Source organism: Cupriavidus sp. 05N38, assembly GCF_056397345.1.
The window spans coordinates 1-57671 of the sequence record NZ_JBFTNF010000060.1 but is presented as its reverse complement, the minus strand read 5'-3'; the positions used below and the strand labels follow the sequence as shown (position 1 = coordinate 57671).

48 protein-coding genes and 5 pseudogenes (1 of these 53 running past the window's edge) are annotated in these 57671 nt (G+C 59.7%); 16 read left to right on the top strand and 37 right to left on the bottom strand.

The features are described from left to right. The 16 genes and pseudogenes from AC1DK4_RS31660 to AC1DK4_RS31585 form a co-directional block, all read right to left on the bottom strand. Positions 1–502, bottom strand: the beginning of a protein-coding gene (locus AC1DK4_RS31660) for an FUSC family protein (RefSeq protein ID WP_441649917.1). The gene continues 512 nt to the left of window position 1, outside the view; 502 of the gene's 1014 nt are visible here — the first part of the coding sequence; the start codon lies at positions 500–502; its stop codon lies beyond the left edge, outside the window. A gap of 45 nt (positions 503–547) precedes the next feature. Beyond that, positions 548–2020, bottom strand: coding sequence for an NAD-dependent succinate-semialdehyde dehydrogenase (locus tag AC1DK4_RS31655; protein ID WP_441622095.1), 1473 nt, complete (start codon positions 2018–2020; stop codon positions 548–550). Positions 2021–2059: 39 nt separating this feature from the next. Continuing rightward, positions 2060–3742: a thiamine pyrophosphate-binding protein gene (locus tag AC1DK4_RS31650; protein ID WP_441622093.1), complete on the bottom strand. Its 1683-nt coding sequence runs from the start codon at positions 3740–3742 to the stop codon at positions 2060–2062. A 348-nt stretch (positions 3743–4090) separates the two neighbouring features. Further along, positions 4091–4795, bottom strand: a complete 705-nt coding sequence (locus AC1DK4_RS31645; protein WP_477132005.1) for a LysR family transcriptional regulator — start codon at positions 4793–4795, stop codon at positions 4091–4093. Between the two features lie 226 nt (positions 4796–5021). Beyond that, positions 5022–6005 (bottom strand): Bug family tripartite tricarboxylate transporter substrate binding protein, encoded by a 984-nt coding sequence (locus tag AC1DK4_RS31640; RefSeq protein ID WP_441622090.1) that lies wholly within the window; start codon positions 6003–6005, stop codon positions 5022–5024. Positions 6006–6065: 60 nt separating this feature from the next. Further along, on the bottom strand, positions 6066–7040 hold the full coding sequence (gene trxB, locus AC1DK4_RS31635; RefSeq protein ID WP_441622088.1) for a thioredoxin-disulfide reductase: 975 nt from the start codon (positions 7038–7040) through the stop codon (positions 6066–6068). Positions 7041–7083: 43 nt separating this feature from the next. Continuing rightward, positions 7084–8313, bottom strand: a complete 1230-nt coding sequence (locus tag AC1DK4_RS31630; protein ID WP_441622086.1) for a CaiB/BaiF CoA transferase family protein — start codon at positions 8311–8313, stop codon at positions 7084–7086. Between the two features lie 17 nt (positions 8314–8330). Beyond that, positions 8331–8492, bottom strand: a pseudogene (locus tag AC1DK4_RS31625) (acyl-CoA dehydrogenase); the annotation flags it as partial. A 173-nt stretch (positions 8493–8665) separates the two neighbouring features. Further along, a complete protein-coding gene (locus AC1DK4_RS31620) occupies positions 8666–8998 on the bottom strand; it encodes a thioredoxin family protein (RefSeq protein WP_441622084.1) in 333 nt (110 codons plus the stop codon). A 2-nt stretch (positions 8999–9000) separates the two neighbouring features. Beyond that, positions 9001–9582 carry a UGSC family (seleno)protein gene (locus tag AC1DK4_RS31615; protein ID WP_441622083.1) on the bottom strand — a complete coding sequence of 194 codons (582 nt, stop codon included), beginning with the start codon at positions 9580–9582 and terminating at the stop codon, positions 9001–9003. A 40-nt stretch (positions 9583–9622) separates the two neighbouring features. Next, positions 9623–10738 carry a hypothetical protein gene (locus AC1DK4_RS31610; RefSeq protein WP_441622081.1) on the bottom strand — a complete coding sequence of 372 codons (1116 nt, stop codon included), beginning with the start codon at positions 10736–10738 and terminating at the stop codon, positions 9623–9625. A 720-nt stretch (positions 10739–11458) separates the two neighbouring features. After that, entirely contained in the window at positions 11459–11764 is a 306-nt protein-coding gene (locus AC1DK4_RS31605) for a hypothetical protein (protein ID WP_441622079.1), read from the bottom strand. A 59-nt stretch (positions 11765–11823) separates the two neighbouring features. After that, positions 11824–12789 (bottom strand): tripartite tricarboxylate transporter substrate-binding protein, encoded by a 966-nt coding sequence (locus AC1DK4_RS31600; RefSeq protein ID WP_441643536.1) that lies wholly within the window; start codon positions 12787–12789, stop codon positions 11824–11826. Positions 12790–12853: 64 nt separating this feature from the next. Further along, entirely contained in the window at positions 12854–13939 is a 1086-nt protein-coding gene (locus AC1DK4_RS31595; RefSeq protein ID WP_477132010.1) for an FAD-dependent oxidoreductase, read from the bottom strand. A 139-nt stretch (positions 13940–14078) separates the two neighbouring features. Then, positions 14079–15365, bottom strand: coding sequence for a CaiB/BaiF CoA transferase family protein (locus tag AC1DK4_RS31590; RefSeq protein ID WP_441622074.1), 1287 nt, complete (start codon positions 15363–15365; stop codon positions 14079–14081). Positions 15366–15377: 12 nt separating this feature from the next. Beyond that, entirely contained in the window at positions 15378–16079 is a 702-nt protein-coding gene (locus AC1DK4_RS31585; RefSeq protein WP_441622072.1) for a glutathione S-transferase N-terminal domain-containing protein, read from the bottom strand. Between the two features lie 134 nt (positions 16080–16213). Here AC1DK4_RS31585 and AC1DK4_RS31580 point away from each other — a divergent pair, with 134 nt between their 5' ends. Next, entirely contained in the window at positions 16214–17164 is a 951-nt protein-coding gene (locus AC1DK4_RS31580; protein WP_441622070.1) for a LysR substrate-binding domain-containing protein, read from the top strand. Positions 17165–17264: 100 nt separating this feature from the next. After that, complete coding sequence (locus tag AC1DK4_RS31575) at positions 17265–18500, top strand: CaiB/BaiF CoA transferase family protein (protein ID WP_441622068.1); 1236 nt, start codon at positions 17265–17267, stop codon at positions 18498–18500. 335 nt (positions 18501–18835) lie between these two features. Here AC1DK4_RS31575 and AC1DK4_RS31570 read toward each other — a convergent pair whose 3' ends face one another. Then, complete coding sequence (locus tag AC1DK4_RS31570) at positions 18836–19435, bottom strand: 2-hydroxychromene-2-carboxylate isomerase (RefSeq protein ID WP_441622066.1); 600 nt, start codon at positions 19433–19435, stop codon at positions 18836–18838. Positions 19436–20131: 696 nt separating this feature from the next. Further along, positions 20132–21109, bottom strand: a complete 978-nt coding sequence (locus tag AC1DK4_RS31565) for a LysR family transcriptional regulator (protein ID WP_441622064.1) — start codon at positions 21107–21109, stop codon at positions 20132–20134. Between the two features lie 113 nt (positions 21110–21222). On the opposite strand from AC1DK4_RS31565, the gene AC1DK4_RS31560 reads away from it, so the two are divergent. From AC1DK4_RS31560 to AC1DK4_RS31550, 3 genes are read left to right on the top strand one after another with little or no spacing between them, the layout of a single operon-like run. Beyond that, positions 21223–22197 carry a Bug family tripartite tricarboxylate transporter substrate binding protein gene (locus AC1DK4_RS31560; RefSeq protein WP_441643537.1) on the top strand — a complete coding sequence of 325 codons (975 nt, stop codon included), beginning with the start codon at positions 21223–21225 and terminating at the stop codon, positions 22195–22197. 16 nt (positions 22198–22213) lie between these two features. Then, the gene (locus tag AC1DK4_RS31555; protein ID WP_441643535.1) at positions 22214–23422 is read left to right on the top strand and encodes a CaiB/BaiF CoA transferase family protein; all 1209 of its coding nucleotides are present in this window, start codon (positions 22214–22216) and stop codon (positions 23420–23422) included. A 25-nt stretch (positions 23423–23447) separates the two neighbouring features. Continuing rightward, positions 23448–24218 (top strand): enoyl-CoA hydratase/isomerase family protein, encoded by a 771-nt coding sequence (locus AC1DK4_RS31550; RefSeq protein ID WP_441622060.1) that lies wholly within the window; start codon positions 23448–23450, stop codon positions 24216–24218. Here the strand turns inward: AC1DK4_RS31550 and AC1DK4_RS31545 are convergent. The 4 genes and pseudogenes from AC1DK4_RS31545 to AC1DK4_RS31530 all read right to left on the bottom strand — a co-directional run. Next, positions 24119–24625 (bottom strand): plasmid pRiA4b ORF-3 family protein, encoded by a 507-nt coding sequence (locus AC1DK4_RS31545; RefSeq protein ID WP_441622059.1) that lies wholly within the window; start codon positions 24623–24625, stop codon positions 24119–24121. The two genes, AC1DK4_RS31550 and AC1DK4_RS31545, sit on opposite strands and share 100 nt — an antisense overlap. Before the next feature lie 67 nt (positions 24626–24692). Further along, positions 24693–25076, bottom strand: coding sequence for an EF-hand domain-containing protein (locus AC1DK4_RS31540; RefSeq protein ID WP_441643534.1), 384 nt, complete (start codon positions 25074–25076; stop codon positions 24693–24695). Positions 25077–25378: 302 nt separating this feature from the next. Then, complete coding sequence (locus tag AC1DK4_RS31535) at positions 25379–27580, bottom strand: M16 family metallopeptidase (protein WP_441622055.1); 2202 nt, start codon at positions 27578–27580, stop codon at positions 25379–25381. A gap of 41 nt (positions 27581–27621) precedes the next feature. Further along, positions 27622–28050, bottom strand: a pseudogene (locus AC1DK4_RS31530) (M16 family metallopeptidase); the annotation flags it as partial. A 547-nt stretch (positions 28051–28597) separates the two neighbouring features. Between AC1DK4_RS31530 and AC1DK4_RS31525 the strand changes: the two are divergent. After that, on the top strand, positions 28598–29170 hold the full coding sequence (locus AC1DK4_RS31525) for a calcium:cation antiporter (protein WP_441622053.1): 573 nt from the start codon (positions 28598–28600) through the stop codon (positions 29168–29170). A gap of 189 nt (positions 29171–29359) precedes the next feature. Here the strand turns inward: AC1DK4_RS31525 and AC1DK4_RS31520 are convergent, their stop codons facing one another. The 3 genes from AC1DK4_RS31520 to AC1DK4_RS31510 form a co-directional block, all read right to left on the bottom strand. After that, on the bottom strand, positions 29360–31369 hold the full coding sequence (locus AC1DK4_RS31520; RefSeq protein WP_477132004.1) for a putative bifunctional diguanylate cyclase/phosphodiesterase: 2010 nt from the start codon (positions 31367–31369) through the stop codon (positions 29360–29362). A gap of 6 nt (positions 31370–31375) precedes the next feature. Continuing rightward, positions 31376–31927, bottom strand: coding sequence for a heme NO-binding domain-containing protein (locus AC1DK4_RS31515; protein ID WP_441622049.1), 552 nt, complete (start codon positions 31925–31927; stop codon positions 31376–31378). A 781-nt stretch (positions 31928–32708) separates the two neighbouring features. Beyond that, entirely contained in the window at positions 32709–33737 is a 1029-nt protein-coding gene (locus AC1DK4_RS31510; protein ID WP_441622047.1) for an AraC family transcriptional regulator, read from the bottom strand. A 126-nt stretch (positions 33738–33863) separates the two neighbouring features. Here AC1DK4_RS31510 and AC1DK4_RS31505 point away from each other — a divergent pair, with 126 nt between their 5' ends. Both AC1DK4_RS31505 and AC1DK4_RS31500 read left to right on the top strand, forming a co-directional pair. Continuing rightward, complete coding sequence (locus tag AC1DK4_RS31505) at positions 33864–34775, top strand: TauD/TfdA dioxygenase family protein (protein ID WP_477132003.1); 912 nt, start codon at positions 33864–33866, stop codon at positions 34773–34775. Positions 34776–34784: 9 nt separating this feature from the next. Further along, positions 34785–35345, top strand: coding sequence for an RBBP9/YdeN family alpha/beta hydrolase (locus tag AC1DK4_RS31500; RefSeq protein ID WP_441643533.1), 561 nt, complete (start codon positions 34785–34787; stop codon positions 35343–35345). A gap of 320 nt (positions 35346–35665) precedes the next feature. On the opposite strand, the gene AC1DK4_RS31495 is transcribed toward AC1DK4_RS31500, so the two are convergent. After that, entirely contained in the window at positions 35666–36667 is a 1002-nt protein-coding gene (locus AC1DK4_RS31495) for a Bug family tripartite tricarboxylate transporter substrate binding protein (RefSeq protein WP_477132002.1), read from the bottom strand. Positions 36668–36957: 290 nt separating this feature from the next. On the opposite strand from AC1DK4_RS31495, the gene AC1DK4_RS31490 reads away from it, so the two are divergent. Further along, positions 36958–38253: an MFS transporter gene (locus AC1DK4_RS31490; protein WP_477132001.1), complete on the top strand. Its 1296-nt coding sequence runs from the start codon at positions 36958–36960 to the stop codon at positions 38251–38253. A 14-nt stretch (positions 38254–38267) separates the two neighbouring features. Here the strand turns inward: AC1DK4_RS31490 and AC1DK4_RS31485 are convergent, their stop codons facing one another. Further along, positions 38268–39224 (bottom strand): LysR family transcriptional regulator, encoded by a 957-nt coding sequence (locus AC1DK4_RS31485; RefSeq protein ID WP_441622037.1) that lies wholly within the window; start codon positions 39222–39224, stop codon positions 38268–38270. Positions 39225–39275: 51 nt separating this feature from the next. Here AC1DK4_RS31485 and glaH point away from each other — a divergent pair, with 51 nt between their 5' ends. Together glaH and AC1DK4_RS31475 are read left to right on the top strand one after the other, a co-directional pair. Beyond that, positions 39276–40205 (top strand): glutarate dioxygenase GlaH, encoded by a 930-nt coding sequence (gene glaH / locus AC1DK4_RS31480; protein ID WP_441622035.1) that lies wholly within the window; start codon positions 39276–39278, stop codon positions 40203–40205. A 66-nt stretch (positions 40206–40271) separates the two neighbouring features. After that, positions 40272–41510: an alpha-hydroxy acid oxidase gene (locus AC1DK4_RS31475; RefSeq protein WP_441622033.1), complete on the top strand. Its 1239-nt coding sequence runs from the start codon at positions 40272–40274 to the stop codon at positions 41508–41510. Between the two features lie 437 nt (positions 41511–41947). Here the strand turns inward: AC1DK4_RS31475 and AC1DK4_RS31470 are convergent, their stop codons facing one another. Both AC1DK4_RS31470 and AC1DK4_RS31465 read right to left on the bottom strand, forming a co-directional pair. Continuing rightward, positions 41948–42070: a hypothetical protein gene (locus AC1DK4_RS31470; RefSeq protein WP_441622031.1), complete on the bottom strand. Its 123-nt coding sequence runs from the start codon at positions 42068–42070 to the stop codon at positions 41948–41950. An 8-nt stretch (positions 42071–42078) separates the two neighbouring features. Then, positions 42079–42477: a sulfatase-like hydrolase/transferase gene (locus AC1DK4_RS31465; RefSeq protein ID WP_441622029.1), complete on the bottom strand. Its 399-nt coding sequence runs from the start codon at positions 42475–42477 to the stop codon at positions 42079–42081. Positions 42478–42862: 385 nt separating this feature from the next. Between AC1DK4_RS31465 and AC1DK4_RS31460 the strand changes: the two genes are divergently transcribed. Together AC1DK4_RS31460 and AC1DK4_RS31455 are read left to right on the top strand one after the other, a co-directional pair. Beyond that, a complete protein-coding gene (locus AC1DK4_RS31460) occupies positions 42863–43231 on the top strand; it encodes a VOC family protein (protein WP_441622027.1) in 369 nt (122 codons plus the stop codon). Between the two features lie 103 nt (positions 43232–43334). Then, positions 43335–43624 (top strand): annotated as a pseudogene (locus tag AC1DK4_RS31455) (DsbA family oxidoreductase); the annotation flags it as partial. A gap of 120 nt (positions 43625–43744) precedes the next feature. On the opposite strand, the gene AC1DK4_RS31450 reads toward AC1DK4_RS31455, so the two are convergent. Beyond that, positions 43745–44314, bottom strand: coding sequence for an RBBP9/YdeN family alpha/beta hydrolase (locus tag AC1DK4_RS31450; RefSeq protein WP_441622025.1), 570 nt, complete (start codon positions 44312–44314; stop codon positions 43745–43747). Positions 44315–44628: 314 nt separating this feature from the next. Between AC1DK4_RS31450 and AC1DK4_RS31445 the strand changes: the two are divergent. After that, positions 44629–44919: pseudogene (locus tag AC1DK4_RS31445) on the top strand (SDR family NAD(P)-dependent oxidoreductase); the annotation flags it as partial. Positions 44920–45102: 183 nt separating this feature from the next. Here AC1DK4_RS31445 and AC1DK4_RS31440 read toward each other — a convergent pair. The 4 genes from AC1DK4_RS31440 to AC1DK4_RS31425 all read right to left on the bottom strand — a co-directional run bounded on the left by AC1DK4_RS31440 (position 45103) and on the right by AC1DK4_RS31425 (position 49776). Continuing rightward, on the bottom strand, positions 45103–46263 hold the full coding sequence (locus AC1DK4_RS31440) for a porin (RefSeq protein WP_441622023.1): 1161 nt from the start codon (positions 46261–46263) through the stop codon (positions 45103–45105). A 228-nt stretch (positions 46264–46491) separates the two neighbouring features. Continuing rightward, complete coding sequence (locus AC1DK4_RS31435) at positions 46492–47484, bottom strand: Bug family tripartite tricarboxylate transporter substrate binding protein (RefSeq protein WP_441649915.1); 993 nt, start codon at positions 47482–47484, stop codon at positions 46492–46494. Between the two features lie 166 nt (positions 47485–47650). Continuing rightward, positions 47651–48718 carry a beta-keto acid cleavage family enzyme gene (locus AC1DK4_RS31430; protein WP_477132009.1) on the bottom strand — a complete coding sequence of 356 codons (1068 nt, stop codon included), beginning with the start codon at positions 48716–48718 and terminating at the stop codon, positions 47651–47653. A 77-nt stretch (positions 48719–48795) separates the two neighbouring features. Next, positions 48796–49776 (bottom strand): quinone oxidoreductase family protein, encoded by a 981-nt coding sequence (locus tag AC1DK4_RS31425; protein WP_441622019.1) that lies wholly within the window; start codon positions 49774–49776, stop codon positions 48796–48798. Between the two features lie 523 nt (positions 49777–50299). Between AC1DK4_RS31425 and AC1DK4_RS31420 the strand changes: the two genes are divergently transcribed. Both AC1DK4_RS31420 and AC1DK4_RS31415 read left to right on the top strand, forming a co-directional pair. Continuing rightward, complete coding sequence (locus tag AC1DK4_RS31420) at positions 50300–50680, top strand: hypothetical protein (protein WP_441622017.1); 381 nt, start codon at positions 50300–50302, stop codon at positions 50678–50680. Between the two features lie 247 nt (positions 50681–50927). After that, positions 50928–52439, top strand: a complete 1512-nt coding sequence (locus AC1DK4_RS31415; protein WP_441622015.1) for an ATP-binding protein — start codon at positions 50928–50930, stop codon at positions 52437–52439. A gap of 134 nt (positions 52440–52573) precedes the next feature. Here AC1DK4_RS31415 and AC1DK4_RS31410 read toward each other — a convergent pair whose 3' ends face one another. The 3 genes and pseudogenes from AC1DK4_RS31410 to AC1DK4_RS31400 all read right to left on the bottom strand — a co-directional run. Next, positions 52574–56263: an SNF2-related protein gene (locus tag AC1DK4_RS31410; RefSeq protein WP_441622013.1), complete on the bottom strand. Its 3690-nt coding sequence runs from the start codon at positions 56261–56263 to the stop codon at positions 52574–52576. A gap of 26 nt (positions 56264–56289) precedes the next feature. Then, a complete protein-coding gene (locus tag AC1DK4_RS31405; RefSeq protein ID WP_477132000.1) occupies positions 56290–56910 on the bottom strand; it encodes a DUF6880 family protein in 621 nt (206 codons plus the stop codon). Positions 56911–57122: 212 nt separating this feature from the next. Next, positions 57123–57362 (bottom strand): annotated as a pseudogene (locus tag AC1DK4_RS31400) (calcium-binding protein); the annotation flags it as partial. Between the last annotated feature and the right edge of the window lie 309 nt (positions 57363–57671).

Below are 57671 nucleotides of genomic sequence, written 5' to 3'. Positions count from 1 at the left end.
GCAATGCTATTGACAGCAGAAGAGCAATCGTCGTCCCGATAAGAACGTTGATGGTCCTCCACAGGCCTTCCGAAAGATCGTTCGTACCATGTCCTGCTGCAATCACGATGGTGACGCCAGCAAGAAGCGCAACGTAGCCACCCGTACCGATAGCATGGTAGGCACAGTAGGCACACGTTGCCGCTAGCAACAGGTATGTGACACCCGGAGTCGACAGATAGTGTTGCTGGGCGACGAGGAGCAACCCGATGAACGCACCGAGAAGCGTACCCTTCGCACGCTCAATCCCTCGCGTGCGGATATTCCCATGGTGCTGGAAGCCGCCAATAACGACTAGCACGGTAATAGTTGCCCAGTCACCGTGCGGCAGTTTCAAACCTGTTGTCAGGCCAATCGACGCCAGAACCGCCAGCCCGACGCGCAACGCGTGGAATGATTTCGCCTGGCGCAAGTGGCCGAAGGGGTCAAGAATCCGCCCGATATGGCGACGCAATGTATCCAACGCCATCTCCAAACCAAGTGTGACCGAACGCCGGTTTCAGCTCTTTTACACCTCGCTCTCCAAACCTGCCATGCACAAATACTTGAGCTCGGTGTAGTCATCCAGACCATATTTGGAGCCCTCCCTGCCGTATCCCGACTGCTTGATTCCGCCGAAGGGTACGGTTGCGGATGAGATCAGACCTGCATTGATTCCAACCATGCCGCACTCGAGGGCCTCGCTGACTCGCCAGGCCCGGGCCAGCGAGCGGGTAAAGACATATCCCGCTAATCCATACTCGGTGCTATTCGCAATCTCGATGGCTTCTTCCTCGTCACGGAATGTATAGAGGGCTGCCAACGGTCCAAAGATCTCATCTGTCGCGACTCGGGCACCAGGGCGTACCCGGCTCAGTACGGTCGGGGAGAAGCAAAGCTCCCCGATCGGATCGGGCGATCCCCCACAGAGCAAATTTGCTCCGCCAGCCACTGCGTCGTCGACAAGAACTTGCATACGCTCGTGCGCGTTGTAGTCAATGAGCGGGCCCTGGTCAACGCCCGTCGCCATGCCGTCCCCTACGCGCAACTTCTTGACTTCCGCAGCCAGCCGCTCTGCGAACGCGTCATGAATCGACTCCTGGACGAGAATGCGATTGGTGCAGACACATGTTTGCCCGGCATTTCGAAACTTTGACTGCATCAGCCCTTCCAATGCCTTCTCGAGGTCAGCGTCTTCGAACACGATGAATGGCGCATTGCCGCCAAGCTCCAGTGACAGTTTCTTGAGACTCGGAGCACATTGTGCAGCCAGCACGCGCCCCACCTCTGTGGAACCGGTGAGTGTCAGCTTGCGAACGTCAGGGCTTGAGGTCAGGACCGCGCCGATTTCGCGGGAAGAGCCGGTGATAACTTGCAGGATGCCGGCCGGAAGACCGGCCTCCTCCGCGAGGTAGGCTAGCGCAAGCGCGGAAAGAGGCGTCTGCTCAGCGGGCTTGACGATGATGGAGCAGCCAGCGGCGAGCGCGGGGGCCACCTTTCGGGTCACCATCCCAGACGGGAAATTCCACGGAGTAATTGCCGCACACAGGCCTACGGGCTGCCGAATGACCAGTTGACGAGTGTAGGGATCGTTCGAGGGAATGATGTCGCCGTAGCCACGGCGCGCCTCCTCGGAGAACCACTCGATGTAGGAGGCAGCGTAGGATATCTCGGCCCGCGCCTCCTGCAGCGGCTTGCCCTGCTCCAGCGTCAACAGGGTCGCAAGGTCTTCCAGATTCGCCTGGACGAGATCGAACCATCGACGCAGGACCGTCGCGCGCTCCCCGGCGGTGCTCTTGGCCCATCGCTTCGCCGCCGCAGCTCCGCATGCGATTGCCTGATCCGCTTCCCTCGCCCCTAACCTTGGCACCTTTGCTACGACATTGCCACCAAATGGATTCTTTACATCAATCCATTGGGTCCCTTCCACCCATTCGCCCCCTACCAGACACTGGGAACGCAGTAGTTCGGGATTCTTCAGGTTTACGGTCGTCTCATTCATACGGTTTCTCTCCTTTGCCTTGGGTTCTGCACAATGCCGTCAGCCCTGACCGACGGCTTGCTTGCCAGCGTCGACGATGACTTCCAGCAACCTCGGCTGCCGGGATTCGATGGCGGCACGCAGGGAACTTGCGAGCTGAGAAGGATCTGCAATCCGTTCGGCGTGGACACCCATACCGCGTGCCATCTCAACGAAGTTCAGTGCCGGATTGACCAAATCCATGCCGAGGAAGTCGTCGCAGTTACGCATTGCTACCAGGCGTTCCTTGATGATTCGATAGGATTTGTTGTTGACGATGACGTACGTGATCGGGAGCTTCTCGTGCGCCGCCGTCCATAGCGCCTGGATGGCGTACATCGCGCTTCCGTCCCCAACCAAAGCGACCACGGGTGTATTCCGCCTGGCAAGGGCGGCTCCGACTGCTCCACCCATGGCAAAGCCCAACCCGCCGCTGGCCAGCCCAAAGAAGTCGCGAGGTGCCGTTACCTCGAGAAAATTGGACAACAGGGGCGAGGTTGTTGGCGCCTCCTCAATCACGATGGTGCCAGCCGGTATTGCGTCCGCGAGCGTCATGGCCAGAACACGAGGATCGATCGGCTCCGACGCTTGCATAGTGGATGCATGCCGGCGAAGCTCTTCTCGCCGAACCGTCCAGTTCGAATCACGCAACCGACCGAGTCGAGCACGGGCCTCATCCCGGTCGTCCGCGCTTTGCGTCGAAGCGATTCGTGGCAGGAGTTCAGTGAGCGTTTCCTTGACCCCCGCTCGTACCGCGAGGTGCGTGGGGTAGTTTTTGCCAAGCTCCCAGTCGCGCTCCGAGATGTGAATGACCCGCAGTTCATCCGGCATCGGGTCGGTTTCACTAAATGCCGACATTCTCAACAGATCACCGCCGAGGACAATCAATAGGTCATGCCTGCCAAGCAACTCCCGCACTTTCGCCTGATTGCGCGACAGGTCGCCCATGAACGATGCGTGCTTAGACGGATACCGCGTGTTGTAAGGAATAGGTTCATGGTAGACCGCAGCACCGATCCGCTCCGCGAGCTCTTGAGCCTCCGTGAACGCGTCCTGCTCTGCAAGCTCTCGTCCGGCAACGATGACTGGCGCTTTGCTGGCGAGGATCGCATCGACAAGTGCGTCACGCGTGCGGCTTGACGGGCCACCCATTGCGTCGACTCGTGTGCTGAAACCCAGCTCCAGTTCTGCTTCGTCATCGAGAATGCTACCCGGCAGACTGAGGAAAACCGGGCCGAAGGGCGGGGTCATGGCAATCTTCGCTGCGCGGCGAACGACTCGAGGCAGATCCTCTACCCGTTGGATCTCATATGCCCATTTGACCAGAGGCTCTGCGAGCGGTACCAAAGGTTCATACAGCATTGGCTCCAGCAAGCCGTAGCCCAGCTCATACTGCCCTGCCGTGACAATCATCGGAGAGCCCGAAAATTTCGCGTTGTACAGTGCGCCCATCGCGTGGCCAAGGCCAGGAGTGCAGTGCAGATTGACCGCAGTCAGTCGACCAGTTGCCCTCGCGAATCCATCTGCCATGGATAAGACGACAGACTCCTGCAGCCCCAGGACATACTGGATCCCCGTCGCTTCTGGCATAGCCTCCATCAGCGCCAGTTCGGTGGTCCCCGGATTGCCGAACACATGCGTGACACCTTCATCTTGCAGGAGCTTCAAGAACGCGGCGCGGCCGCTGAGACGCTGTTTGGTCATAGGTTATCAGGCGCGATCTCCCGATCGCACCAAGAAGTAGTTGAGTACGGAAACTGTTGGGCTGCGCATCGCAGCCCCTGCCGTCATCGCCCAAAGAGACGAAAGCGATGAGGAAAAAAAGCGAGAACCTGGCGGTTCTGGTTCTAGCCCACTGCCGCGCCTCGCCAGAAGATTGGAGGCAGGGACTGGAGCGATCGTGCGGGCGTCGTCTGCGCCCTGGCTGGTGCGAGGTGTCGCGGTTGCATCCTGTCTCCCAGAAAGCTGTGTCTTGAGAGCAAGAATAGAGGCAACCTGCAATTCTTTACAAGTTCAATCTATTTCCAATTTCGATTGCATTTTTCGCATAAATCACGCGCCTCGCCGCGCCRGAGGACGGGCCTTCCAATGTTCCTTGAGTTCCGCAAGGAAGCCTTCGGCGCTCGGCGTGAGGCCGCGATCCTTCAAGACGATGACCCCAATATGACGCGTCAGTACTGGCTGCGCGAGCGGCTTCAGTACCAGACCCGGGCCAAGTGCTGCGGGAATCGCCCCACCCGGAACAATGGCCAGGCCGACACCAGCGTGGACAAACTGCATTACCGTGGCAAACTGGGTCACCGTCACGGCGTGCTGCAGGTTCAGCCCCGCGTCCAGGACAGTGCCGTGCACGCCTTCGCGCACCTGGATTTCAATACGTGGCCGGGATTCCCGGTAACGTGCCACAACGATGGGCAAGTGAGTCGAGGCCACCGACATCACCGCGGAGATGATGACCTGCCCGCGCTGCTCGTCAGCGATTTCCCGCATTCCTTCAAAGGAAATCCGGAGGTCGGCGAGAATGCGGTTTGCCAGCGCGACGAACTCCAGCCCCGCAGCGGTGATCTCCACCTTGCGAGTGGAGCGTCGGAAGAGCTCGACACCTATCGCTGCTTCAACGCGCTGCAGCGTACGTGTCAACGCCGGCTGCGACAGGTCCAATGCTATCGAGGCAGCAAGAAGGCTTCMTTCGTCTGCAATGGCGCAGACCGCCTGTAATTCGCGGGAGCTCAGATCGGGGACAAGATTCTTGTTCATGGCAGCGGACGATTGGTGTTCCAAGGGCACGGCAATTATGCCGCACGGCAAGCGGCGGCGGTCTGTCCCTGCCGACCAAGTTCATGCTTACCACAGGAGCCCTCACGCAGCCTTAGGTGCGTTGCATCGCCCGGTCGAATCCGCAGCGTTGATCCTGCTTCAAGGCGCGCGCCGCCGGTCTTGCGACCGGAACGGCGTTGTCAAGTGGCCCGGATCTACCGACCGATCAGGCCAATCGAATACCTGCTGCCTTGATGATCTTCGCGTACCTATCCGCCTCTTGGGCGCAGAAAGCCGCGAAGCGCTCAGGCGACTCTCCAAGCGGGTCTGCCGAGAGATCCGCAAGACGCGCCTTGACATCCTGGTTTGCGAGGGCCTTCGCCGCGGCGGACTGGAGGATCCCTACGGTTTCTGGCGGCATCCTGGCGGGGCCCCACAGACCGTACCAGGTCGTCATCGTCATCTCCGGAAAGCCACTTTCCACGAGCGTCGGCACATTCGGCAGGCTCTTCGCGCGGCGGGTCCCAGTCACCGCCAGCGCGCGAAGCTTTCCGGCTTTGACCAAAGGCAGCGAGGCTGGCATGGAGTCGAACATGAAGGTCACCTGCCCCCCGATCAGATCCGTCAGTGCCGGAGCGCTGCCCTTGTAGGGGACGTGGACCGCCGAGATGCCTGTGGTCATTCTGAAGAGTTCCCCCGCCAGATGACCCGGCACGCCGTTGCTTGCCGAGGCAAAGCTGCAGCCGGTGGGTTGCGATTTAACGTACCTGATCAGGTCGTTGACGTTGTGCACCGGCAGGTCTGCGGCAACAAGCAGTTGCAGCGGCGTGGAAGCAAGGCTTGTGATCGGGGTAAAGTCCTTGAGCGGGTCGTGCGGAAGCTTGGAGTACAAGAACGGATTGATGACCTGTGCCGAAACGTTGATCAACAAGGTCTGACCGTTAGGGGCTGCCTTGGCTACCATATCCGCGCCAATGGTTCCGCTCGCCCCTCCCCGGTTGTCGACGACCAGCGATTGCTTCAGGATTTCCGACATCGGCTGCGTCACCAGTCTGCCGACCACATCGGTAGGGCCACCGGCCGGGAACGGGATGACTACGCGAATCGGTCCTGATGGATATGCGGCCGCCGACGATAGGGCCGGCAGCGCGGCGAGCTGGGCAGAGCCGACTGTAGCTACGCCCGCCTTCAAGAACTGGCGCCTATTCATGTTTGTCTCCTGTATGTCTTTTCGATTAAGCGGGAGGATGTCTCCCAGCTGAGCAACCACTTACCCGGCTGTTGGAACGTACTCCTGGAGGAAACGCTGCGCATCGAGGGCCGCCATGCAACCGCTACCCGCCGACGTAATGGCCTGGCGGTAGATGGAGTCCTGAACGTCGCCAGCGGCGAACACGCCCGGAATGCTCGTCATGGTGGACATTCCTTCCCTGCCCGCGCGGGTGACGATGTAGCCCTCGCGCATCTCGAGCTGGCCCTTGAAAATGTCCGTGTTCGGCTTGTGGCCGATAGCGATGAAGCAGCCAGTCACCAGCAGTTGAACCTCGCTGCCACTCTTGACTTCGCGCAGTCGGACCGCGCTCACGCCCGACTCGTCCCCCGTGACTTCGGCGAGCTCGTGCCACAGATGAAGGTGGATCTTGCCGGCCGCGACCTTCTCCATCAGGTGGGATACGAGAATGGGCTCCGCCCTGAAGCTGTCGCGACGATGAATCAAATGCACGGTTGCGGCGATGTTCGACAGATACAGCGCTTCCTCCACCGCGGTATTGCCGCCACCGACCACACAGACATCCTGGTTTCGGTAGAAAAAACCGTCGCAGGTTGCGCAACCGCTTACCCCGCGGCCACGATAGACTTCCTCTGAGGGGAGACCGAGGTACTTGGCCGACGCTCCTGTGGCAACGATCAGCGCATCACACGTCGTCGTGCCGGCTTCTCCGCGCAGCGTGAAGGGACGCTTGCTCAGATCCACCTCCTCAATGTGGTCGAAAATTGTCTTTGCATCGAAACGCTCCGCGTGAAGACGGAATCGCTCCATGAGATCGGGGCCCATTACGCCGGCAACATCCGCGGGCCAGTTGTCGACGTCAGTCGTCGTCATGAGCTGGCCGCCTTGCGCGGCACCGGTGACGAGCACCGGTGACAGGTTCGCCCTAGCAGCGTAGAGCGCTGCGGTATAGCCCGCCGGACCCGAACCGAGAATCAGAACGCGGGCGTGGGAATTCGCTTCTTTGGTACTCATGGCAACTCTTCACAAGGTACGGAAACAGATGTCGGATCTGGCATCAGATCCGGATGATTTTTTCCTGAGCGAGACGCTGGATCTGCGCATCGTCGATCTTCAGCAACTCCTTGAGCACTGCAGCGGTGCTGGAACCGAGATTTGGGGGTGCACTCCGATATTCGACCGGTGTGGCAGACAAGCGAATCGGACTTGCAACGACCGACACCTGGGATCCATCTGCGTTGTCGAGGGCAACCGTCATCCCGCGATGAATGACATGCGGGTCAGCAAAGACGTCCTGGAGCGTGTTGATGGGCCCGCACGGCACCCCACTAGCTTCCAGCCTCTCGAGCCAATGCTGTGACTCACGAGTGTCGATGACCGCTTGGATCAGGGGTATCAGGACCGCGCGATTGGCAATCCGTGCACTGTTCGAAGCAAAGCGCGGGTCCTGGGTCCACAGGGGCTGCCCAAGTACCTCACAGAGCCTGGCGAACTGGCCTTCGTTACCTACGGTGATGATGATGTGGCCGTCGGCGGTACTGAAATCCTGGTAGGGAACGATATTTGGATGTCCGTTTCCCAGGCGCGGCGGTTGGGCCCCGCTTGCCAGAAAGTTCATGGCCTGATTCGCCAGGCAGGCAACCTGGACATCCAGCAGGGCCGCGTCAACATACTGGCCACGCCCCGAGGTTTCGCGGTGTGCGAGGGCTGCGAGAATGCCAATCGTGGCGTAGAGACCGGTCATGATGTCAGTCAGCGCCACGCCCACTTTAAGCGGCCCTTCGCCAGGCTCGCCATCGGGCCGACCTGTGATGCTCATCAAGCCACCCATGCCCTGCACCAGAAAGTCGTAGCCTGGACGGTGCGAATACGGACCGGTTTGCCCAAATCCAGTGATCGAGCAGTAGACAATTCTTGGATTGATCTCGCGGAGCGATTCATAGTCGAGGCCGTACTGCTTCAGGCCACCGACCTTGAAGTTCTCAACTACCACATCGCAGTGCTCGGCCAATGCCTGCACCATTGCCTGGCCTCGGGGATGGCTCAAATCAACGGCGACAGACTGTTTGTTCCGGTTTGCGCCAGCGAAGTATGCTGACTGGCGCTCGTTGTTGCTCCACTCCGGAGAGCTCACCCATGGTGGCCCCCAAGAGCGCGTGTCATCACCGGTGTCCGGCCTTTCGACCTTGATGACTTCCGCGCCAAGATCGGCGAGAATCTGGCTCGCCCAGGGTCCCGCAAGTACGCGTGAAAGATCCAACACACGCAGATGAGACAGTGCTCCCATGGCTCCGTAGCCTCCAATCAGAATGCGGTAAGACTGGTCATCGCCCGACCCAGGATCAGGGCATGGATGTCGTAGGCGCCCTCGCAGGTATTGACGACCTCAAGGTTCAACATGTGGCGCGCGATGCAGAACTCGTCGCTGATGCGATTGCCGCCAAACATGTTGCGAGCCGTCCGGGCCCATCTCCCCGAAGAACCGGGTCCGCTTCCTCGGTGCGAAAGGCCATCTGGATGCGCAGCGCAAGGCGACCGCGCGCGTAGTCGCGCGCGGCGTCAGTAACCGCGCGCTCTTCTCCCGTTAGCTGAGCCTCCAGCAGCAAGGGATCTTCCCAACTGAAGTGCGCGCTCATGGCTCAAAAGACCTGCTGGCCGGCAAGCCAAGTGACCAGTTGCGTGCGGGACGCGGCACCGGTACGCGTGGCCTTGAGCGCACCGTCCTGGAAGAGCAGAAGGGTCGGCACACCGCGGACACCGAAGCGGGCAGCAACGTCTGGATTTGCCACCACATCGACCTTCTCCACGATCATGCGCCCGTCCATCGCTCCAGCGACGTCGTCGAGCACTGGGGCAAGGGCCGCACACGGCTTGCAATCCGGGCTATAGCAATCCACGAGAACAGGCGAATCGCTTTGCGCAAGCAATGCTTCGATGTCCTGCATGCCGGAACTTTGGACGGTTTCGTTCATGATTAGTGAAGCTCGACTTTGGTTTTCAGCGGTTCCTTGGTGCCGAGCCACACTTGCTGCGCTTGCTCCTTGATCTGCGCGACGCGGTGCGCGACTTCTTCCTGCGTGATGGAGCTGACCGGGTGGGAGACCACTACCGGCTCCAGCGACTTCATGCCGACCGCCTGGCGGGTTAGTTCTGTCTCACGGACGAACTCGGTCGTGATGATCGCCGCGCTCGGAACACCGAGCTTTTCCAGCGCGATCGAGTCGCGAATGCATGCCGAGCAGCACGAGCCGCAATCGCCGATCGCAGTCAGCACCACATCGTTCTCGGCAGCGATCTGCGCAATCAGTTCCGGCGTGGCGTCCTTCGAGAAGCTGTGCTTGACGTAGTAGTTCACCGCGGCGAAATCGATGTCCTCGCCGAGCGCTGCCGCAGCGCCTCGCAGCAGCTTGTTGGCGTTCCACTTCGAGTTGTCCAGGATGCCCAGACGCAGCTTCTTCAACGACTTCTTACGCTCGGACACGGGGGCATCGTCGAAACGCAGCGCACCGCGCGGGTCGAACACTTCGACGGTAGATTCTTCACTCTTCATCAACATGGAAATCTCCTAGTTTTCTTGCGGCGGTCGCGTGTGGGGATCAGAGTGCGCAGGCACCGCCGACACATTCGGCGCCGTTGTCGCCGGCACCACTGCCTTCAACGGCTCGCAGAACAGGCGTGCTCATGTGGCCCCAGCCAGGGATCAGCACGGAGAACCGTCCGGCTTCACCACCCATCACGAACAAATGAATGTTGTCGGGGCTGTGGATGATCGGGATGCGCGTTTCGTCTTTGCGCTTGTAGTATTTCGGCAGATTGCGGTTGTAGACCTTGCCGTAGCGATGACCATAGGCCAGGTCGACAAACCGGTTGCCGTGGTTGTGGAACAGGTAGTTCCGGACATCGGCGCGCGACCAGCCGTACTTGCCGATGGTCTGAGCGTGCTCGAGCCCAAGGACCACCGCAATATGCCCGCCGAGCACTGCACTGTTGGAGGCGATCGTGCTCATCGCCGAACACATGGTGTCCAGAATGCCCTCCGGATCATTGGAGATATGGTTGGTTACACTGTGCGGCGCCTCGGCGGCCATCACGAACACCGTCGAATCTTCCGGCTTGTAGCCGTGTTCCACGTGATACGGTGCGAGGGGGCTTTGAGCTTCGTTCTCGGCGACGCAGTAGGTGTACTTGCCAGGATGGCCCAGCGTGCTCTTGTCCAGATCGCCGGGCCAGCCACCGCCAACGTTGAGCATGATGAGACGGATTGCGCGACCGATGGTCGCATTTGCACGATTTCCGGAGCCAAATGCATTGCAGCCGCCGTTCATGCCGATCTCACGTGCAATCGGACCGTTGACGATCAGCAGCGGAGACGCGACATGGGTAGTCGCTTGCACGCCGTTAAGGTTGAAGGCTTGATCAATCAGCGCCTTCACCGCTGCCAGCACCACCGGCGTGTACTCGGGCTTGCAGCCGGCCATTACCATGTTGATGGCCAGCACTTCGCGCGTCAGCTCGCCCCAGCGCGGCGCAATGCGAGCTTCGACAAATTTTGGATCGCCGCCAAGGCGCGCGACGATCTCATCAATCTTCTCCTGCGTCGGTGGAACGACCGGCAGTCCGTCGCTGAAACCGCGCTCGTAATAGTATTCGACCAGGTCCACGCCAGCCGGCATGCGGCTCACAACCGCCCCTTCTTGCTCTACAGCGCTCATTGCTCTGACTCCTATCAAACATCGTTGTGTCGGTAGGGGAAGCATAGGGGCGAGCCGTCATTCATTACAAGAATAAACTATTTCTAATTATGATTGCGTTATTTGCATATATTGTCCACTGCACATGGCAGATGTGATGCGTAAGCCGAGAGCACTCCCGCATTGGGGAAAATGGCGCCTTACGCACTGGAACTGACGCAAGCCTTTTGGCGAAGATGTGCACGGATCCGCAGCACATCTCTAATTTTCGAATTGAAACCGCATGAGGGGTCGACGGACAATGCGGGCAAGATAACCTGGACACAACGCCAACCGCCGCGCGAAATTGCGTGGCAATTCTGATATGCGGGAATCTGAACGGATCGGGGAATGATCCGAGGCGACTCACCGGCGCCGCACTCGGCGTGCTGACCAGGGAGTCTGTGTCGATAGGCTTACGATCCGGAGATCGAGCGCCGGCCGCCAATCGAGGCCCCGGAAGAAGGGCCGTAGTGTTCAACTGTTTGGCACACGCGGTTTGTACGCTCTGCTCTGCTCGGCGCGCAGTGCATTTGTGATAGATAATTTTCCTCACTTCGCAACATGGCGCAACGGCCATTGCCTTCTTCGGCACAGGTCTCCCCGAGCCTCACRCGAGTTCCGCTAAGCTCACATGTGCCACGATCCAAAGCACTATGGCGGGCCGGCATCATTACCGCAGCGATGATCTAAGGAACAGCGTTAATCAGCATCATGACCATTCTTGCGGTAGTCATTCAGAGCAGCCGCTACAGCATCCAGAATTTCTTCGGACGCGTCCCACGTCAATTGTTCCTTGCCTGGCGGAATCCAAGTGGACTCAACCTCCATGAGCGTCCCACGACATTCCCTTGCCGCCCGCAAGTCCCATGCATACTCCGCGACGGCAGCACCAATTGCCCTGTCCCGCGCGTCTTGCTTGAAGAGCATCCGAGCGGCGGCCTCCATTGCAATACGTCGTACTACGCTGGCCCACGTCCACTGCGTACTGACTTCGACGTCACTCATATCTCGTCTCCTCAATTCCTGAAGCCGCCGTCCGCTTTCGCCGCATCGCGCGCTTACGGCTAGTCAATGAACGCATTTGCTTGGATGATGACCGGCGTCCACCTCGCGATCTCATTTCGCAATTTCGACGCTAGAGCCTCTGGTGTGGCTCGATCAACTGAGACCGGTATTGCGCCGAGCTTCTGCATACCTTCGCGAAACGCCGGATCTGTCACAGCCTCCTGCAATGCCTTGACCAGCTTCGCTACCACCGGTTTTGGTGTGCCTTTTGGCGCGTAGACTCCGTGCCACACTGTCACCTCGAACTCGCCCAGGCCCTGCTCTCGCAGCGTCGGAAGCTCTGGCAGTGCCGCGAGTCGCGATGCCGTAGTGCTGCCGTATGCCTTCACACGTCCGGTGTTGATCGGCTGCAACGTTGTTGTGACCTGATCGCAGAGGAGATCGACCTGACCACCTTGGATGTCAACCATTGCCGGAGCCGCCCCTTTGTAGGGAATGCTGGTCATGGCGGCGTGAAGCTGACTCATCAGCATCAGCCCGCAAAGGTGAGACGCCGTACCAATCCCCGCATTGGCGAGATTGATCTTCCGTTGATTCTTAGCGATATAGGATCGCAATTCGCCGAAACCTGAAGGAGCGAGATCGGGACGCGCAATAAGCGTCATCGGAACGTCGGCGACGAGACCGATGTACTCGAAGTTTTTGGTCGGGTCGAAGCGGAGCTTCTTCGACAACGATGGCAACGTGGCCATCCCGATGTTGTGAATCAGAAGCGTGTATCCATTCGGCTCGGCTCGCACAACAGCTTCCGAACCAACAATGCCGCCAGTGCTTGCGCGGTTCTCGACAATCACAGATTGTCCGAGAGAGCGCCCCATCGCAGCACTTAAATGTCGCGCCACCACGTCGGTGGGGCCCCCTGGTGAAAACGGTACAACCAATGTTAGCGGCCGGGCAGGAAATGATTCTCCAAACGAAGAACTGCATGCCACCCATCCTATGGCGAGTGCGGCGAGGTATTTCATGATCTGTCTCCYAATATTAGATATTTTTTGTATTGACTATTTTTTCTGCCACCCCGTGACGTCTTTAGTCACGATTTCGCATGGTGACGAACTCCTCAGCAACGCTGGGATGAAGCGCGACGGTCTGATCAAATTCGCGCTTGGTGATGCCATTCTGAAGCGATATAGCTCCCATTTGAATGATTTCTGCGGCATCACGGCCGAGCATATGTATGCCGAGTACCCGGTCACTGCTCCCGTCGACGACCAGTTTCATCATCACGCGCTCAGAACTTCTAGCGAGAGCCGCACGCATCGGCCGGAAATTGGTGAGGTAGACCATGATGTCGGGAAACGCAGTGCGCGCTTGCCGCTCGCTCATTCCCACACAAGCGATCTCCGGCGTGGAAAATAYGGCCGTGGGCGTCAGCCCGAAGTCCGGTGGGCAGGACAGGGTCGAACCGAACAGAGACTCGGCGAGCCACTGGCCCTGCCGTATTGCGACCGGCGTTAGGTTCAACTGCCCAATCGCATCCCCAATGGCATATACGTTGTCTAGTGACGTTGCGTATCGGTCATCCACTGCAATGGCACCGYCCGGTTTTTTCACAAGCACGCCTGCTGCGCCAGCGGTATTGGGCACGCGGCCAGTTGCGTTCAGCACAACATCGCAATCGAGGATTTCGCCAGCATGATCCGTCAGGCGGTAGCCTTCGGGAAACGCGCAGATAGACCGAACCGAGCGGTTCAATCGAATTCGGATGCCTTGCTCACGGTACGCGTCAATAACACCCGCCTGCAGATCTTCGTCGAATCCTCGGAGCACGGTCGCACCTCGGTGAAGCACCTCGACATCGGCACCCAGCCCCTTAAAGATCCCCGCAAACTCAAACGCGATGTAGCCACCACCAATAATGGCGACGCGTGCCGGCAGTTCTGGGAGTGCGAAGACGTCATCTGATGTGATGCAATGTTCCGCACCGGGGAAGTCCAAATGCGCCGGCGCCGCTCCCGTTGCAACTATGATGTGCGTAGCCAGCACCGTCCTGCCTGAAGCAAGCCGTACTCGTCCACTGTCCACAATCGACGCGCTTTCATCGAAGATCGTGACCTGGCTGCTATCTAAGCCCTTCCTGTACAGGTTCTCGAGGCGGGTTACCTCATCGGCAATGCCGTTTACGAGAGCCGCCCAGTTGTGTCCCTGACTCTCGATGTTCCACCCAAATCCAATGGCGTCTCTGGCTTCACGCCACCAGAACCGGCGCCGATAACAAACAAATCGAAGGTTTCCATGCTGTCATCCGCCGGGGTTATCTCGCAATCTCCGCCTCTGCCATTGGCGCACTCAATGGATCAAGTAGTTTGTCTCGCACAAGCACTCCTTCGGCATACAAGGCACTAATTTCATCCTCTCCAAGTCCCGCAAAGTCCTTCAGAATTTGTTCGTTGTGCTCCCCTAGCAAGTCGGCCTTCAGTGAGGCGGGATACTCCCATGCGGAAAACCGCGCCGGAGGGCCGGGAATCTGGAAATCTCCAACGTACGGGTCACGCACCGTTCGAACCACACCGCGCTCCTGCAAGTGAGGATGGCTCATGGCTTCCCGAAGACTTAGAACCGGCGCGCACGGAATCCGCTCGCGCTCCAAGGCATCTATTGCAGCGTCTCTGGAAGGGAACATACTAAGCCACGATTCCAGAATCTCTTTGAGCTGCTCGTTGTTGTCACGGCGGAGCGCAGCGCTGGAAAATAGCGGATCAGTCAATAGATCCGGACGTCCTAAGGCGGATACGAACTGTTCCCACTGGTGCGGGAGCGTGGCCAACGTCAGGTACGTGCCATCACCACAGCGAAAGATGCCCGTCGGGCCTCCATCGGGGTGTTGTGAACCGGTTCGCGTGGGCTCGTAGCCTTTCCTAAGGCTGACGCGAGGAATGGCTACTTCATGCATATTGAAGTACGTATCGAGCAGCGATGTCTCAATGTATTGCCCCTCCCCTGTCCGCTCGCGATGCAGCAACGCAAAGCCGACGGCCATGGCGGCGGCAACACCGGTAGATGCATCCCCGATGGCCATCGTGATCAGCGCGGGACTTCCCTCGGCCTCGCCAATGAGGTCCGTGATACCTGCATATGCCTGCGCGACATAGTCGTATCCCGGCTTATTCGCCAGGACACCCTTTTGTCCTGCAAGAGAGATGGAGCACATCACGAGGTCAGGATTGATCTTCTTTAATACCTCGTATCCAAGCCCGAAACGGTCCATAACGCCCGGGGAGAAATTCTCGACGAGAACATCAAACTCCGTGATCATCCTAAGAATCAGCTCTCGCGCCTTGGCACTCTTGAGATTCAGTGCAAGGCTCTTCTTTGAATGATTGTGCTGAACGAAATAGGTACTTTGGGAACAGCGCTTGTGCTCCGGTTGCTGACTACGCAACCCACCAATACGGGTTCTGTCGCCGAAGGGGGCAAGTTCAAGCTTGACAACCTCTGCGCCCATTTCGGCGAGGATGCGGGTACAGGTCGGTCCAGCGACGATCTGGGTAATGTCCAGCACACGAAATCCGGTGAGCATTGGAGTATTGGTATGTGGCACGGTAGCTTTCTCCTATCTCGAGTTGAACTGATTCTTGCCGAACAAGTTGTCCCACCGATCACCGCTTGGCTTTGCACCGGTCTTGTCGACCTTCTCAGCCAGCACGGCGACCCCACGCTGAACGGCCGGACGCTGACGCACTGCTTGGTACCAACGTTCGAGATTGGGATAATCCGCAATATCCTGGCCCTGCCATTTGTGTGCGCGCAGCCAGGGATAGGTCGCCATATCGGCAATCGAGTAGTCGCCCGCGAGGTATTCGGACTCGGCGAGTCGACGGTCAATGACGGTATAGAGACGACGTGCCTCGTTTGTGTAGCGATCGATGGCGTAGTCGATCTTCTCAGGTGCATACTTTCGGAAGTGATGTGCCTGGCCGAGCATGGGCCCGACGCCGCCCATCTGGAACATCAGCCACTGCAGGACCTCGTATCGCTTCCGGGTGTCCTGTGGCATAAACTGATAGCCACTCTTTTCGGCCAAGTACATCATGATGGCACCCGACTCGAACATCGCAATGGCCTGCCCGTCAGGACCTTCATGATCGACAATGGCGGGAATCTTGTTGTTTGGGCTGACCTCGAGAAACTCTGGTGCAAACTGCTGACCTTTGCCAATGTGCACCGGTATGACGCTGTAGGGCATCGCCAGTTCTTCAAGGAGGATGGAGACCTTGTAGCCGTTCGGCGTGCTCCAGAAGTAAAGATCGATCATCTCGATAAGGTGGTTCGTTACTGATGGAGCCATCTTAGAAATGTCACGATCGTCGCGCCAATACTGTGTCCCGCTTGGGGCATGTCAAAAACTTATGGCAGTCCCACGATGGGCGCCACGCTATACAATCTGCTATGGAATTCCGACAACTAAAGTACTTCGTACGAATCGTCGAGCTCGGTAGCGTGTCACGCGCGGCTGCCGATCTTTACACCGCCCAGCCGGCGCTCAGCCAGCAAATCGCCAAGCTCGAAGACGAACTGAGAGTGAGGTTGCTGGCCAGGAGCGCTCGCGGCGTGGTCGCAACTGAGGCGGGAGAGGTGTTCTATCGCCACGCCCGGGCGATGCTGCGCCAGGCCGATCTCATGAAAAGTGACGTTCAGCACGCGGGCGAGCACCCGCAAGGGAAGGTATCTGTCGGCCTACCGACCAGTGCCGCAACCATCCTCGCGCCCAGACTCCTCGCTGCATCAGCCGTGCAGTATCCCGATATTCAGTTACAGATCACCGAGAGCCTGAGCGGGCACCTACAAGAACTGGTAGTAAACGGCCGGATCGAGATGAGCCTCTTGTTCGAACGCGTGGACGGTTCGGGGGCGGTATGTGAAACAAGACTTGGCGCTCACCTTGAGGTTACCCCGCTTCTCATCGAGCGCCTGCTTTTGCTTTCCTGCCAGCTGCCTGGCAGTACGCCGCCTGAGGAGGTCACCATCGCCGAAGCGGCAAAGCGACCGCTAATACTCCCTGGTCGGTCCAACATCACGCGTCAAATCATTGACGAAGCGTTCGAAGCAGCGGGGGAAAAGCCCGTTGTTTTGGCGGAGCTGGACTCACTTGCCACCATCCGCGCTGTCGTGGCAAGTGGCGTAGGGTCGACTATTTTGTCGCCTTCGATCCCCGGAGGCACCCAGGGATTGACAATTCAGCGAATCACCGACGCGGCGTTGCATCGGCGACTTTCGTTATGCACGTTCGACATCATGCCGTTAAGTTCGGCGGCTCGCCGGATCATGGAACTAATTCGGGAGACTGCGCTGAAGCTGGTGGCCGAAGGCGAATGGCCCGGCGCCTCGAAAATTGAATAGCCATACGGAATCGCAATACCGCTACCACAAAGTCCTATTGGCCGGGTACCCCGTTGCATGCCTAGACTTCCCATGCATCTAAACAGGCAAACGGTATCCCATGACTAAACGGATTCTCGAAGGCATCAAAGTACTTGACCTCACCAGGTTCTTTTCCGGCCCTCAATGCACGCTCTTCCTCGCCGGGTTGGGAGCGGAAGTCATAAAGATCGACGATCCGGAGATCGGAGATCCAACCGCGTTTTCTCCGCCCTTCGCCGGCCCTCAAGGAGTTTCATTCGAACGGCGCTCAGAGCTTGACATGGGCATCGCGTACCTCAAGCGGGCTCGATCAAAGAAGTCTACGACCCTGAACCTGAAGAATGCCGAGGGCAGGGAGTTGTTCATGCGCATGGTCAGGAACGCTGATGTCGTGGTCGAAAATTTCAGCGCGGGAGTCGCGGATCGACTTGGCATCGGCTATGAAGTGCTCCGCGAGGTCAATCCAGGCGTCGTCTATTGCTCTCTGACCGGATATGGGTCTACTGGACCCGCAAAGCATCTCAAGGCTTATGATCTGATGGTCCAAGCGGCCGTTGGCCTAATGAGCATTACGGGACAACCGGACGCCGGGCCAACGAAAACAGGGTCTCCGCTTTCGGACGCGATCGCGGGCCTTTTCGCGGCATTCGGAGTTGTGGCGGCATTGAACTACCGCCAGCAAACCGGTGCAGGACAGTCTGTGGATGTTTCCATGGCCGACTGCCTGCTGTCCTTGATCCTGGACGAGCCGCTCGATTGCTATCGCGAGCTGGGCCTTTCGTTTCAGCAGGGTAACCGAATCATGCGATTCTCTCCCTTCAATGCGTACAAGAGTGCGGATGGTTGGGTGACTCTTGGCACTGCCACCAACGATGATTGGAGCACACTGCTGGACCTAATGGGACGCGCTGACCTCAAGGAAGACTCCAACTTCATGTCCGTGGGATGGCGCCTGTCGAACAACGCGACGGTCGATGAGATCGTATCGGCATGGACTTCGTCGCTCCCCACTGCGGAGATTGAAATGCAAATGCACTCTGCAAAGATACCATGCAGCCCCGTAAGGACGATCGACGACGTGCTCGCGTGGGAACAAATCGTCGCACGGAACATGGCCGTGTCACTGTGGAATCCGCTCGCTGAGGCAACCATGGATGTCAAGGCTGCATCGTTTCCCTTGCGATTTGGTCACGCGGAGGTTGGCTATGACGCCCCGGCCCCGGTTCCTGGCGCACACACCGAAGAGATTTTGCGCAATATGGCTGGGGTAGATGCAGCTGAGTTTCTACGGCTCCGAGAGCGCCGGATCGTTTGAGTTCCCCTATGGGCAGGGTCTTTCGACACTGCCCAATTCAAGCATACCTCAAGAAGGCGTATTGCATCCTGCAATCGCGCTTGATCGAAAAAGCGCTTGTGCGGGTGCAAGTTCTCTTTGGAAAAGGGATTTGAGGCAATGCGAGGTCAGTCTTGGTCCGGCGTCGAGATTGCGAACGGAGTGACGTCGATTTGACGAGCCCGTCTGCCGAAGCAAGGTGGGAATCCGGGTAGGTCGATGAGCGACCGCGCACCGTTGGATAGGTCCATAATTCTGATGGACTGGCGTGGCCAGCGCAGGCACGGCGTCGCTGGCCAACCCGTCGCGGATCTCGCCTACGCTACCCGCGCAAGCTCCTCCTCCATAAAATCGAGGCGGTCCTTTCCCCAAAACATCTCGTCACCCACGAACATCATCGGCACGCCAAAGACTCCCCGCTCAACGGCTGAGTCCGTGCTTTGAGCAAGTTCGGCGCCGATCTCCTCGCTTCCGGCGACCTCTTCGAACCATGCGAAGTCTACGCCAAGAGACTCGACAATCAGTCGCAACCCGGCATACTCGACGATGCTGGCGTCACCGCGTTCCCAGTACGCCTCCATGACCTGCTCGACAAACGCCAACTCCAAGCCCTTTCGTCGCATTGCGAGAGATCCACGGAGAACCCTGCTGGACTTGATGGGAAATTGCCGGGGGATCTGGAACGAAATATTGTACTTCTCGGCCCAGCGCATCAGATCTCGCTTGCGATAACGAAGCTTTGCCTTCGACTCTTTCATGAGTTCGTAGTCATTGTTCCGGAATACGTACCCCAGATTGTAGGGATGCAGGACGAGCTCGGCGTTGTGGCGCTCGAGGATCGGCTTGAACAGCTTGATCGCAAAATAGGTGTTGGTGCTACCTACATCCCAGTAGAGGTCAACCCGCTTCTTGTCCATTTCGACTCCTGTTGAATGAGACTGTGTTCAGTCTATGGATAGGACCGCAGTCTGACTAATATGGAATGGCGATTCGGGTATATCGAAAAACTATCGGGCACTTGGCGCCGAGTCGGTACAGAGTCGGCGCACCGAATCTCGATCAGAACACGTGATATTCGTGCATAGCAGAGAGTACCGGTACACAAAGTTTGTTGGCGGCTGAAGGCCAAGGCGAAGCTATGGTCAGAGAAGCCTTCGACGCGCGCTGGTGTCGTGCCAGCGCCTCACGCGGGCTAGCGATTGGTTCTTGGCTTGCGCGTAGCGAGGGCTAGTTGAACGAAAGACCTCACTGCAGGTGATATCTCGCGACGCCGGTGCGGCAACTCCAACTGAATCGGAAAGTGAAAGTCCGCGATACGCTAGTACACGATTCCGGGCTGGGAAAAGCTCTGCATCGCGATTCCGGCACGATCGCGACGCCATAACCGGCCGATGCCAGACTGATTGCTGAAATGAAGTCTTGCACTCGATATTCAAGATTCGGAGTAAAACGCCCTGCTGCGCCAAGGGYCGTCAATGCATAGCCGAAGCCGAGCGACCACCGCATATGGCAATCTTGCCGAGCAGGCTGGGCGCCACCACCGCAGCCCATCAAGCTTCATTCTGGCGCAAGGTACTGAACCTGGGCGGGAGAACTTCCTGAACCTCTCAGTACTAACTCCCAGCGCTATCCCCGCGCGCGTTAAAGCAATGGACTGGCCACTGTCCGCCGTCTACCAACCGCCCAGTTATTGCGAGAAGACGCTGCCATACCGTCGTCACGGCCAACGACGCGGGTAGCGTCGCGGCCCGGCAAAGGTAGACCTGTCGCGTGAACCCCTCTTCAGCGACTCGCGCACAGGATACGATGCCACCTCGCCACTCTTCCTGTACAGACGCGTGAGACAGGATTGTGAAGCCCGCCCCCGCAGCAGCAAGGGCTATGAGCTCCGGAATCGCATTCACTTCCGCAATGACCTGAAGTTCGGTGTCTTGGGATGCGCTGAACCGATCGATGAGGCTGCGTAGACCATGCAGTCCGGCGGGAAGAATCAATGGGTAGTCACCCAATCGCGAGAACGGCACGCTGAGAGCAGCGTTGATTCCGTTTCGACCGTGCGCCGAGAGCTCGCCGGGCGGCCCGACAAGCAATAGGCGTTCTTCGAGCACCCGATCTGCGCGCAGCCCGGGCTCGGGCGTACCGCCGAAGGTCATGCCAATATCCAGATGCCCGGTCAGCAGCCCTTGCGGGATGTATCCGGTGCTCTGTTCGATGATTTGCAGGTCAATCCCCGGCCATTCCGCGCAGACTTCCTTCACGAGTGGCACGGTCAGTAGCTTTGCCAACGACTGCGGTAACCCGACGGCTACCCGCCCCTGCGGTTGCTTGATCGCTGTCCGAATGTCTTCGTACGCCACTTCCACGCGCCGAAGGATATCGGTCGCATGTGCGAGCAACATCTCGCCTGCGGCCGTGGCCACGACCCCGCGCGGCGTTCGCTCAAGCAAGGCCGCTCCGAACTCCTCCTCCAAGTTCTTCATCTGGAGGCTTAGCGCAGGTTGCGCGATGTGCAGGCGCTCGGCAGCGCGAGAAATGGAACCCGCTGCGCAGACTGTGACAAATCCCCGCAGGGTACGAAGTTCGAGAGCCATGAAGTGCCTCGGCGAATTGGCCATATCGAAATCTTATATCGGATATCCGAAACTTGTCTTGGACTTATATCCGGCAGGTCGTCATGCTACGGGCAAAACCATAGGACACGATGATGAATCCGACACGACGCACATTGCTGCTGGGGGCAGTCGCCTCCGTAATGGCAAGCCCCCTCTTCGCCGCTGATTGGCCGACCAAGCCCGTCCGGATCGTTGTGCCGTTTGCTGCTGGCGGGCCCACCGACTTCATTGCCCGCCTATTGGCGACGGCCCTGTCAAAAGAATTGGGCCAGCCAGTCGTCATCGACAATCGCCCTGGTGCCAGCGGCAACATTGGCGCCCAGCATGTGCTCGATAGCGGCAATGACGGCTACACCCTGCTGCACAACACCGTAGCGATGCAAGCTGTGAACCCGCTGATGTACCCGCATGCGCGCTTCCTGCCAGGACGAGATTTCGTGCCCATCGCGACGACAGGCTCGATGCCGAACGTCTTAGTGATCCATCCCGACAAACTCAAGGTAAAGACGCTTGCCGATCTGGTCCAATTCGGGAAGGCGAAGCCCGACGCTCTGACCTACGCAACCTTTGGCGCTGGATCATCACCGCACATTTATGGCTCTCTGCTGCAGAAAAAGGCTGACTTCAAAGCGGTAGCGGTGCCGTACAAAGGTAGCTCCCCGGCTCTCACGGACGTGATGGCCGGCCAGGTCGACTTTGTGTTCGACTCATTCACTACGTGCATCGGCCAGATCCAGGGCGGCAAGCTGAAGCCACTTGCCATTACCTCTTCGCAGCGCTCTCCGATGCTRCCGGACGTGCCGACGCTCAAGGAGGCGGGATATCCAGGCGCGGACCTGAAGTTCTGGTTCTCCCTGCAAGCCCCCGCGCAGACGCCTAAGGCGGTCGTAGACCGCCTGCGAGCGGCTGCGGCAAAGGCAGTCAACGACCCCGATTACGTTGCAGCGCTACGCAATCGCGGCGCCGAACCGATGCCGACACGTCCCGACCAGCTCGTCAGCTTCGTCCGAACAGACGCCGAGCGTTGGACGAACATCGCGCGCGGTCTTGGCATCCAGCCGGAATAAAAAGGAAACTCAAACCATGCAACCATTGAAAGGCATTCGGGTTCTGGACCTGAGCAAGGTCCTGGCCGGCCCCCTATGCGGCCAATACCTCGGTGAGCTGGGCGCAGATGTCATCAAAGTCGAGCCGCCGGGTTCGGGCGACGACACGCGCGGCTGGCTTCCTCAGGATGCGGGCCAGTCTGCCGTATTCCTGGCCGTCAATCACAACAAGCGCAGCATCGCGCTAGATCTCAAAACCGAAGCCGGCCAACGCGTCGTGCAAGAACTGGCGGCCAACGTTGACGTGGTATTGCAGGGATTCGGTGGCGGTACCGCCAAGAAACTCGGCGTGGACTACGACACGTTGAGCGCCGTGAATCCCCGGTTGATCTACTGCGAGATATCCGGCTACGGGCGCGATGGCCCCCTGGGTAACGAGCCCGGCTATGACGTGATGTTGCAAGCATTCAGTGGGATGATCAGCACCATGGGGGAGCCCGGCGGGAAGTTTGCACGGGCGAGCTTCTCGCCCGTTGACATCGGCACAGGCATGCACGCCCTCAGTGGCATCCTGGCTGCCCTGCTCGAACGACACACAACCGGAAAAGGGACCTATCTGGAAGTGGCGCTTATGGAGACCGCCCTCGGCTTCATGGGATATATGGCGCAGAACTACTGGCGTAGCGGAAAAGCACCACAACGGATGGGCACAGCACATCCGTCGATGTCACCGTACCAGGCATTCGATGCAGCCGATGCGCCGCTGATGCTCGGAGTTGGCAATGACTCGCAATGGAAGCGCTTCTGTTCTGTGGCGGGTCTCGAGGACTGGGTAGACCATCCGGACTTTGCTACCAATGCCGCTCGGGTACGGAACTTCTCCCGAACGGTCGATCTAGTGCAGTCGCGCCTCTCGACTCAGCCGCTCGCTTACTGGATGGAAGCGCTCCGGCAAATAGGCGTGCCTTGCTCGCAGATCCAGACTTTGGACCAGGCTCTGGCGCACCCTCAGGTACAGGCCCGACAATTGATCGTCGAGACGGAGCATCCCGTCCTGGGCACCGTCGCGAATGTTGGCCTGCCCGTGCGCTTCCGCCGAGAAGCACGCCATGCAAGCCGTCCAGCCCCGCTGCTCGGCGAACACACTGACGAAATCTTGCACGAGGCTGGTTTTACGCCTGAGCAGATTGAAGGTATGCACCGCGCCGGCACGGTAACCTCCGCTGCGGCGATCGCAGCCGCCTAGACCCCAAACCAGTATTGAGTAGACTATGTCCTTGGTTACCTACACTGTCCGCGATCACGTCGCCGAAATCCTCCTCGACAACGCTCCTGTCAATGCCCTCACCGTTCCGATGGTCGACGCGCTGATTCGGGCTTTGGACCGTGCGGCCTCTGACGACGCGGTTCGGGCCGTCATCGTTGCGAGTGCGGTACCGAAACGATTCTGCGCCGGGCTTGATATTGCCGCACTGCAAGGCGCTTCGGCGGACACCGTTCACACGCTCCTGGACAAGCTCTACGTCCAGTTGTCCGAAGCGCAGTATCGTCTGGGCAAGCCGTCTATCGCCGCGGTGAGTGGAGCTGCGCGCGGAGGCGGCATGACCCTGGCTATCTCCTGCGATCTGATTGTGGCTGCCGAGGATGCCAGCTTCGGATACCCCGAAATCGAAGTCGGCATGCTCCCGGCAATCCACTTCACCCATTTGCCGCGCATTGTCGGCCGTCACGTGGCATTCGATCTGCTCTTCACCGGGCGTGCCTTCGGCGCGAACGAAGCGCAGGCGTTGCATCTCGTGAATCGTGTCGTGCCAGCGAACGAGGTACTCGAGGAGGCGCGGTTACTGGCCTCGACCCTAGCTGCCAAGTCGGCATCTGCGATGAACATTGGCAGAGCAGCATTCCATCGGGCCGTCGACAGCGACTACCGTCGTGGTGTTTCCTACGCGGTCGATACGTTCTGTCGCGTTGCAGACACCGACGATGCGCGTGAAGGGATTGCGGCCTTTGTAGAAAAGCGACTGCCTAATTGGGGTTCTTGAAGAGTTCCTGAGAACGGGCCCTGCTGCCCGCCCATCAGAGCGCGCACGATGTCCTGCCTCAGCACGCGCCGCTCGACGCGGATATCGTGCCGCCACCATGCATTGAAGTCGTACACATAGACGAAGGCCTCGTGCTCGCACAGAGCGAATGCGCCCGGCGTCAGCGCGGTTGCCGCCGCGGAAAATTGCAGAGCCCCATCGCGGCTTTCGCCATATCGCCGGCCACGAATGATGAACTGGTGCAGGTGATCGTCTGTCCAGCCCATGGCTGCCTGAATGACCTCGTGGAGCCGAGCCAGCGTGACGCGCTCAGGAATGAGCAAACGCCGCCAGACCGGCGGGCTCAAGCCGCGCAGAGCAATTCGAAGTTGCAGGACGGAGGTCGCCGGCGCAGGATCGGAAGCCATGAATGCAGGTGCCTCATTGTCCTCTCAGCAGCGGTCCGGTCGTCGGCCCCCGCTTTGGCGCGGTCTCCTAGTTGATGATTGGATTTTTCTTCTGCATATCGTCCTTGATCAATTTTGACCAGGCTGCACCCACTTGCCGCTCGGTCACGTAACCGCGTTTCCTGGTATCAAGCTGGTCGAAGCGCTTGTAGACCTCAGGCATGCCAGCGCGTGCTTCTTCACGGGTCAGTTTGCCGTCATGATCAACATCGGCCTCCCTGAAGCGTTCGCTGAACCACTTCTTTCTTTCGGCCGGCGTCATTCCTTTGGGCGGCTGCGGTACTTCGTTGACATCCGTGGTAGCCGACGAAGTCGATGGTGTCGTCTGTTGTGAAGGCTGCGCGATAACGGCACTGTTAGCCAGGGTTATCGACAAGGCCAAGGCAGTTACAAGGAAGTTCAGTCGGACCATTTTTCTCCTCAACTATTGATTTGTGACGGCGTACCGGCAGAGTGAAATTGCTTTGCAGTTCGCAATCGCATTGTTCCAGAGCGCAATTCAGGTAACAGCGGAGTCCTCCTAGGTACCCGCACTAGTATTGGCGAGAACGCGGCCGGCCATTTGACATTATGGGACAACCAGTTGATATATCGGGACATTCCGGGGATACCCCCACAAGAATCCCGCCGCAGGTAAAGAATAGACCGCCACAGCGCCAAGCCGGTAGCTTCTTGCTCAGCGAGGGTGAGGAAGCGCGCTCTGGCGAGGGTATGTTATCTCGATGCCGGCGCGGCTTTCGCCGCTCCGGACCTCAGGTCGCCGGCAAATACGCTGATGACACGCTTCGGCACGATGTATTTGCGGATCGCAGCGTTGACCGAGGCGACTGTGGCCGTGCGCACGTGCTGTTCCTGCTCTGCGGTGAAGTCCATGGTTTGGCCAACGGACAGTTGGTCGGCCAGGTTTTGTGCCAGTACGCTATCCCGCGTTCGCGCAATGGTGCCTTGTTCAAGCAATCCGCTCTTTGCGTCGGCAAGCTCTTCTGCCGTGATTCCGTCCCGCACGAAGCGCGCGAGCTCCTCTTCGGCGGCACGCTTGACGCGCTCCAGGTTGCGCGGCGCAAAGGAAGCCTGCATGGTGAAACTGCCTGCCGTGTCGATCGCGTTGATCTGCAAGGAGCTACCGGCCGAATAGCTGATGCCATCGCTCTGACGGAGCCTTTCGGATAGCCTGCCACGCAGTGACTTGCCACCGTAGATTCGATCGGCGATGGCGAGGTCTGCATAGTCGGCTGAGCTCATGGTCACGGCCATCGGTATGCGGGCCAAGTAGATGGCGCTAGCATTGTTCGTGGTTTTGGCCGTCAATGTCGCAGGAGTGATCGGACGGTAGGGCCGATCGACATGGACATAGGGCTCGGAGGCGCTCCAGTCACCGAACAGCTTCTCGAGTTGGTCTTTCGCGCCGTCTACGTCGAAGTCGCCCACCAGCGCCAACTGCGAGTGGCTGGCGCCGTAGAACCTGTGATGAAAATCACGGATGTCATCCACGCGCGTCGCGTCCACGCCTGCAATGCGCTCACGCTGATCTTGCGTATGGCGCGGATCGCCAGGCGGGTAGGGATTGTCGTGTCGGTCCATCGTGACAGACGCCAGCATGCCCGGGGCATTGCCGACGCGCTCGATCTCGGCGATGCTGGAGCGCTTGATGTCGTCAAAATCGGTGGTGTCCAGAGCGGGCTTACGCAGGATATCGTGCAACACCGGAAGGAAGTCTGCGAGCTGGTCTCTGTGCGTTTCGAATCGAATCGTCACGCGATCCGCTTGCGCAGTGATGTTGACGGTGGACTTGAGCCTGGCGAGCAAGTCCGCGAGCTGCTCGCGGTCGCGGCCGCCCGCACCGTGGGTCAACGCGGCGGCAGTCAGCTCGGCGACAGGAGCCCTCCCCTTAAGACTGTCGATCGTACCCATGTTCAGAATTAACATTCCGGTGACAATGTCACCGCGAGTTGGGCGACTCAACATTGCCAATTTCATTCCGTTGGAGAACGTGAACCGTTGCGTATGCGCCTCGATGTTCTCCGGGGCGGGATCGAATTGCGGTGGCGGCGCGGCCACGGGCTTGCCGCGATAGCCATCAAGCAGGTGCGCAAGATCTGTAGGCGGCGGCATCTCGACGCGTTGTGGTTGCTCGCCCGGAATCAGCCTGCCTTCCGTGCGGTTTGCACGTCGCAGATACCGCATGGCCACACGCTGCAGGTCCTCGACGCTAGCATTCTCCACGCGATCGCGAAGAAGGAACCACAGACGCCAATCCCCCCATGCAATCGCTTCGGACAACTGCATAACCAGCGCGTCGGGGTTCCTGAACACCCTGTCAATCGCATTGCGCGCATCGACGCGCACGCGCTCGAGCTCGACGGTAGTCACCGGACGCTCTGCGAGACCTTCGACCTGCTCCAGCAAGGCCTCGTTGGCCAACTCCAGCGATTTCCCCTTAGAGACTTCAACAAGGAAGAGAACCGTGCCGGGGTCACGCATGGCGCCGATCTCCGCCGATACGCTGGAGGCCTTCCTGGCATCGACCAGACTCTTGTTCAGACGCCCACCCGAGGGGCCACTCAGCACCTGGAGCAGCAGCCACATCGGCACAGCGTCGGGATGCGCGGCTTGCGGAACGTGATACATCGCGCCGATGATTCGGGTGTCGTCTGCCCGGAGCAGCGTCACGAGACGCTCACCTTCCTGCGCGGGCTCGGCGGTGACAGCGGCCATGAGTGTGCGCTCGGGACGGGGAATCGGACCGAAATGGCGGGCGATGGTAGCCAGCACCCATGCCGGATCGAACGTGCCGCCAACCACCAGCACGGCATTGTCGGGCTGGTAGTAGCGCTTGTAAAACGCGCGTAGCAGCGGAATTGAAGCGTTCTCCAGATCATGTCGCGTGCCGATAGTAGCTCTGCCATAGGATGCCATTGGTAGGCAGTGGCATTCAAGGCCAGAAGCAATACCCTCTGCGGCTGAGTTTGTCCGATCTCCATCTCATTCAAGACCACGGGCATTTCGCTGCGCAGGTCGACCGCCTCGAGTCGGCTGTTGACCATCCGGTCCGCTTCCATGCGCAGTATCCAATCCAGGTTGTCCTCACTGAACGGAAAGGTGGCGAAGTAGTTGGTGCGGTCGACGGTAGTCGTGCCGTTGGCGCTCATGCCACGGCGTGCAAACTCTTCCCGCAGAGAAGCGGCCGTCAGGGTGTCCGTCCCTTTGAACATCATGTGCTCGAGCAGATGAGCCATGCCCGCTTCCGCTCGCCCTTCGTCCCGGCTGCCGACTAGGTAAGTGATGTTCACAGTTGTGCGGGGGACAGAGTCGTCCGGTGCCAGCAGGACACGTAGTCCGTTGGGCAGTCGATACTCGGTGATACCTTCAACGGAGGTGACCCGCATGAAATCCGCACTGCCGGGCTCCTGTCCTATGGTGTCGGCGGTAGCAGCCAATTCCTGCGCGCGAGCCGCCTTGGGAGAATCCGCAAGCGCTTTAGCCGTGCCCAATGCGATGAGGCCGGTAAGCAGCACAGTGAACATCGGATTCATCGTGGCTCTCCGTCCTCATGCAATTAGAAACTGAGAGGCATTTCGTCGGCCTCACTAAAGGAAAAGAAGGACAGGAATGCAAAGGGACAATGCAGCCGCTCATCGATGCTGCGCTGACCGGCGTCTGCCGTCGGCGCTGTTGTCGGGCTTATTCGCGGTCTTACCCTACCTCTGCCCCTCCCCGTCTGTACCCTCCAGTCCTTGTCGTTCATCTCGGTAGCGATCTGCTTCATCGGTGTCGGACCGGGTCACCATCATGCGGCATCTTTCGCTTGATTACCCTCAAGCGGCTTCGTTCGCATCACCCGATCGCGCAAGGTTTAGGCGAGCATATCCCCGGTTATCCGACTTGCGGGGATGCCGTGATGAATTCTTTCGACTAACGAGTTAAGGAAGTTCGATGTCTTCGGAGGAGCGCCCCGCGGCCGCATTGGGACGATCGATGCGGGGCGCATGGAATGCCGGCGCTCGCCTCGTGCTGTACCGCAGCGCCTACGAAACGGAGACGGTAGTTCCGGAAGGCGTGGAGAATCAACCCTCCTCGTCCGTAGCGCGGGCGATTGCGACACGCGCAGCGGCCACCGTAGGGACGGCGTGGATGAGCGAGATCATGGTGGGTGCGCTTGCCCCCATGATGCGCGACTACGCCCTCAGCGACATATTCGTCGGTGTTTTCGTGGTGGCGATCCTGGCAAATGCCGCCGAGCATGCATCGGCCATTACCGCAGCCATGAGAAATCGCGTCGACCTCTCGTTCTCCATTGCGGTCGGCTCGAGCGTCCAGGTGGCACTATTCGTCGCACCGGTGCTGGTACTCGCGAGCCTAAGAAGGAGGGTTGGCCGGGATACGCCCGTATGCTCTGCAGAGCACAAGGGCGTATCTTGGACGCAGGCCCTCTTGGGGGCGCGCCCAAGTTACTTGCCGGTCTTCCTATGGCTGTGGGAAGAATCTGGGCTCCGGAGAAGACTGTGAAAGGGTTACGGCCACCGTCGACTGCTGCAGCGCACGAAAGCGCAAACCTTGTGGCCGCGGCGGTGAGGCACTTGCCGAGAAGTTGGGCCGCATCTCAAAAATGCCGCATCGAAATCCAAAGGCCAAAAAATGGAACTGTCACTCTCCTGTGGAGGCAAGCCCGCCGCCTCGAGTCTACTTGCCGCGCGCTCAATTGGCCGCGGAAGAATCACACGCGTCAATATCGAGCGTTGCCTCAGTATTCTGTGGCACTTGCGCCTCCAGCAGCGCAGAAAGGGCGACCGATTCCAGGGGCTTGGAGAAAAAATAGCCTTGCCCGAAATCGCAGCCCAGCGACTTGAGGTGCGTCACGTGCCTTTGCGTTTCGGTACCCTCGGCGACCACCTCGATGCCGAGGTTGCGGGCCAGACTCATGATGGTCTGCACAACTTGCAAGCCTTCATGGCCACGGTCGAGTTGAGCCACAAAGGACCGGTCAATCTTCAAAATATCCAGCGGGAAGCGGTGCAGGTAGCTGAGGGAGGAGTAACCCGTGCCGAAATCGTCGATGCTGATACGCACCCCTAGTTCACGAAGTTGCGTGAGCACGGCGACGGTCCGTTCCGAATCCACCATGGTAATGCTCTCCGTAATCTCCAGCCTGACCGTGCGTGGATTGATGCCGGTGTCCGATAACACTCTGCCCACATGCTGAACAAAGTCGTGCTGGGCAAACTGGCGCGCGGAGACATTGACGCTGACCGTCAGTGCGGGTGTACGGGGATACTCCTTGTGCCAGTGGGCCATCGTTTTGCAAGCCTCGCGCAGCACCCACATGCCGAGGAACAGAATCAGGCCGGTATCTTCTGCCACCTGGATGAAGTCGGCAGGATAGACCAGCTCCGTTTCCGACTTGCGCCAGCGCACCAACGCTTCCACACCGACAATTYCCTCATTGTCCAAGGTGACGACGGGCTGGTAGTGCAGGACAAACTCGTTATTCTGCAGGGCACGCCGCAGGCTGGTTTCCAGTGCGAGGCGACTCACGGCATGCTCGTGCATGGTGTGGTCGTAGACTTCGTAGCGGCTCTTGCCCAGCGTTTTGGCCCGATACATCGCCAGGTCCGCATGCCGAAGAATTTCCTCGGCCGATTCGTAGCCCAAGGAACTGATGGCGATGCCGATGCTGGCGCTCGCGTAGAGCTCCTCGCCTTCTATCTGGAAAGGCGCTTCGAAGGCCCGCATCAATCGTTCGGTCATGCGTACCGCGTCATTCACGTCGGCCACGCTGTCCAGCAGAATCGTGAATTCATCGCCCCCCATCCGAGCCAGCGTATCGCTTTCACGCAGACATCTTGCCATGCGACCCGCTACCTGGATGATGAGGGTGTCGCCGGCCAGATGACCGAGGCTGTCGTTGACCAGCTTGAAACGGTCCAAGTCGACAAAGAGCACTGCGAATGTAACTTCTCGATGGCGAATACCGCGAGCAACGGCACGGGCAAGTCGGTCAGCAAACAATGCACGGTTAGGCAGGCCGGTAAGCGCGTCGTGGAAGGCATCGTGAATCAATTGGTCTTCAGCACGTTTGCGCTCGACCACTCGGCCCAGTTGGGTACCAACTTGCGCCATCAGGTGCAGCAGCCTTTCGTTCGGTTCCAGCACGCGGTCGGCAAAGAACTCAAGGACCGCAGTCACTTCGCTGCCCAGCAGCACCGGGAAGGCAGCGGAGGCCCGCAACCCGACCCGCTCAGCCACGCCGGCGCGGGAGAAATAGGGGTCCCGGGCAATGTCCATGACCCATGCAGGCGTTGCGCTGGCAAGTACGCGACCAGGCAAGCCAACGCCGGTCCGAAAGTCCACGGCCTCGGTGGCTTGGTAGAAATCATGAAAGCGCTCGCCCTCGACGCCATGCCAGATGGACGTCGAGAGCAGGCGTGGCTCGCCCCCGGTGCCATCCACAAGGTACGCGTGCCCAATCTGCCAGCCGGTGAACTGGCAAACCGTACGTACGGCAAACTGAAGCGCATCGGCGACGGATATCGCCTGATTGGCCGCGTCTGCGACAGCCTCCAACAACTGCAATTGCTGTTGTTTTTCATAGAGCTCGCGAAGCCCTTTCTCAGCGATGATTTCCGCCTCGATGCGCGCCTTGCGCTCACGCTGGAGCCGCCGGCGCAGTTTTTCGGTCTCCACCTCAAACTGCTGAACGCTGTTCATGGTAACTTAGCTCGCCTTCTTGCCAAGGAAGCTAATCCGACACTGACAGCTCTGGTCACCTTGATGCATGCATTGGAGGTGGTCAAAACTCAGCGCTTCCCCAAAGTGGTCGGCCGCGCCTTCGACAAAACCTTGTGCCAGTGCGCACAGACGCCGCGCGGAACGGTAGGTCATCAGCAGCGACCCGTCCGGTTCGTCGCGGAAGCCGAAGGTCGGGACGTCCGCACCCGGGTAGACCTTGCGGACTTCGGGGTGAATTATGGAATTGACACTGAGCACGAACGGGCGAGTCGTGGTGTGGGCGCTAAAGTAGGTAGGATAGCGGCTGGCAAGCAAAGGCATCGCCTCGCGTCCGAACCAGCGCAGGGTGGCAAACGGGGTCATGTCCAACGTCTGTGCAGCGACGCCGACGAGTTTGTAGATATCGTCATCGGGATAGCTGCCAAGGGAAGTGTAAGCGCCGTCTAGGTCCGCGCCTTCCAGCAGGGAATCCCACGCGTCCTCGCCATGGTGCCGGATGACCACGTCTTCCAGCAAATTGAAAACTATCCCCTTCATCCCTGCTCCCCGTTCCCGTTGCAATGTCGCTCCTATTGGCGACAGCTTGTTTGGTGCTCGCTGCGAGGTCGTCGCAGCTACACAAAATTGTGTGAGATTAACAGAGCAGGCTGTGGTTACGCCACTCAAGGTTGTTCCGTCTCGCGGTTAGCCTACGCCGCGAGCCATTAGGCTTTAGTGGCGACTAAACTCCCTGCCCGGCGGCGAACGCTCGCCGCAAGGCTGGTCAACTAGTGGGTATCTACCGGTGGCTGCGCCGGTGTTCTTTGTGCAATATCCGCGACGGCTACCTCCGCCAAGCCACGCCGCGTGCCTGGATGTGACAATCCTGGGTGGAATAGGCTTCGTCGACTTCCTTAAACCACACGCCTGTGCAACGGCATTAGCCGGCCATGAAGCGTCGTAAGTCAGCTCGACCACGCAGTCATTTGAACGTCGGGTCCAGCCACACTAATGGACTTTCGTAGCGCCAGGCGGACGTCTGCCAGCAGCACGAACGGCCGCGCCATCGGGAACGGTCGCGGGCTCTAGAGACTCTGCCAACCCGCGCTGATGTCTCCCGGCGGGACAGCCGCTGCCTCGCGGGACCATACTTGCGAGCAGATATCGCGGTCTTCGCTGGCAACCTGCAGATAGAGAGGATGAGTGGAGAGCAGGTTGCTCGAACGCCAATTCGCCACGCGTCGCGCGGCTGGCGAGACGGAAGACCTGCGGAATCCGGCAAAGAGAGCGTCCGTACATGACAGGGCCTGACGCGGCTTACGCTCTGCCAGGGCTATGCTCAGGTCGGTGCCGCCTGCCGGCGCAATGTGCCGCGTGCTGCCCTGCTCTCCTTCGGGCTGCAGCCAAATTGCACGTGATACCAGCGCGAGAATCCGCTCGGCGCGGAAAAACCGAGCAGGGTCGCGACCTCCGTCAACGGACGATCGCTCTCGTTGACATGGCGTATGGCGAGCTCCGTACGGATGTCGTTCACGATCGACGAGAAGCTTTGCCCATGCTCCGCCAGCCGGCGCTGGACCGTTCGGCACACCACGCCCAGATGCTCAGCCACTTGTTCGATGCTGCAGCGCCCGCTGGGCAACAGCAGCAGGATCATGCGCCGCACGTCCTCAGGCATTGTCGCCTGCTGCGCCATGGAGGACGCGTCTATCAACTGCTGCGCGTAGCGCCCCATGGCCGGATCCGCGGACGGGTTGGGTGCATCGAGGTCGGCCTTCGCGCAGATAATGCAGTTGAAGTCATAGTCGAATTCGACGCAAGGGCCAAAAAACCGTCGGTGCGTACTCAGATCGCGCGGCGCCGGGTGCTCAAAGCATACGCGCCGCGGCTCCCAGTCGGGCTTGTGGAGTTGACGTATCAAACGCACCATGACCCCTAGCGCCAGTTCAACCCTTTGACGCGTGGGTTGATGTGCTTTGCCAGCCATTACCACCTCGCGAATAATGACCAGTTCATCGCACTCCTCGACCGCCAGCGACAACGCACTGTTGAGCGACGCTTGATAACGCATCAGCATGCGAAGCGAGTCGCGCAGCGTCGCCTGATCGCGGATCAGCAATCCTACCGGCCCAAGATTGGACAAAAGGCGCGACTCGGCCATGCACAGTCCGAAACTCTCATTGCCTGACATGGTTGCGGACGCCTGAAGCAGCCTTCCGACACACTCGACTGGAATCATGATGTCCGGCTCGCACAGTACGCTCGGACTCAAGCCCGCGTCAAAGAGCATCCGCACCGGATCCAGTCCGGAGGCTCGAGCGACCTCGCTGTAGTTGGTGAGGGCCGCAGCGCGGACAAGTGACGCCATTGGAGAACTTAGGAGGACATTGACATGGAATGATAAATCCCTGTCATGTACTGTCAAGCGGGAGATACCCGCGACATCCAAACTCGCAAGGATCGATCGGCCTAACCGACAAGCGGAGACACGTTCATGATTCAACACCTCAAGGCGGCACCCGCAGTGGTCCGCGCAACCTCGCTGGGCAACTCGATCCGGGTCGAGCCAATCACATGCACGATCGGTGCGGAGCTCAGCAACGTCAACCTTGGCGCGGCTGCCGAGGACGACCAACAGATGGCGGAAATTCGGGCGCTGCTCCTAAAGCATCGCGTAGTGTTCTTCCGCGACCAGGACATGACGCGCGCGCAGCACGTAGCCTTTGCGCGCCGCTTCGGTGAGCTGGAGGACCACCCGGTGGTAGGCAGCCATCCCGATTACCCAGGACTGGTTCAGATCTACAAGACCCCGGACAGCCCCCCCGAACGCAACGAGAATTCCTGGCATACCGATGCCACTTGGCGCGAAAAGCCTCCGATGGGCTGCGTGCTGCGCTGCGTCGAATGTCCGCCTGTGGGCGGCGACACGATGTGGGTCAACATGGTCGAGGCTTACAACCAGTTGCCCGAGGAGATCAAGACGAAGATCGCCACATTGCGCGCGCGCCACAGCATCGAGGCGAGCTTCGGTGCCGCGATGCCGATCGAAAAGCGTCTCGCACTGAAGGCTCAGTACCCGGACGCCGAGCACCCGGTTGTGCGCACCCATCCCGAAACCGGAGAGAAATTGCTGTTTGTCAATGGAAGCTTTACGACGCACTTCACAAATTTCAATGTGCCGGCCAACGTGCGCTTCGGGCTGGACAAGGCGCCGGGTGCCGGCAATTTGCTTAGCTACCTGGTCAGCCAGGCCAACATCCCCGAATACCAAGTGCGTTTTCGTTGGAAGAAGAACAGCGTTGCGTTCTGGGACAACCGTTCAACCMAGCACTACGCAGTGATGGATTATCCACCGTGCCACCGAAAGATGGAGCGTACCGCCATCATCGGTGACGCGCCTTACTGAAAGATCGACATGACCTCTACGGCACCGACCGTTCTCATCGTCCCTGGCCTGCGTGACCATGTTGCGGAACACTGGCAGACCCTGCTGGCGGCGGCGCTGCCTCGCGTCGTCAGCGTCGCCCCGCTTGAGCAAGACAAGCTGAGTTGCGCTGCCCGCGTCGACGCGATCGATCGCGCTTTGGCCACCGTCGAGGGGCCGGTGATCATCGTGGCGCACAGCGCAGGCGCGATGATGGTCGCCCATTGGGCAGCCCGAGGCGCCACACGTGAGATTCTCGGCGCCCTCCTTGCGGCACCCGCCGACCTCGAGACGTCCATGCCGGCCGGCTATCCGACGCTCAACACGCTGGGCGACCATGGCTGGCTGCCGATCCCTCGCTGCGCTTTGCCGTTTCCGAGCATTGTTGCGGCAAGCAGCAACGATCCTCTGACTCGTCTCGACCGCGCCCGCGGCCTGGCGCAGGCGTGGGGCAGCCGCTTCGTCGAACTCGGCGAAGTCGGGCATCTGAATCCCGCTTCAGGCTATGGCGAGTGGCCGCAAGCCAATGAGTTCATTCGCGAACTCTCGTGACCGAACCCACCGCGGCGTGCTGCAGGCCGAGAAAAAAAGGGAGCGGGCCTGCGGGACTTGAAGACGGCAGCGCCCGCTAAGGACGACCAGCCAGACTCGACGGCCACGATCCGTATGCTCACCTGCCGTAGCATCCAGTGCAGGGCGGGCGGCCGGCTTTCCGCCAGACGTCCGCATGCGGCGAGAGCCCGCCCTATCCCCCAGCCCCTCCCCCAGCGATGGGACATCGCCGGATCGACGATGCCGCATGCACACTGGCTCAATGATTGCGCAAAGCCCATTCGGACTGCAATGGCGAGTTTGCGCCGAATAATCTCTTATTAGTCTGGCTGGTAGTTAATGGACTTCAGCAGCGTGGACTGTTGCAGGTATGCCTGCTTCAGGTCCGCCATCAACTCCTCGGACGTAGCGGCGCTCCCCTGCTCCATCCCCATGTCCTTGACGTGGTTCTGCACTGCGGGTTGCCTGAAATACGCCAGTGTTATCTCGCGGATTTTCTCCTGGACTGCCGGTACGACATCCGGGCGGGACCACACTGCGAACCACCCTGCTTGCGCCAGTTGCGGGTAACCGAGCTCCTTGAAAGTAGGCACATCCGGCAATTCAGCGATCCGGGTCGGATAGTTCAACGCAATCGCCTTGATCTTTCCCGCTTTGATCAGCGGCAAAGAGGTAGTCACCCCATCGAACATCAGGGGCACGTGGCCACCCATCAGGTCGTTCAACGCCGGAGGAGAGCCTTTGTAGCCCACATGCCGCATTGGCACATGCGTGAGTTGCCCGAGCAGTATGCCCGACGTGTGGCCCTTCAATCCCGTAGCATAGGAAGCGAAAACGAGGCCGTCCTTTTGCGACCTGCCATAGTCCACCAGCTGCTTCAGGTTGGAGACGGGCACATCCTTGTTGGCTACCAGCACCAGCCCCGTGCGACTGATCTGGGCCAGGGGCTTCAGGTCCGTAAAGGGCTTGTAATGAACCTTGTAGGCCAACGGCGCTTCGCTCACGACACCGCCCTGGATAACCAGGAAGGTATAGCCATCCTTGCCGTTGGACTGCAAATCGCCGATCGCCAGTGCACCGGCGGCACCCGCCTTGTTTTCTACGATGACGGGCTTACTCAACTTTTGCTGCAGGCCTTGCGCCAGCAGCCGAGCCAACGCGTCGGCACTGCCGCCGGCAGGCCCCGCCACCACCAGACGGATCGGCTTGCTGGGCCAAGCCTCCTGGGCTTGGGCCACGGACAYGCCCCCGGCGACACCAACACCAACACCAATTACCAAGGCGCAACCGCGCCATCCTGAGTGATTGATCTGCTTCTTCATGTCTATCCCTTTTGATTGCGATGCTTTACGTGTTTAGAAAGGCTTGTTCGTCTATTCTCGAATCGCATCGGGTCAACCAGCTTGCCCGTTCGCGACAAGTTATTACCAACTCGCGCAAGCAAAGGGAAAACCCTGCTCAGATATCCAGAGCGTGCAGGTTGGCCCCGACCTCGGCTCCCCTGCGTCAGCGGATGACTGTCATAAATGGCCAAGTTCAAGGCGTGCAAGGTAAAGCGGGAAGTAGCGCCGGGCTAGATGATCCGACGCTAGAGGTCCTGAGGAGACAGAAATTGAACGTGTCTACGAGTAACGCGATGCCGGCTGAGCCGGCTGCGGCCACCACTGGTGCCCGACCCTACGCGTGGGTGGTCTTTGCATTGATGTTTTGCCTGCTACTGTCTGACTACATGTCGCGGCAGGCGATCAATGCCTTGTTTCCACTCTTGAAATTGCAGTGGCAGATTTCCGATACCCAGCTCGGTTCGATTAGTAGCGTGGTGCCGTTGACGGTCGGCGTGCTGACCCTCCCATTTTCCATCATCGCGGACCGCTGGGGGYGCGTCAAAAGCATTGCACTGATGGTGGCGGTGTGGAGTGTTGCCACGCTCGSGTGCGCCATCGCCAGCACCTACCACGAGATGCTCGTCGCACGCTTGTTCGTTGGTGTCGGCGAGGCTGCCTACGGAAGTGTCGGATTCGCTATGCTCATGAGCATCTTCCCCAGGCACATGCGGTCTACCATTGCCGGCGGCTTCACGTCTGCCGCAGCGTTTGGGTCCGTACTCGGTGTTTCGCTTTCCGGCATCATCGCGACGCACTTTGGCTGGCGATGGTCGATGGGCCTGATGGCGATCCTTGGCTTTGCGCTGGTGATCATTTATTACTTCGTGGTCACCGAGAAAAAACTCGCAAGTGCGCAACCGGACAATGCAAACGGAACCGCGGTGCACGGGCATGTGAAACTGACACCGCGCGCTTATTTCTCTGGCCTGTTCCCGTCCCGGTCTGTCTTTTGTGCCTACCTCGGCTGCGCCCTGCAGATCTTCGTTCAAGGCACGCTGTTCGTGTGGCTGCCCAGCTACCTGAATCGCTACTGGGGCATGCCTGTCAGCGAAGCGGCCACACTGGCGGCCGGCCTTGTCCTTGTCAGCGGCCTGGGCCAACTCATATGCGGTGTGATGACCGATCGGATCAGCGGGGATTCGTCGCTCAAGAGGTGGAACATGGCCATTGGTTACTGCCTCGTGTTAGGCACTCTGCTGGCGATCGCATTCCGTTTGCCACAGGGTAATCTGCAACTCGCGCTCCTTGCGCCCGGGGTGTTCTTCCTTGCCAGCTCGTTCGGCACCTGTAGCGCGATCATTGCCGGGGCCACGCCGCCAGCCATTCACGGCTCGGCATTTGCCACTCTGACGCTGTTTAACAATATATTGGGCCTCGCAGCAGGCCCCTTTATCACCGGTATGGTAGCGGACGCGGTTGGTCTTCAAGTTGCCTTGCGCTGGCTACCGTTCGCGGCAATTCTGCCCTTCACCGTGTTCCTCATCGGCAGATGGTGTTACGTCGCGGAAGCGCGACACGGCTGAGCGCGCTGCCGAGTCTACGAAGCACGGCCATTGAGAGCCTCAGTTCCGAGTTGCACAAAGGCTCGTACCGCCGGGGATATTTCCCGGCGCCTATGCGCCAGCGCCAGATGCACTGAGAATTTGAAGTCGGCGATCTGAGTGTAGAAGATGCCTGGCTGGGAGAAATTCTGCATCGACTCAGGCACGATGGCCACGCCGTATCCCGCGGACGCGAGGCAGATTGCGGAGATGAAATCCTGGACACGATATTCCAGATGAGGCGTGAAGCCTCCGGCTTTTCCCAGGGCGGATAGGGCATCGCCGAAGCCTTCCTCGTCCGTAAACTGAGGGACGATGAACGATTGATCCGCTAGCGCCCGCGCTGAGACTGTCCCTCGCCTTGCAAGAGGATGGCTTGCTGTCATTGCAGCCAGCAGACGTTCAGTCTGTACGACCTTCGTGATAACGCCAGCCGGATAGAGTCGCCTGGGCCTGACAATGCCCACATCGATCTGGCCATCGCTGAGCGCTTCGAGCTGCCTTGGCGTTTCCATTGGCACGACTTCGATCCGGACCATCTCATGCGCTTTCCGAAACTCGCTCAGCATCATGGACAACAGGCCGCTGCTTGCGCCAGATGCCACATAGCCCACACGGATGACGCCAGCCAGCCCTCGGGCAGCCAGGCGCCCCACCTGGTCGGCCCGCTCAATGTGCCGCAACGCAGCAACAGCCTCGGCATGGAACAGGTGCCCCGCGTCGGTAAGTGACACCGGCTTCCTTTTGTTGCGGTTCAAGAGCGTGACGCCCAAATCTTGTTCAAGGCGCTGGATTTGGGTGCTGAGCCCTGATTGTGCGACACCTAAACGATCTGCCGCCTTCGCAAAGTGAAGCTCTTCCGCCACGGCGACGAAGCACTGCAACTGGCGAACGTCGATCATCGTTTTAATCTCAATTGCGGAACAAAGATTACTGCTTTCTATCTGGATCATATCAAAGATTCCAGATGAAATAGCACCCTACAACATCCCGGAGAGCTACCAATGAATGCCCCGCTTCCTGCGTCAGTGCTTGCCAGCAATGACGAGTCCCGCTTCCAAGTGTCTGCCCACCCAGATCACCATCGCATCCTGCATGTGACCGTTGAGCGCGATGCCGTTCTTGGGTTCCTGCATGACGCACGCAAGGTCGATGTTCAAAATCTCGAGTATGTTCCCTTCATGCGCTACGGGCTCGCGGACCTGATCGCGAAGCATATCGGCGAAGACTTCGCTACAACCATCAACGGCATTGTGAAGGATCGGCAGCACGGTGGCTTTACGGTAGGCCTCCAGGGGCTGACGACGGACGCCGACGATTTCGTTCGCTTCGGCACTGCCATTGGGCACCTCTTGGGCCCCGGCAACCACGATGCGATGTCGGGMACTTACTATGCTCGCTTCGTGGTCAAGCACACGGACGATAGCGACTCCTATTTGCGCCAAGCCTATCGACTCTTCACGATGCACACCGATGGCACCTTCGTTACCGAAGCGACGGACTGGCTGTTGATGATGAAGTTCGCAGAACAGAATGCAACTGGCGGGGAGTCCCGATTCTTGCATCTGGACGATTGGGAAGACTGTGGCAGGTTTGTCAGTCACCGTCTCGGGACGCAGCCGTTCCTCTACAAGGCGCCGGGATCCAAGAATGTCAGCGATAGGGTCGAGCGCCCGCTCTTCTTCCAGAACGAGTTCGGCTTGTCGATGTCCTTCATCGATCAGTTCGTACAGCCTCGCAATCGCGAGGAGGCTGCATTTCTCAACGACCTGTCGACTTCCATGGAGGCTTCACCGGGAACAAGGGAAGTGTCGCTGCCCGTCGGCGACCTGGTTGTCTTGAACAACTATTTCTACCTCCACGGGCGCGCGCCGTTCGAGAAAAATGCGGCGCTGTTCCGCGAGCTGATGCGCCAGCGAGGCACGTTCGCCTGATTATCAATGTGATCCGGCGTGGCTGATAGTGATAGCGGTTGGGCCTGATAGACACTTCAAATCAAGATGACATCTCTAACAGAAGTTGCAGAAAGCCAAGCCGTTCCGAGCGCTGGAATACCTGCCAAGCCTGCCTATGGCGCCAACCGTCAGATTCATCGACGACTACGACCGATCCTCTCGCTTGCCGATTTTGAAGTCGCGGCAAGGAAAAGCCTACCGCGTCCTATCTTTGGCTACATTGCCGGCGCCGCGGAGGATGCAAAGTCGCTCACCGCCAACCGGTCGGCATTCGACGAGGTCAGGTTTCGCCCCAAGGTCCTGGTCGACGTCTCAGGACGATCGCAAGCGACCGAGATCTTCGGGCAGCGTTACGCGTCTCCGTTTGGAATAGCGCCCGTCGGAATCAGCGCGATTGCCGCTTACCGTGGCGATGTGGTGCTGGCGCAAGCTGCGCGCGAAGAGCAGATACCCGCAATCATGAGCGGCACGTCCCTGATTCCGATGGAGGACGTTCACGCTGCCGCACCAGGCACGTGGTTCCAGGCGTACCTGCCGGGCGATGCCATGCGTCGGGACGCGCTTATTGAGCGGATTTGCGCGGCAGGGTTCGGCACGCTGGTCCTGACGGTGGATATTCCCGTCTGGGCCAACCGGGAGAACAACGTTCGTACTGGTTTCTCGCTGCCCTTGCGGCCATCCGTCCGCCTGGCATTCGACGGCGTGTCCCGGCCACGCTGGCTGGCGGGAACGTTCGCCAGAACGCTCCTCTCGAGCGGAATGCCGCATTTTGAGAACTCCTTTGCCACGCGCGGCGCACCGATCTTGTCGGCTTCGGCGATTCGCGACACAACAGGCCGTGATCACCTGAACTGGACGGACATCGAACGCATCCGGCAAAGATGGCGCGGCAATCTGGTCATCAAGGGAATTTTGCACAAATCCGACGCAGAACGCGCCGTGGTTTTGGGCGCCGACGGCATCATCGTCTCGAATCACGGCGGGCGCCAACTGGACGGTGCCGTGGAGCCGCTTGCCGTATTGCCAGAAATCTGTGAAAGCGTCGCGCACAAGACAACCGTCATGATGGACAGCGGAATCCGGCGAGGCGGTGATGTTTTGAAAGCACTGGCACTGGGGGCCCGCTTTGTCTTCCTGGGGCGGCCCTTTATCTACGCTGCGTCCGTTGGTGGATCGGAGGGCGTTCGCCACGCCATTACTCTTTTGCGCGACGAGGTTGATCGAGATATGGCTATGCTTGGGGCGAACACTCTCGCTGACGTGAACAGTTCCGTTATTGTCTAGTCCGATGCACCATTGAAACCCCACCGGGCGGAATCGCTCCGGTCGGTAGGACGGAATGCCATGACTTCAGCACAAGCCATATATCTCGATCCACCGGCCGGCTTCGAACACATCGTCATCGGCAAGGCCGCCATCTCCCCGCCGGGACCGGGCGAGACCTCGTGCTCTTCGCGATACCCCTGCGCCGATCCCATTCGGAAAGTCCCGCCCAGAAGGCGGACCATGCCGGCCCGGTTCGGATGGCCAGCGCTGCCGGGCCCGAAGCCTTCCGGTACACCGCAATAACTCTCGCACAGGCTGTCGGTCTGGGCCAGGCGAGCGGTGTACAGCACCGAAGGTGCCGCCCCCCGTCGCAACCGTCGGTGCGACGCTGACGCCTGCGCCCTGCACCCTGCACCGCCAGGACCAGCAGGACGGTCACGCTCGCCCTGGGAGCGCTACTTGTCCAACCCACGAATATCCTCGTAGTAGGACGTGCCATTGCTATAGCCCTTGCGCTGTGCCAGCCCGTCGAACTCCGCCACGCCGTTTGCCTTTCGGTAGTCCTCGTAGGCGGCCATCAGCTCCTTCAGCTTGTCCGGCCGGCTACCCGCCAGGTCATGCAGTTCCGAGCGGTCGACCGAAAGGTCGTACAGCTCCCAGCGGTCCTTGCCCCACGGAGCATGGCATATCCGCGGTTGAAGCCACGGGCCCTGACCCCGTGCTCGTCCTTGACGCCGAGGTGCCATTCTCCGGTCATATAGGTGCGATAACCAGCGTCCTTCAGCAGTTGCGGGAACGACAATGCCTTCTCGTTGAGGTATCCCTCATAACCCGTCCGGCTGCGTTGCAGGCCCGCTAGGCGGTCCAGGTTCGGCGTGGCAATTTCCCCGCCCAAGGCTTCGATATCGGAATACCCGAGATCGTCGGCGACGATCAGCAGGATATTGGGGCGGGTTGCCCTGTCTGTGCCGCCCGGGGGCAGCACCGAGCACGAGCGCGCCCGCAAGCCTCAGGAACTTGTGTTTCATGTCTCCACCATTGTCCGGACCGGGCGCTTCGCGGCATCTGCGGTCGCTGCCCGCACCGTCGGTCTTGTGTACGGCGTCTGGTCGCCAGGATGCGCGCCGCTTTGCCTGCCGCATGTCTTGTATTGTGCTTTTTCTGGAATATGCCGCGGGGGATCGCGGGCTTGGCGAAAAAAGTATGGACTGCGGCTGTTCAGACGTCGAGGACCGATGACGTCTCAATCAATACCTGTGAAATGTGGCTACCATGTACCCTGCCAGGGGGCGCGGTAACGGTTGGTATCCGCACCGCGCAGGCTGGCACGTTGGTCCCTTGCAGATACCCCCCAATTCGGAGATTGCGACATGGCCATCCAGCTTAATCACACCATCGTCTTTTCCCGCGACAAGAAGGAGTCCGCCGACTTCCTCTCCGAGATCCTGGGACGTCCCGCCGCGGTGCCGTTCGGGCCGTTTCTTGCTGTACGGCTGGACAACGATGTCACCCTGGACTTCATGGACGCGGAAGGCGACGTTGCCCTGCAACACTATGCCTTCCTGATCAGCGACGCCGAATTCGAGCAAAGCTTCGCCCGCATCCGGGCGCGCAATCTAATGTACTGGGCGGATCCCTACCGCCGCCGCCCCGGCGAGGTCAGCACGGAGGATGGCTGTCGCCGAATCTATTTCGAGGATCCGAGCAAGCATTTTCTGGAAATCTTCACGAAGGGATAAGGCGCATGCGCGTCGACAGGAAGACGCGCAACGACCACGGGTTTCGGCATCCCGCACTCAAAGCGATATAAGGTCTCGTCGGCGAGAGACGCCCCATGTGTGCAAGGAGGCGCTGCTGAAGGCATATCACGGCGATGGCAAGGACCCCAGTAATCATGAGATGCTGCTGGAATCGGCCCAATCGGTGGGGCTCGATGCCACTCAAGGGCGACGCGTGCTGGAGAGCGGCGAGTATGCGGACGCGGTGCGCGCCGAAGTGGCGGAATTCCAGGCGATGGGTATCCATCCGTTCCATCGATCATCTTCGACAACCGCTATCTGGTCTCGGGCGGCCAGTCGGCCGAGGCCTTTGCACAGATCATCCGCGACGTGCTGGCGAAGTGGCCTGGCTGACGGCAGCCTGAATTCCGGCATCGGTCCGGTCGGGCACTGGATGGCCTGATTCGGCGCAGCCTTTGTCAACACAACGGCATCGCCGAATATTGGCTACCACCGACGCCGTCGCGCTTGCCCTCAGAGTTCCTGAACGAGTTGCTCCGCCAGTGGCCACGTTCCATAGCCATCCGCCGGTCCAAGATGCCCGACTTCACCGCCGTCGACGAACCGACTGCCCCAGGAGTGCGCCAGCTCGCCGACTCGTTCGAACTTCCCGAGCGGATCATTGCGGCTCGCGACCACGATGCTTGGGAATTTCAGATGGCGCCGCGGAATTGGGGTCCAGCCCTCGTCTGCCAGCGTCTGCGGATCGCTGTATCCGGGCGGCAACGGGCTGCCATAGTCGGTCGGGGCGGCGAGCAATACGCCTTGCACAGTGCACTCCGTCTCCTGTGCCCAGTGAACGGTGATCAGGCAGCCCACACTATGAGCAACGAGGATGACCGGCCCCGAGATGTTGCTGACGACACGCTCCAGGTTCGCTACCCTGGCACGGCGCAACCTCTTGTCCTGATCAATCTGGGGCACGATGCGCACTGCTCGTCCCTGCTGCTGCAAACGCTCTGCCAGCAGCGACTGCCAGTGCTCTGGTATGTGATCGCGAAAGCCGGGAACAATCACAACCGTTGGCTGATTTTCGGATGCCATGAAACTGGAACTCCTCGTTTGGTTTGAAGACGCCTCAGTACAGCCCTGCATATAGAGAGACCAAGTAGTTCTGCCGGCCCGGCTTCGAATCAGTACGGGATATCACCTACGATGCCGGCTTCTCGGGGACGAGTATCTGGCGTTGCGGGCTTCCATGCATATTCGGTCAGGACATTGACTTTCCAATTCACGACATTCCGCGCGCAACTACGGCAAGCGACCCCAATGTTTCGTAGCATGGCGAAGTCCCACCAAGCAGTACATTCCCGACCAAAGAGCGAAGGACAACGCTTCACCCATCCAAGGAAATATTCATGACTTATCCTGTTGTCTTGGTTACCGGTGCAACCGCTGGTATCGGCCGCGCGACGGCGCTTGCCTTCGCAGCCAAAGGCGCGCGACTGGTGTGCTCCGGGCGGAACGCCGCTGCCGGAGCGGCCCTCCTCTCGGAACTCCGGCAGATGGATGCGGAAGCAGACTTCGTGGCGGCCGACATCAGCAGTGAAGACGATGTTATCCGTCTTGTCCGGCATGCCATCGAGCGCTTTGGATGCCTCGACATCGCTGTGAACAGTGCAGGAACGGAAGGAACACCGGGATCCCTTCACGTGAACGGTGGGAAGACCGCCGCGTAGACTGCCTTTTTACTTGCAGTATCAAAAAGGGCAAAGGTTCCACAGGGGTTTCCTGTGGAACCTTTGAAACCGGGAATGCCGCGGAAAGTGCCGACTTGGCAGGAGATCGGCATTCCCGGTGGAGCTTATGTAGATTGGCCTTGATAGCCGCCCTCAGAACACGTGGCGGATACCCACCGCGGCGCCAAACATCGAGCTTTGGCCATTGGACAGCGCGTAGTTGTTGACCGTAAGACTGGTTGCGTAGTTGCTCGCGGCCGATTCCATCGCCAGGCCAGCGTTCTTTGAATAGGCCATGGTCAGATAGATATCCGTACGCTTCGAGAACGCGTAGTCGGCAATCAGGGCAATCTGCCAGGGATTGGCAATGTGCGTGTTGCCGCCGAGGCTCTTCACGTTCTGATAGTCATACTCGAGCGTGAAGTCGAGTGCGGGAGACAGCCGGTACTGACCGCCTATCCAATAGAAATCGTCGCGCATGGTCAGGGTACCGTTCTGGTCCTTGTTCTGGCCCCAGCGATAGCCGCCCATTACCTTCGCCGTGCCATTGATGGCGTAGCTGCCCATGACTGCGGCTTTTCTGAAGGTACCGCTGCCAGTGCCGATCGTCGGATTCCACTGGTCATAGGCAACGCCTATGCCGAAAGGCCCGGAGATATAGCTCAACCCCGCCCCATAGGCGGAGTCGCGGCGAAACTGCCCGGGAACTTCACCGTTGCCACCGGCGGCCGGAACATTTGGGGCGACTTGCGGCAGCGTCGTCCCTACGCCAAACGACATGTTGGCCTGTGCCGTAAGGCCGCCGAACACGCCGACGTACTTCACCGCATTGTCCTCGCGGAAGTTCGCTCCGGTGACCACGCCGATCGGCTCGTACTGGGTGGCATATCGGGCAGGGATAAAGTTGGCCAGCGTAGAAAACAGCGACTGATATTGTCGGCCGAATGTGAGCTGCCCATATTCCGAGCTAAGGCCAACAAAGGCCTGGCGACCAAACAGGCGGCCGCCTTGCTGGGACGTGCCGGTATCGAGATTGAAGCCGCTTTCCAGAACGAAAATGGACTTCATCCCGCCGCCCAGGTCCTCCGTGCCGCGAAGACCCCAACGCGAGCCGGAGTACCCACCGGAGTCCTCGCGGACAACACTATGGCCGGCGCCCGACTTGAAACCGTTGGCGGCCGACGGCACAGCGGCGCCGACGCGATTGACGTACTCGACGTTGACGTCTGCCACACCGTACAAGGTCACGCCGGATTGCGCACTCGCTGCCCCACACGCACTAACGGCGGCCAAGGCAAGAATCTTTCTTTTCACCAGAACTCCTCCACGTTCATTGTTATCGTCTCCAACCTTGTGGCGCGCGGATGCCACGAGGTCAAAGCGTTGCCAGGCGACGAATTGAGATTCGATTTCCCCCTTTACGCAAAACAGCCGCGCATATGCAGGGACGAGCGCGGCCCCTCCCCCTTCGGGTGAGCAATTGCGCTTCGTCCTGTTTTAAAGCTTGAATTTGCTGCGGCTCTACGGGGGGGAATCAGGGCACTAATCGATCTGGATCCCCGCATCGGTAGCGATCTTCGACCAGAGCTGGAGATCGTTGCTGACCATCTCGCGGAACTGCTCCGGAGTCTTCGCAGGTGGCGGCCCAAAGTTCATGGCTTTCATCGTGGCTGCGAGATCAGGAGATTTCTGGACCTTATTGATTTCCTCAGCCAGCCTCTTCAGGATCGCCGGGTTGGTTCCCGAGGGTGCGAAGACGCCGAACCAGCCCACCGCATCGAACTTGTAGCCCTGTTCACCCATGGTCTTGACGTCGGGCAGCTGCGGTGCGCGCGCATTGCCTGCGATGGCGATGGCGCGGACCTTACCGGAACGCAGGAAGGGAATGGGCGCGCCCGGATCGGTCCAGCCGATTTTCACGACACCTGAAGCAAGGTCGGTCAACAATTGATTCGAAGTCCGATATGGAACGTGATCGGTCTTCATGCCGGTCTGCTTCTTGAGCCATTCCATCGTCAGCTGCCCGGAAGACCCCGTGGACCAGGTGGCGTAGCCGTATTTTTCCGGGTTTACCTTCACGAACTGGATCAGCTCCGGCAGGTTGTGAACCGGCAGATCATTGCTCACCAGCAGCACCACCCCGCCCTCCGCGGTCTCGGCGATCGGCACAAGGCTCTTCTTCGGATCGTAGGGGATGGTCTTCAGCACGGCCGGGGCGATGACCATGTTCGATGCCGTGGTGTAAAGCAGCGTGTACCCGTCGGACGGTGCCTTGACAACGACGTTTGTTCCGACGACCCCACTGCCGCCCGGCCGGTTGTCAACGACGACCGGTTGCTTCAAGGACACCGACAGGCGTTGCGCCAGCAGGCGTGCCAGAGAATCGGTTCCTGATCCTGCGGATGACGCTACGACCATCTGAATCGGGCGCGCGGGCCAGGCATCCTCCGCCCGCACCGGCGCGGATGCGTACAACGCCGCAAGCGCTGCCGTGCCCAGCGTGGCAGCAAGCAGCTTTTGCATTCGAAATGTCATTGTCACCCTCCATATAATTTTTCTGTTGGCGATCGCTCTAGCTGCGCTCGTTCCGGATGCATCGCTCTGGCAGCACAGGAACGCCAACCGCAAGGGCGACGCAGCCCCAAGCGGCACGAGCAACGCCGACGCGAAGCACAGCGCAAGAAGGCCGCGTGAACCGTTGTCAGGCCGACTGATTTTCTTGCTTGCGCAGGAATCCCTGGTGGCCACCATTACGATTGGGCGAGAAGCCATTGGCCTGGAGCGTTTCTTCCACGGTGTCGTAGAACACGCCAAGCTTCAGGATCTCTCGCGTCTGCTCCGCCGTCGCGATGGGGCGACCGAAYTCGCSGGMRATRCGCACCAGTTGCTTGATCTGCTCGACMGARCTCATCTTSCCCGTKCGGGTCTGGTTCCAGAGCACATCCTCGATGCCGCATCGCACGTGCAGGCCCAGGGCCATGCCGATCATGTTGATGGGCAGCACATTGAGCACCGAGCTTTCCACCGTGACCACGGCGCCATCGGGTACCGCACGCAGCATGTTGGTCAGGTTGTAGATGTTCGCCTGGTCCATGCCACCACTGATCGCCACCCAGTTCATCACCAGCGGGCCCTTGTAGACGCCGCGGCGAATCATGCGTTCGATCGTTTCAAAGCTGTTGATGTTGTAGACCTGAAACTCGCTCTGGATGCCGGCGGCCGTGAGGCGTCGGATGTGTTCCTCGGCCCAGCTCGGATTCGAGGGCACGATCATGTCCTTGTACGTGTCGTAGAGATGCGGGAATCCGCGCGACACGCCCTTGAAGTCATCCAGGCCGGCATGCTCGGTCACGTTCATCTGCGTCGTGTTGACTGTCACCGTCACCTGATCAGGCTTCGGATCGAGTTCGGCCAGCATATGCCGCGTGTCGTCGCTCAGCCATTTGGCGGCCTGGCCTTCTTCGGGCGCGAAGCTGATGGAGCCTCCAACCTGGATCACCATGTCGGGCACGGCGGCGCGCACCCCGGCGATCAATTCGTTGAACATGGACAAACGCTTGCTCCCCTTGCCATCGGCTTCACGGACATGCAGATGCAGCACCCGGGCACCGGCTTCGTAGCAATCCACCGCCTTCTGGATCTGTTCCTCCATGGTGACAGGGATATCCTCCGGGAAGTCCGCGGGAATCCAGCCCGGCGCATACGGAGCGGCCGTAATGATCAGCGGCTGCTGGTTCTCGGGATACAAGTGGCCGTCAAGGAAGTTCATGATGATGGGTCTCCAGGGTGAATCGTAAAAATTGAGAATGTCGAACCAGATGAGAGCGTTTCCGGGGCGGGAAACCGTCAAATCACAAAGATGGAAGAACCCGTGGTCTTTCGAGCCTCGAGGTCCCGGTGTGCCTGCACGGCGTCTTCCAGCGCATAGCGCTGATTGATCTCGATGCGGATGCGGCCTGCCGCTACATGGCCGAACAATTCATCGACCAGTTCCGCCTTCTCAACAGGATCGGCGATATAGTCGGCCAGGCCGGGACGCGTCAGGTATGCCGAGCCTTTGCGGGCCAGAATTGCCGGATCGAACCCGGTGACCGGGCCGGAGGCGAACCCCACGCACACCAGCAGGCCGCGGCGCTTGAGGGAGTCCAACGAGGCCATGAAGGTGTCCTTGCCCACGCTGTCGAAAACCACGGACACGCCCACGCCATCCGTCAGTTCCCGCACGCGCTTGGCCACGTCCTCATGGCTGTAGTTGATCGTGTAATCGCAGCCATGGGCGCGCGCCACTTCGGCCTTGGCATCGGTAGACACCGTTCCGATCACGGTCAGACCCAGCAGCTTTGCCCATTGCGAAATGATCAGGCCGACACCACCCGCTGCGGCATGCAGCAGAATGGTGTCACCCGCCTTGAACGGGTAGATCCGGCGCATCAGGTAGGAGGCTGACAAGCCCCGCATGGTCATCGCCGCGGCGACTTCGCAAGTGATTGCCTCCGGCAGCTTGATCAGCGGCGCGGCGGAGATCAGCCGCTCCGTGCTGTACGCGCCCAGCGTGTTGGCGAAGCCCGTATAGGTCACGCGGTCGCCGACCGCCAGATGGGTGACGCCGGCCCCGACGGCCTCGATCACGCCGGCGGCTTCGTTGCCGATTCCGCTGGGAAGCGGAACCTGATAAGTGCCGCTGCGGAAGTAGGTGTCAGCAAAGTTCAGTCCTGCGGCCACGTGACGGACGCGGACCTCTCCCGGCCCCGGCTCGCCAACCGTGGCGTCTTCAAAACGAAGGACCTCCGGCCCGCCTGTTTCGTAAATCCTAACGACTTTCGCCATGTGGTCTCCTGCCTTCCTCGAATATGAAGATGCACCTGTGGCTTGCCGATTGAGCTCGCCTGAGGGGCTACCTGTGTGTCGAATCATCAGGCCGGGCCCAGCTTTCCGCTTTCCCGCATGCGTCATGTGCTTTCCTTTTTCTGACAAGGATCTGCGGGGGGGCTCTCAGGTTGGCGTCGGCAGCGCAAGGGTGTAGTCGCGAACTGGCGCGACATGCCGCGGGTGGACCTCGGGGAGGGTGAACTTGCGCCAGGCCTAGAAGCGAGGGATGCGGCTGAGTTCGGTGGCTCACGAAAGCCGGCCACTTGTCTGGCAGATGCTGCCCGCGACCGCCGAGCTGTTTGTCGGACTCGCCCGTTACCGGCACGCGTATGTGCTGCCGCCGACGCCCGGCGAAGAGCGCCCCCGCTGCTTCCGGCGATCGGCGGGGAAAGGGCCTTGATTCGCCGCAACAAAGCAGCCGCCTACGCTGTTTGCACCACCATCAACTTCCGAAACGCAAGAAGAAGCGATCGACTTCAGTGTGCTCGCGGACCGGCCCTTTCTGGTCGCGATGCTGGTTGTCGTACTGGTCGCCGGAAAATTGCTAGCCTTGATGTTCCTGGCCGGCAAGATCAACCTGCCGCGCGAACAGCGCATCTATTTCGCGATCCTCCCTTTCGCAAGGAGGCGAATTCGCCTTCGTCGTGACCGCCGCGGCACAGGCCGCGCGCTTGCTCGACAGCGAGCAGTTGTCCATCCTGGGACTGTCAATCGACAGTCGCCCGAACGCACTACGGAAGACCAGGTGATGGTGACCCTTGCAAGCCAACTGCGCACTGCACGTGGGGCAAACGCTGATCCGGGCAACCGCTTCGGCAACCTGTGCCGCGACCATCGTGCGCTGCAGCCGACTCAGCAATGATTTCGCTTCCTCCAGATGCAGGCCTATAAGCCGAGGGGTTCGTGGATATGTGAAGCAAAAAGCGCTTATTTGGACTGTTCAAGATAAGATACATTTTTGTAACTTATACGGGATATCCAAATCTACACGTCCCCGGCGCTATTCCGCTTGACGTAGGGAACGGGCTTTTCCGCAGCAAGCCGTCTTCCCACCTAGCTTTGCGGTCAACCATCACTTAAGATACATAAATGTAACTTAAGCAGAGAATATGACCTCCTGGGAATTCTACGGACGAATGAGGACGCTGGAGACTCTGGACCGGATTGTCCATGGCCCAAACTGGTTCTTCTGCCGCATCCAAGGCCGACGACGCATTGGCAAGACGACCCTGCTGCGTGAGCTATCCAAGAGCGAACCGTCGTTACTCGCTCGGATGGTCTACATGCAGATACCAGACTCAGACGAGCGAGATGTGGCGGCTGGGTTCCGCCGGGCGCTGGAAGACTGCGAATCCGAGATCGCAAATGCACTGGCCCCGCAAGTCACTGACTTCGCCTCGATGGCCGGCGTGATCGGCCTTCTATGCCGCCGCGGCTTGATCGTCGTGTTGGACGAATTCCAGTATTTCACGGAGGGGAGGCTCTACGCCTTCAACTCATTCCTGCAGGAGCAAGTGGACCGGCTGCGCGATACGCAAGGGGGCGGGCTGTTTGTCCTTGGCTCCCTGCAGTCGGAAATGAGCGCGCTCCTCGACGACAAGGGTGCGCCGCTCTTTGGGCGGCTCACTGCGACTATCGATCTGCAGCACTGGGATTTCGAGGACTTGATCGAGGTGTACCGCGCACACGATATCCGCGACCCGCACCATTGGCTCACGCTCTGGGGCTTCTTCGAAGGCGTTCCCAAGTTCTACCGGGACGCGTATGACCAGGGCCTATTTCAGGTGGACGCCCGGTTTCAGGAAGCCTTGCTCGAGCGGATGTTCCTTCGCGAAGGCAGCCCTCTGGCCGAAGAGGCAGACACATCCTTCCTCCGTGAGGTGAAGGGCAGACTGCTCTCTGTCCTAAACTTCCTCTCGGAACATCCGGGCTCGAGCCACGGGCAACTGGTCGGCACACTGCTGCGGGATGAAGACGAAGCGTCGTTGAAGGTCACAATCAAACGCTTGGTCGAGAATTACCATATGGTCGACAAGCGCCACCCGGTGTTCTCGGAGAGCAAGAGCCGCAATTCCCGCTATTACATCACCGACAACTTTCTGCAGGTGTGGCTGTCGGTCGTGAAGCCGGCGCGGGACGCTTCTCGCATGCGCCCGCTATCGAAGGCGATCGATCTGACACTCCCTCGGCTGCACGGACACGAGGGATACGCATTCGAGAAGCTGATTCGTCAGTTGCACGTAGAGTGTTCGCGAAAGGGCGTGGGCGATTTCTCGCTGACCTCCATCGAACTGGGCTACTGGAATCGGCCGCGAGACGAACAGAACGCGATCGAGATCGACATCGTCGCACTCGACGAGGACGCGCGGCGTATTCGCTTCGGCTCGTGTAAGCGCAGTGCAAGCAAGCACACCCTGTCCTCGCTTTCCGAATTTGAGCAACAAATCGAGCGGTTCATGTCGACAAAGGAAGGGCGCCGGGTGAAAGGGTGGACTTCGACCAAGGCGCTGTTCTCGCCAGCCTTTTCTGACGAAGAGGCTCGGGCGTTGACGGCCGCCGGCTACCAGTGCCTGGACTTGCCGGCGTACGTCAGGATGCTTACGTCTCCGCGGTCAGTGTGATACTCGGGCCAGCCCGCAGAGCGCTGTGGCGAGCGTTGCACTGCTACGTGCGCGTGGCGGTGGAGCGGAGGTGGTCAGGACCGCCAACATCAAAGCCGAATAGTCTTTGCTGCATGACGTGGGGCGACATCCTTTCAGCGCTCTCCCAGGCTAAACAGCGTCTTGAGCTCGTCCCGGCTAAGATTACCGATCCACTGTTCGCCCGTGCCTACTGCCAAGTCGGCCAGTTCCCGCTTGGCGAAAATCATGTCATTGATACGCTCTTCAAACGTAGCGCGAGTGATGAATCGGTGGACCTGAACGTTGCGCTGTTGGCCAATGCGATAGACTCGGTCGGTTGCCTGCGCTTCCACCGCTGGATTCCACCATAGATCGTAATGGATGACGTTGGAGGCCGCGGTCAGATTTAGCCCTGTCCCGCCGGCTTTAAGTGACAGAATAAATACACGCTCGGTACGGTCGTTTTGAAATCGCTCGACCATAGCATCTCGTTTGGTTCGCACGACACCCCCGTGCAGAAATAGCGGATCGCGGCCATATCGCTGTCGCAGCCAACTGCAGAGCAGGGTTCCCATCTCGCGGAACTGGGTGAATACCAGCACCTTTTCGTGGCTGGCGTGGATATCGTCGATGAGCTCGAAAAAACGCTCCGCTTTGCCAGACGCCGCCGCGTCGGCCTGTCCCTGTTTCAAATATTGCGCCGGATGGTTACAGATCTGCTTCAATGCCAGAATCATCTGCAGCACCAGGCCTTGGCGCTTGAAGGTGTCGGATTCCCCTGAGATGACTCGCAATCCCTCCTGTACCACCGATTGATACAGCGCCGTCTGGGCCTTGGTCAGCGTGCAGTATTGATCCTGCTCGATCTTGTCGGGCAGATCGCTGATGACGGCCTTGTCGGCTTTCAGGCGTCGCAGCAGGAAGGGGGCCGTGACCCGCTTGAAGCGCTGCACGACATGCTGATCGCGCTGGATCTGAATCGGCATCGCATATTCCCGCGCGAATTGATTGAGGCTTCCCAGATAGCCCCGGTTCGCAAAGTCCAGGATGCTCCAGTACTCGGACAAGCGGTTCTCCACCGGCGTCCCACTCATGGCAATAAAGCTGCTGGCCGCGATCGCTTTCACGGCCTTGGTCTGGGCGGCAGCCGGGTTCTTGATGTTCTGGGCCTCATCCACTACGACGACGCGCCATGCCAAGGCATGGAGGGTAGCAGCAGCCGTACGCGCGATACCGTAGGTCGTCAGCAGGACATCAGGCCGACTCACCGCGAGCTCACGCTTGCTGCCGTGGAAGATGCCAACGCTCAGGTTGGGGGCGAAACGCCCAATTTCCTTCTGCCAATTGGTCAACAAACTGGTAGGCACGATGACCAGGGCCTTGGCGTCGTCAAGCGCGCCATCCTCCTTGAGCTTTTGCAGCGTAGCGATGACCTGCAGTGTTTTGCCCAACCCCATGTCATCGGCGATCACGCTGCCCAAACCGATTCGCGCGTTGCGATAAAGCCAGGCATAACCCCGCTGCTGGTAAGGGCGTAGGGTGGCGTTGATACCACGAGGCAACGGGACCGTGCCCGCTTCCACCAAATCTTGAATGATCTTGCGGGCCTTGGCATCCAGGCCAACGGTCGTGCCGGCGAGTTCGCCTGCGAGGGCCACGCGCAACAGTTCAGCGCCCGAAGGTGCCAATGGCTTAAGCAGTTGGGCACGCAGGCGCTCGATCTCTTTGGGATCCAGATAGACGTACGCCCCTTTGAAACGTACAACGCCTGCGGCATCCTTCACCAACCTTTCAAACTCGGCGCGCGTAATGAGATGGTTACCGACGGCCACTTTCCAGTCGAAGGCAAGAACATCGTCGGCGCGAAAAAATCCCGCAGTATCGGTCGCCGTACCCTTGATCTGCATGGACAGGCGAGGTCGCAGTAGATGGTTGAGCGCCTTCGGTAGCAGCGCGCGAATCCCGAGCAAGCGGATTACCGGCAGCGTATCAAACAGCAAGGCCGGCAGCTCATCCGCAGCAATCTTGACGGGGGTCTTGGCGCCAGCACTGATATAGGCATTGAGCGGTTGGAAAAACTCGGCCAGTAGCGCGATTGTCTGCAGAATGCCAAAACGGCCCTTCGACCAGGCCTCATCGGTCAGAATCGCTGCCAGTGGTACTGGTTTCTCCAGCGCTGCCGAACGATGCTCGATCGCGAGTGCCAGCCCGAAATGGCCCGCTTTTGCCTCCTCGAGGCATAGCACCGGTACATGTTCTCGGCGCGCCAGATGGTATCGGGATAGCCAGGTGTGAATGCCGGCGGCGATTTCCCCTTCACCGGGACCGTCGTAGCGGGCTCGGCCGGTGCAGAAGAACAAGGCCATCGTCTTATTCCCGAGGGGCTTTTCGCTGGCGCCATCCGCCCATGCGTGAATGAAGTGATTCAGAAACAGAGAACAGAGGAACGTTGCCTGGGCCTCCTGGGTGAGGACGGCACGCTTCCTTCCCTTCCCGGTCTTGACCAGGCCAGCTGGCAACGCAGTGGCAAGTCGCTGCATGACGGTCGCCACGAAACCATCGAGCGTGGCTGGGAGCCAGCGCAGCAAGACAGTGTCGGTATCCTCCAAGAGGATTTGCGGGATCACCGCGCCATGCGCGATCAACTGCAGTGCCGTCAAGCGCACTTGGAACAGCGCGGCGACCTCGGGCTGCACGTCTGGCAGATTGCTCACATCTACGTGAGCCAGTGCTGCTTCCAGTGCTTCGATGGTGGTGATGTCCTTCGTGCCGAACACCGACGGGTGCAATCTTGCGTCCAGTTCAATCCCCGGCCGGTCATCACCGGAGAACGTGAGGCGCTGCGCGTCGACGGCACCGGCGCGGGAATCCATGGCTTGTCGCGCGGCCTTTCTCGAACGTGCCAGAAGACGCCGCAACGTCTCGCGAAAATCTCCATTGGGAAAGAAAGTGGGGCGCGCCGGCAGCACCTGTAGCAGTGGATCGGACAGGTCCGGAATCCCGGAGAAATCCAGCTGATCAAGCGCAGCAAGATCCCCCGCATCAGCCAGGGCCTCTGAAGCTGTCGGCAGCAACTCGGTCAACGTGGGGAGGACAGCCCCAGCTGCCGGCGCCAAATGGATGTCGCGCGACTTCAAGGCTTGCGCCAGGTCGACACCCCGCAATGAAAACACCAGGAACGGATTGCCGTCGATTTCCCGGCTCAGGAGGTAAATCACCGCCGCCAAGTGCTTGCAAGGCACGGCCCAATCGGGGCAGGAGCATTGCATATCGAGGTCCTTCCACCGGGCAGGGAAGACGGAAATCCCAAGATTGCGTGCGTGGTCCAGCACCGACGGATCCAGTTCCCGGTTGAGCATCCGGGCGATCAGGGTGGGCTCGGCGGCGATGGCGTCCAGAAGCCGTGCGGAATCCTTGGCGGAAAGCGGCGGTACCGTGATCGTCACCTGGTAGGGACGTGGCCGGGAGCCCTGTATCTGGGCGTGGATCGTCCCGGCCCTGACGACAAGATCCTTGACCGCTCCTTTGTTCGCGTAGGTCCGCCCGCGCGGCAGACGATTGTCGTAGTCGATGTGTGTCAGGGCATTGAGCCATTGCTCGCCCCACCACGTTCTACCGAAGGACTGTCGCACCACTGGCCGGGCCTCCTTCAATGCTCGGTGGATTTTCCGATCTGAGGGGAATCCGCTATCCAAATCAGTGCCATTCCCCGGCGCCGGATCAAAGCGCCCCGCTGCCTCCAGTTCCTCCATCGGCAGCCCGTACTCGGCCATCTGGGCCTGGATCCAGCGAATCGCGTTCGCCCGCTGATTTCTTTCTGTCATTGCTACCGTCGTCGCTGTCGTTGCCGTCATCCGGGGGGCAGCAGGTGCCCTCTGTTCTTTGTCCTGCTCATGCGCTTGAGCAAGGCCGTCAATTGGCCGGGGTAGGCTGGCGCCCACGGCTCAGCTGATGCAATCGCCCCGATCAGCGCACGGTACTCTCCATATTGATCGGCATTGAGCGCGGCGACAACTTTCGTGGCGAATAGTGCAGGGTCGACGCCTGCGTGGGCACTCACCTTGACCAGATCGGAGCAGGCCTCGTCAAAGATACCACTGACTTCCCATCCCTCTTCGGTCGTGCGTTCATAGACCGTTCCGGCCAGCGCGAAGAATTCCCACATCAGGTCGGGTGCGCGATCGGGGGCAGCTCCGGCAATAGAGGAGGCGATGGCCACCCGGATGGCATCGAGCTCCGCTGYCAATTCGCTGAGCTGTTCCGCGTCGAGAAACGACGTTTGCGCGCCGAGTTCACTGATCCATTCGCGGACGGCAGCGACCATGTTCTCGCCGTGGGGGGCGGCCAGCTCAAATCGCAAGCGACGCCGTAGACGGGGATGCGTCCTGGCCAACTCGGCCAGCACCGTCCCCTGGCGCTCCGGTTTGATCGTCGCCACGGCTTTGACATCAATTTCATCGTCGATCGACAACAACTCCCTCCCTCAAAATTCCCCGGATGCAACCGAGCACACCGGACACGCGCGACGGCCGTTGCTGCGTGAGATCGAGGCACGAGGTAAGCAAGCTCCGTCCGCGACAGCGCAATGGCTCTCTGGATTCCGAATGCGTAACCTTGATCGCGCCAGTAGTGCCAGTCCGCGACCGCAACGCGCGTCGGCTTGTCGCCGTTCACCGGATCGATCTGGGCTAGGGGCGCCACCACGTCGCATTCGCCCCACCGAACCTAGGCAAAAATGCCGACCCGGCGGAGATCTTCATGAGCGAGTCCGGTGACCAAGACGTGTTCGCCGATGGGCAGCGGCGAGGAGTCCATCGCCTTGCGAACACTGGCTTTGAATGGAAACGAGAACTCTTCTTCCAGGTAGCAGTACCACGATAGCGCACGCTCCTCCTCGGTAGACGCGTCGACGACGATTTCCATCTCGATGCGATGCTCACGTTGCGCGTTGAGCTTTAGCTTGGCCATGATGTCGTTCGATAACCGCCTGCGCGCGAGGCGCGTTCCAACTCGGCCCCGAATTCGGTATACAACTCCGCCAACTGGCGGTCAGGCCGCTTGCGCCAGCGCCTTGTGCCCTGCAACTCTTCAACATAGCCGCGGGTGCTTTCCATCTTGCGCCTGCCGAGAACTCAGCCCACAGCGGTCTCTAGCGCAGCTTCGTATTGCCCCAGGCAAGCCATGCCATTCATCCGTGAGCGCTGCAGTAGCGTCCAGCGTCCGTTGCGCTCG

Coding starts and splice junctions, on each gene's coding strand:
- AC1DK4_RS31655 (WP_441622095.1), bottom strand. CDS start 2,020: ATGAATGAGACGACCGTAAACCTGAAGAATCCCGAACTACTGCGTTCC.
- AC1DK4_RS31650 (WP_441622093.1), bottom strand. CDS start 3,742: ATGACCAAACAGCGTCTCAGCGGCCGCGCCGCGTTCTTGAAGCTCCTG.
- AC1DK4_RS31640 (WP_441622090.1), bottom strand. CDS start 6,005: ATGAATAGGCGCCAGTTCTTGAAGGCGGGCGTAGCTACAGTCGGCTCT.
- trxB (WP_441622088.1), bottom strand. CDS start 7,040: ATGAGTACCAAAGAAGCGAATTCCCACGCCCGCGTTCTGATTCTCGGT.
- AC1DK4_RS31630 (WP_441622086.1), bottom strand. CDS start 8,313: ATGGGAGCACTGTCTCATCTGCGTGTGTTGGATCTTTCACGCGTACTT.
- AC1DK4_RS31620 (WP_441622084.1), bottom strand. CDS start 8,998: ATGAACGAAACCGTCCAAAGTTCCGGCATGCAGGACATCGAAGCATTG.
- AC1DK4_RS31615 (WP_441622083.1), bottom strand. CDS start 9,582: ATGTTGATGAAGAGTGAAGAATCTACCGTCGAAGTGTTCGACCCGCGC.
- AC1DK4_RS31610 (WP_441622081.1), bottom strand. CDS start 10,738: ATGAGCGCTGTAGAGCAAGAAGGGGCGGTTGTGAGCCGCATGCCGGCT.
- AC1DK4_RS31605 (WP_441622079.1), bottom strand. CDS start 11,764: ATGAGTGACGTCGAAGTCAGTACGCAGTGGACGTGGGCCAGCGTAGTA.
- AC1DK4_RS31600 (WP_441643536.1), bottom strand. CDS start 12,789: ATGAAATACCTCGCCGCACTCGCCATAGGATGGGTGGCATGCAGTTCT.
- AC1DK4_RS31585 (WP_441622072.1), bottom strand. CDS start 16,079: ATGATCGATCTTTACTTCTGGAGCACGCCGAACGGCTACAAGGTCTCC.
- AC1DK4_RS31580 (WP_441622070.1), top strand. CDS start 16,214: ATGGAATTCCGACAACTAAAGTACTTCGTACGAATCGTCGAGCTCGGT.
- AC1DK4_RS31575 (WP_441622068.1), top strand. CDS start 17,265: ATGACTAAACGGATTCTCGAAGGCATCAAAGTACTTGACCTCACCAGG.
- AC1DK4_RS31570 (WP_441622066.1), bottom strand. CDS start 19,435: ATGGACAAGAAGCGGGTTGACCTCTACTGGGATGTAGGTAGCACCAAC.
- AC1DK4_RS31565 (WP_441622064.1), bottom strand. CDS start 21,109: ATGGCTCTCGAACTTCGTACCCTGCGGGGATTTGTCACAGTCTGCGCA.
- AC1DK4_RS31555 (WP_441643535.1), top strand. CDS start 22,214: ATGCAACCATTGAAAGGCATTCGGGTTCTGGACCTGAGCAAGGTCCTG.
- AC1DK4_RS31550 (WP_441622060.1), top strand. CDS start 23,448: ATGTCCTTGGTTACCTACACTGTCCGCGATCACGTCGCCGAAATCCTC.
- AC1DK4_RS31545 (WP_441622059.1), bottom strand. CDS start 24,625: ATGGCTTCCGATCCTGCGCCGGCGACCTCCGTCCTGCAACTTCGAATT.
- AC1DK4_RS31540 (WP_441643534.1), bottom strand. CDS start 25,076: ATGGTCCGACTGAACTTCCTTGTAACTGCCTTGGCCTTGTCGATAACC.
- AC1DK4_RS31535 (WP_441622055.1), bottom strand. CDS start 27,580: ATGGCATCCTATGGCAGAGCTACTATCGGCACGCGACATGATCTGGAG.
- AC1DK4_RS31525 (WP_441622053.1), top strand. CDS start 28,598: ATGTCTTCGGAGGAGCGCCCCGCGGCCGCATTGGGACGATCGATGCGG.
- AC1DK4_RS31515 (WP_441622049.1), bottom strand. CDS start 31,927: ATGAAGGGGATAGTTTTCAATTTGCTGGAAGACGTGGTCATCCGGCAC.
- AC1DK4_RS31510 (WP_441622047.1), bottom strand. CDS start 33,737: ATGGCGTCACTTGTCCGCGCTGCGGCCCTCACCAACTACAGCGAGGTC.
- AC1DK4_RS31500 (WP_441643533.1), top strand. CDS start 34,785: ATGACCTCTACGGCACCGACCGTTCTCATCGTCCCTGGCCTGCGTGAC.
- AC1DK4_RS31485 (WP_441622037.1), bottom strand. CDS start 39,224: ATGATCCAGATAGAAAGCAGTAATCTTTGTTCCGCAATTGAGATTAAA.
- AC1DK4_RS31475 (WP_441622033.1), top strand. CDS start 40,272: ATGACATCTCTAACAGAAGTTGCAGAAAGCCAAGCCGTTCCGAGCGCT.
- AC1DK4_RS31470 (WP_441622031.1), bottom strand. CDS start 42,070: ATGGCCGCCTACGAGGACTACCGAAAGGCAAACGGCGTGGCGGAGTTC.
- AC1DK4_RS31460 (WP_441622027.1), top strand. CDS start 42,863: ATGGCCATCCAGCTTAATCACACCATCGTCTTTTCCCGCGACAAGAAG.
- AC1DK4_RS31450 (WP_441622025.1), bottom strand. CDS start 44,314: ATGGCATCCGAAAATCAGCCAACGGTTGTGATTGTTCCCGGCTTTCGC.
- AC1DK4_RS31435 (WP_441649915.1), bottom strand. CDS start 47,484: ATGACATTTCGAATGCAAAAGCTGCTTGCTGCCACGCTGGGCACGGCA.
- AC1DK4_RS31425 (WP_441622019.1), bottom strand. CDS start 49,776: ATGGCGAAAGTCGTTAGGATTTACGAAACAGGCGGGCCGGAGGTCCTT.
- AC1DK4_RS31415 (WP_441622015.1), top strand. CDS start 50,928: ATGACCTCCTGGGAATTCTACGGACGAATGAGGACGCTGGAGACTCTG.
- AC1DK4_RS31410 (WP_441622013.1), bottom strand. CDS start 56,263: ATGACAGAAAGAAATCAGCGGGCGAACGCGATTCGCTGGATCCAGGCC.